Genomic DNA, 57,671 nt, shown 5'->3' on the forward strand with positions numbered 1-57,671 from the left:
GCCAAGGTGGGTACCGCCAAAGCGGATACTGCCAGCGCTGAAGCGCGCAGCGCCGCCAGGTCGCAATGGGAGCAGGACCATAAAGGCAAAACCGCCACCCAGGCGGATATCCACGACCAGCGGTTCGCCACTGCCCACGCAGCCCGCTGGCCGGGGCGTCAGCTGCGGCAAGGGAGAATATATTGCGTCGCACATTGCCTTGACCCATGACAAAGCAACTGCTGGGTAAGACTCTTTATAATCAGGCCCGTTTGTCTTTTCACTGGTATCAACGCATGGCGTATCAACTCAATCTGAACTGGCCGGAATTTCTGGAAAAATATTGGCAAAAGCACCCTGTCGTTTTAAAAAATGCCTTCGCAGACTTTATCGACCCTATTACCCCGGATGAACTGGCCGGTCTGGCAATGGAATCGGAGGTAGACAGCCGGCTGGTCAGCCATACCGATGGACAGTGGCAAGCCCGCTTCGGGCCATTTACCCATTTTGATAACCTGGGTGAAACCGGTTGGTCGTTGCTGGCCCAGGCGGTTAACCACTGGCATGCTCCGTCTGCTGAGCTGGTGCGCCCCTTTCGGATGCTGCCGGACTGGCGATTGGATGACCTGATGATCTCCTATTCGGTACCGGGCGGCGGCGTCGGACCCCATATCGACCAATATGATGTATTTATTATCCAGGGGATGGGCCGTCGCCGCTGGCGCGTTGGCGATAACGTGCCGCTGCAGCAATTTTGCCCGCATCCGGCGCTGCTGCACGTCGAGCCATTTACCCCGATCATTGATACCGAGCTTGAACCGGGCGATATTCTGTATATTCCGCCTGGCTTTCCGCACGATGGGTTGACCTACGAAAGCGCACTGAATTACTCGGTCGGATTCCGCGGGCCTAACGGACGGGATTTGCTCAGCAGCTTTGCCGATTATGCGCTGGAACATGATCTGGGTGGCGAGCATTACAGCGATCCTGATTTAACCTGTCGCGAGCATCCGGGCCGGGTTGAAGAACATGAACTTAATCGACTGCGCGAAATGATGATCGCGACCATTAACCAACCGGATGATTTTTTACAGTGGTTCGGCCGCTTTGCCACCACACCGCGCCATGAACTGGATATTGCCCCGGCTGAACCGGCCTATCAGCATGATGAAATAGCTGATGCCCTGATAGGGGGCAGCAACTTGACACGCGCCGCCGGGCTCAAGGTGCTCTCCATCAGCGACACCTGCTTTGTCAATAGTGAACTGCTGGAAATCGTTGACCCCAAAGCCGCCGATGCCCTGTGCCGTTACACTGTTATCGGCAAAAATGAGCTTGGTGAGGCGTTGCACCATCCGGCTTTTATCGCTCAATTAACCCGGCTGGTGAACCAGGGCTATTGGTACTTCGACGAATAGCGTTAATCAAGGATCATTAATCCCTGCTTTGGTCAGCGTAAAAAAGCCCCAACTCAGTGTGTGCACTGCTGGGGCTGATAGCATTTTTATGATAACTCCCGCTGGATAGCGCTTCACTGCCATTAAACCCGGCTTTGGCCAACCTGGTTTATGCTTTATGATGCAGTTCAATCAAAGCAACCGACTTTGCCACTCCCTGCGTTGGGCGACATAATCGCCTCTGGACCGGTTTTAAGGACAATCGATGAAAGATAAATATGGCGCATCCCAGATAGCGCTGCACTGGCTGACTGCGTTATTACTGGTGGTGGCATACAGTGCCATCGAACTCAGGGGATTCGCTCAGCGGGGATCATGGCAGGGCTATGCCCTGATAATCGCTCATTTCAGTGCCGGGGCATCGGTACTGGTGGTGATGCTGCTGCGTCTATATCTGCGTATCCGGTCGACGATACCCGCCATAACGCCATCATTGCCACGCTGGCAAACGGGGTTATCCCATCTGGTCCATAGCGCCATCTATGTGTTGTTTATCTGCCTGCCTCTTCTTGGCATGTTATCACGCTATCTGCTAGGCAGAGATTGGTGGCTGTTTGGCCTCACCATGCCGGTCGCCGACAGGCCGGATCCCGCCCTGGCAAAAATGCTGACGGAATGGCATGTCACCCTGGCGCCATTGGGATATTGGCTGGTCGGATTGCATGCGCTGGCGGCTCTGCTCCACCACTATCTGCTCAAAGACAATACGCTGATACGTATGATGCCTTCCCGCCGCATACGCTAGGTTATGCATCGCATAGTTTGCTTGCCGAGTCATCGTGTCGTGCCGGCGAACGAATATTGATGAAACTCTATCCGTGGTAAGAAATTTCTACCCTGATCCGGCTGAGGAATGGCTTCATATTAACCTGGCCGATCCCGACTGAAGCCTTCTGGGTCGATTCATCCGCAAGCCATCAGGCTCGTCCTGATAATCTGTTAAAGCAGAAACAAGCATTCTCACTATTGAAAAAAACTATGCCTGTAACCGCTGTTTAAGCTTGCCACGGCTCTGATAAACTACAACACTAGCCCTAGCTCCGTTCACTAAGGAAAACTGCGGCGGAACATGGTCAATGTCAACATCGTAAATCACCGGCACAGAGAGACAGCTCAATGAGCCTTGCAACGCATCCAGGTCGTTAAGCTGCTCAGGCTTTGCCTCGATGGGAGCCGCGCTTCTGCCGACGAGAACACCAGAAATGTTGTCGAGCCAGCTGTGCATCCGTAAACTGTACAACGCCCGGGTTCATTCACACGGGTTCATTTCTGAATTCTCAATTCCACTGCGTTTTTTCAGTGAGATTGAAGGGGACTTTAGGATCGATTCGCTCGTCGTTGCCTTTTATCTGATCCAGCGCGCGTGCGCTATGCCCGCCCGCGCTGCTGAGTTTACCTGGCTTTTTTGGTGTCCAGCGCCGTGGACCATAACTGATGCTTGCAGCGAGGGCAGGGCGATGACTGAGCCGGCTCACTCTTTTCAATCTGTTCGACGGCACCGCAATGGTTGCAAGCATAAAGACCGGCAGCCGGGATAAACTCGACTGTTTGACGGTGTTCAGGCGGCAACACCGATAAACCTGGACGCATCTCGTCATCGGCATAACAGAACGTGCTGAGCTGACCGTCCACTTCAACCAGCGCCAGTCTGACCTGACCAAGATGTTCAATGCCCGCCTGACGCAGTTCCATCAGAAATTCATTTTCAGAAATATTCAGGGTATCGATATTTTCCACCACATAGCGGCCATCCTGAATCAATGTTATCACCTGGCCCTCGATAAGACGGGCAAACTTGGGCGATCGCGACATTGACCAGGTAGTGATGCGATATAGCACCAGCAGAACGACAAACACCATTGCCACTGGGAGTACCGGCACATCTTCATAAAAGGTGACGTCTCCCGACGCGGATCCCAGCGTAAGGATAATGACGATTTCAAACAGGGATAGCTGCTTGATCCCCCGTCTGCCTGACACCTTCAAAAAAGCAAAAACAATGATATAGGCAAATACAACCCTAACCGCCACCTCACCCAGAAATACCACTGAAAGGTCATTGAGCAAAAAACGCTGCCAGTCAAAATCAGCCATAAAAAACGTCATCCCTATCAATAAAAAATTTCATTATTAACTGGCCGCTGGTGTGGCGGCCTCACTCAGATTCACCCGGTTTCGGGTAAGAGATTAAAAACATTATGAACGTAAATTAATTATCTGCAGCAGGTTTAATCTGGGCTTGGATGATAATTGTGATCATCCGCGACGCTGGCGCTGGCGCTGACGCTGACGCTGACGCTGACGCTGACGCTGACGCTGACGCTGGCGCTGACGCTGGCGCTGACGCCGATGCCAATCCCAATCCCAATCCCTGGATCGTAGGGCATCAAACGAAGCGAACGGCTTTTTTTGATATTTAATTGCCAATAAGGTTCACTGTTCGGAGCCGGTAGATGCAGCATGCCAATGCTTTGCACTTTGCACTTTGCACTTTGCACTTTGCACTTTGCACTCAGCACTCAGCACTCAGCACTCTGCACCCAGTACTCTGCATCAAGACATCCAAGGGGATTCACATCATGCTCACCGAGGACACAACGCAATGAAAGATCTGCCCCCTAGCGCCGCACTGCGTGCCTTTGAGGTCGCGACCCGGCACGCCACTTTTACTTCTGCCTCTGAAGAGCTGCATATCACTCAAAGCGCCGTGAGTCATCAACTCAGGCATCTGGAGGACCTTTGGGGTTTGCAATTATTCCGCCGGGGCAAGTCGTTAAGCCTGACGCCAGCAGGAGCAAGGCTAGCACCGATTGTGCGTGAGTTTTTACTCACTCTGGAAGACACTCTTGGCGACTTGAGAGAGCAGCAGGGTAAAGTGCGAATCAGCGTCAGTACCACCTATTCATTTGCGCTTAAATGGCTGCTGCCAAGATTGCCGAATTTAGCCAGAGAATATCCAGAAATTGGGCTTACGCTTGAAACTACTGATAAAAACATCAATTTCACCGATACGGAGTCTGATGTTGCGATCCGTTTTGGCAATGGGCATTTTCCAGGCTTGTATTCGGAGTATTTGTTCAGAGAACAGATTTTTCCGGTGGCCAGTCCCGCCTTGCTTAATCGTCTAGGCTCACCACGCCAGCCTGCTGACTTAGCAAAATATCCGTTGCTTACACGTGATGGCGCCGATGTGGTACCTAAATGGCCGCAGTGGTTCCAGCTCGTTGGTATAGATATTGGGGCGTTAAAAGAAAACGTAAGATTCGCAGATACCAATATGACTATCGAGGCGGCTCTTATGGGCCAAGGAATCACCCTGGCGCGAAGTGGGCATGTCGAAAAAGAACTCCGCGATGGCAGTCTGATCAGGCTGTTTAACGTGGCATTTTCATCACCGGCCGCCTATTATTTCGTCTGTCCGAAAGGCATTGAATCTCAGGCGCATATCCTTAGCTTTCGCCAATGGCTGTTAAATGAAGCCATGCAGTCCGAGCAAAGCTACCCGTAATGTGATCGTTAAACCAGACGAGGGTGCCATGTCAACTATCGAGACTGCCCAATGCCATTGCGGCGCGGTGGTGTTTAAGATAAAGCTTATCGATGGATTTAACACCGTCCGTCGCTGTGATTGCTCTTTTTGCCGCATGCGCGGGGCGGTGGTCGTGTCAGCAGCTGAAATCGAGGTCACCAAGGGCAGGGCGCAGCTTACTGAATATCGCTTTAATACCGCTACTGCCGCCCATTATTTTTGCTCGGTATGCGGCATCTACACATTCCATCAGCGTCGTTCCAATCCAGCACAATATGGCGTAAATGTGTCTTGTATCGCCGGCGTATCGCCCTTTGACTTTACGCCGGTCGGCGTAATGGACGGAATTAATCATCCTAATGACAGCGGAAAGAATCGGGTAGCAGGTTACCTTTCATACCTGCCGAGTGCATCCGCGGACTAAGCCCAGCGCCAGGGCCGGGTTCAGTCCGTGGCCGACATCAGGAGAGCGTCGCGCCGGCCACCAGGAACAGGCAGATTGCCACTGCCTGTATCGCCAGCAGCGGCAGGACCCATAGCAGGTAGCGCGGGTAGCTTACCTTTGCCAGCGCCAGCCCGCTCATCACAATCGCTGAGGTCGGCGAGATCATGGCAATAGTGCCGACCGAACACTGAAATGCCGTCACCACCATCTCGCGTCCGACGCCGGCGAAATCGGCGATCGGCGCCAGTACCGGCATGGCCAGCGTAGCCAGCCCTGATGAGCTGGGCACCAGAAATGACAGTGGCATGATAATCAGATACATCATGATGGTGAACAGGCCGGATGACGCGCCACTGACTACGCCTTCCATTGAATGGAGTACGGTGTCCGTGACTTGAGCATTATGCATGATGACGGTAATGCCGCGCGCCAGAACGATAACCAGGGCGGCGCCCATGAAATCAGCAATACCGGCCAGCATAGCGTTATAAAGATCATTGCCGCGCATCCCGCCCAGCAGACCGGTCACCATCGACATGATAAGAAACAGCGCTGTCAGTTCAGGAAAATACCAGTCCAGCTGCCATGACCAGGACGGCGCCGCTGGACCGACGATCACCTGCGCCCAGGGGACAATGGCAAAAATCATAAAGATGAAGGTCCCGGCGAACGCGGCCATTACCGCTTTTTGCGGGCCGGTCATCGGCTGAGGCAATTGCAGCTGCGCCTTGGCCAGATCGCGATCTTCGGCGGTAAAGCCCACCACCGAGTGGTCAGCGTTGCGCTTTACGCGGCGGGAATACATCACCACGTAGGCAATCGACAGGGCGGTCAGTACTATAAACATGATAAACCGTAGCCCAATCCCGCTGCCAAGCGGGACACCGGCGCCGGCGGAGGCCGCACCCGTCATGAACGGGTTAACCGTCGAGTTCATGTTTCCGACCACCGATCCGACCAGAATTACGCCTACCGCCGTCATGCGATCAAAACCCAGCCCCAGCAGCAGCGGCACCAGTAGCGCATAAAAACCCAGTGTTTCTTCACCCATGCCGTAGGTCGAGCCGCCGATGGCGATAAGCAGCATTACCATCACAATCAGCACACCGCCACGCTGCCGGAACCGCTGGGCGACGTGTCCGAGGCAGGCGTCTATGGCACCGGTCTTGGTGGTGGTGACGATAAAAGCGCCTAATGACAGGACATAAAAGAACACGCCAATGGCACCAAATACGCTGCCGCTTTCATAGGGACCGACATGACCTTCGGCATTTTCAATACCATAAAGGCCGTTTACCGGTGCCAAAAACAGTTCCAAAATATGTTTATCCGCTGGCAGCGGGTGGTCTGTGACGTGAAAACTCCCGGCTACCGGGCGGCCGTCCTGCAACGTATAATGACCTGCCGGAATGATCCAGGTCAGCAGCCAAACCAATACGGTAATGACGATAAGAACGGTATACGCGCTGGGAAAGCGCCATTGTTTACTGGCCGTCTGACCGGCATCGCTTTCATATTCAGACATCATTCACCTCTGGGCAGTAAAGAAGGATTGCTGGCCGGCGTGACCTGTCGCGCCAGCGCCAGCGCGCCGCTAACCGGTTCACCCTGCAACAGGGAAAGCGTGAGCGTGGCGTCTTGCTGGCGCAGCGCGCTGGCCAGTTGTTCGAACAGCAATGGCTGGTGGCTGATAACGCCGCCGGCAGCGATTACCTGCTCAAAATGAGCATTGCGCTGGCGCAGCCGTAAAATCATCGCCGTCAGCGATGCCACTGCTGAGTCGATAACCTGGCGGGCCAGGGGGGATCCTTCACGCAGGCAGTCGAAAATAAGCGAGGCGTGACGGCTCCAGTCACTGGCCGGCAGGCGTAACAACTGTGAAGGCAAGTCCAGCAGATGCGTAACCCGAAAGGCTTTGACCAGCGCCTGGGTCAGCAGATCGTCCGCATGCCCGCGGTCCCAGTCCAGCAGCACTTCGCCGATGGCGGCGCGGACCAGCCCGCTGGCGCCGCCTTCATCGCCAACCACCCAGCCCCAGCCGCCGGTCTGTAGCCACCCGCCGTCGGCGGTGCGGGCCACCGCCACCGCGCCGGTGCCGGCTATCAGCCCCGCGGCATGATGACCGGGCGCGCAAAGGGCGACCAACGCGGCGTCATTGACCACCTGGAAAACTGAACCTGGCATCCGCTGGGCCATCAAGGCGGTCATGGCGGCGCATTCTTCAGGCGTATCGCAGCCGTGCGCCCCAATACCGATGGCAACCGGCGGGGAGGTCAGTTTTGCCAGGCTGCAGGCAAGCGTAATCAGCTCCGCCATACGAACCGCCTTGCGGTCATAAGTTTCGCCACTCCAGGGGCCGGTGGGCCATTGCTGGTCCAGCAGCAGATCGCCGCTCTGGTCTTCAATCCGCACCTGGATTTTGCTGCCGCCGACATCCATGCCTAACCAACTGGCGGTCATGGTTTGTCTCCGATAATCTTGGTGTCCAGTCGCTCGACAATACCGGCATTGATATCGCGGCCCAGCAGGACACCCAGCTGGATAGTCAGCAGTTCCATGGCCAGCAGTTCCAGTACCAGACGTTGAGAAGGCGGCAACGCAGGCAGCGTCAGCGTCTCGACCCCGGGCAGCGTTTGTGGAGTATCAGTGATTAACAACACCGGCACGTCAAACGCCGCCATCTGTCTGGCCAGCAGCACTTCACGTTCACCGCCGATCAGTACATGGGCGGTGTTACCCACGGCATCGGTCATCCCATGCAGATAATGCCGGGTGCCCATGCCCATCGCGGCGGCTTTAGGCCCTTCGCGCAATAGCAACGCGCCTTGCTCGGCAGCGCTGAGGCTGCTGGCACCACCAACGATATCGATGCAGCCCACCTGGTTTAGCGAGGAGACAAAGCGAGCTATTACCGCATCCGCCTTGGGACGCAGCGTGGCCAGCAGTTCAGCTAATTGCCGCCAGCCCGCCAGATTATCGCGGCCGATAAGCGCATCGGTAAGCAGACCCAGGCTGACGCTGGTAGCGATTAACGCCACCGATGACATGCTGGAATCGATAAGCGTACCCAGCCACAGGGTATTGCCGCTGGCTTTCTCCAGCGGTGATTGCGCCTGGTTGACCAACGCCAGCCGACGTTCTTTAGGCAATTGCTCTAACACACGTACCACTTCCGGACTACGTCCGCTCTGGGAGACGCCGAAATACCAGTCCGCCAACGGCGGAGTCGCGTCGGGCATATCATCGCCATTTGATCGTAACGCCCGGATGCCGGCCGCTCGGAGTTCATACACCGGTGAAGCGAGCAGCGCATAAGAAGCACCGATGCCGGCGAACAGGACTGTGCCGAGGCGCATGGCATCAAGATCCAGCGTGTTTAGCCATTCCAGCGTCCGCTCACAGGTGCCTGCCAGGGCGTTACCCTGCTCTAAAACGCCTTGGGCGAAAGGGATCAGGATTTCATTTTCAGTCATGAGGGGCGGTTCTCTTGGTGAAACATCTTTTTCATGCAAAAACTTTACATAATAGGATAAGAGCAAGGTATTTTTATTTAAGTGAAGACTTTTCAACGGGTTATGGATCACTGTCACGTTTGCAGTGAGTTAGATCACAAAGGAAATATTGTTCCCCCACTGATTACTTGACCAAAAATATGATATTGATGCGTTTACATGACCGACTGATCATTAAATTGACCGGATAAAGCGATACTCACTGCGGCTGAGTTGCCATTAATAAGAAAGCACGATGGTCAGCGAGCTTCGCATCAGAGTGGCTTACGCCAGGGCTTGAGGGATGACAAAGGCAAATTTATGGCACAACACCAATGGGGCGAGCTGGTTTTTTCGGTCAATCATGATGCGGCGGTTATCAGTCGGGCACTGCAAAGAGGCCGGTTACAGCGACTGGCGCGCGGTATTTACAGTGGTAATATTCACACGCCAAGCGATATATTGACCAGGCGCTATTTATGGGACATCGTCGGCCATTTTTTTCCGGGCGGCGTCGTTACCGGACCGGCATCACTGCTGGCCGATCCGACAGATTGTTCAACGGTGTATGTTATCCATACCCGCAGACGGCCGCTGTCATTAGCGAGCCACAGCATCGTGCCGGTTGCCGGCGTAGGACCGCAACCTGACGATATACCGCTGAACGAGCAATTGTGGCTGGGGTCGCCGGCGCGCACGCTGCTGTGGTTTTTCAACCAGCCGAGCAGGCTGCGCGATCTGGCCAGGTTGCATGTCTGGTGGCAAGCTAACGTTTCAACCAGCCAAGCGCTGCTTGAGGGACTCCCGTCGCGGGCAACCGCATTAAATATGGAACAACCGCTCAACCAGGCGCTGGCCTTCCTCAGCCAGACGCGTTCGCAGACATCACCCATTGACGCCGGCAAACCTGGCTTAGCGGCACTGAGTGAGCGTAGTCGGCTGATATTGACGTCAATAATTACCCATGGCAGCGGCACGCAATCTGAGATGATGACCCGGCTGGGAATGAGTAAAAGCACCGTGTCATCCGGCCTGCAGGAATTACAGCGCCAGCAGCTTATCAGCACCGCTATGGAAAAAGGCCGTGTTAATCAGCTTTACCTGTTGGCCAAAGAGTCGGGCTGGGTACTGGGTGCCGATATCGGTAATACCCAAGTGCAATTGATTGCTCGCAGCCTTGACGGCGGACAGCTGGCGCTGAGGCAGTTAACTCATGCTGCCTCTGCTCAATTGGTGAAATCCGCCGCCGATGCCATTGCCTCTTTACGCCAAGAACTCTCTTCATTCGGGCCGCTGCTGGCGATGACCGTCGCGTTATCAAAGCCGGTTCGTCCGGATATTCAGCTTTATGGCCGTGAAGGTCCATCGCAGGCCGGTATGACGCCCGATGCAATAATGGCGCGCCTTTCGCTGCCCGATAATACCCAGACTGTTGTTGAGAATAATGTTAACTGCGCCGTGGTAGCGGAAGTGCGCCAGGGTATAGCTAAAGGGCTTAAGGATGTGGTGTTCCTGCAGGTAGGTGAACGTATCGGCAGCGGCATCATCAGCGGCGGCAGCCTGATTCACGGTGCGCGCGGCGGGGCCGGGGAAATTGCGGATATGCCGTTTCCCTGGAGTGGTACTGAGTCGCCGAGAGAATTATCGCTGGAACGGCATCTGGCAAAGCAGGGTTTTATCGAGCGGCTAAATGCCCGCCGTTCCTCCGACGAACCGGTGGTCCGATCGTTGGAAGCCCTGCTGGCGCGCGCGGCGGACGGCGAACCGATGGCGATGCAGGCGATAGAACGCCATGGCGAACAGATTGGCTTTCTGGCGCTGGGCCTGGTGGCGATACTGGACCCGGCAATGATCGTATTGGGCGGCAGCGTGGGGTCGCACTGGATGATCGTGTCGGCGGTACGCAAGACGGTGGCCGCCATTTCGCCCTATACGGTGGTTGCCGCGACGCAGTTCGGCCATCAGGCGACAGTCGAAGGTGCGGTGCAGCTGGCGCTGGAAGCGGCGCAGATCAAATTGTTGGGGCGGGCAGTTGGCGATGGGCGCTTGCTCTAAGGTATGCCATTATTTATCCGGACAGATGACGAAAAATCGACTTGCTGATCCAGAGTGATAACCTGGACTTGCGAAGTTCCTACCGGCTGATTGCTTAAAACCGGATATAAGGTTGGTAACAATAGGAGTGTTCATGTCGACTGTTCGCAAGACATTATTGAGCGTAATATTCAGATAAAGTCGATATTACTGCAGCAAGTGGTCAAAATATATTCTTCGGTGATAGTGAATTGTTATGGCACTATTTGTATTTTGTAAGCTTGAGTTGTCTGATAATGTCGAATTAAGTAAATTTTCTGCAGAAGTGCATTTTTGTTTTTAACATACTAATAATTAATCACCGGAAGCAATTATAATGGAAGCAAGAAGGGTTAGACAGCGTTGTCTGCCTTTCGCGTTGAGCATTCTGATGTCTGCAACATTTTCAGTTCATGCTGAAAATGCGGCTGAGTCTGCGGCTCTTATTGCGAAAGGCAAATATCTGGCCATTGCTGCGGACTGTGGAGCCTGTCATACCGCACCAAATCAGGGTAGAGAAATGTCAGGCGGCTATATTATCTCCTCACCATTAGGTAATATTGTCGCCAGCAACATCACGCCATCAAAAACCGCTGGTATTGGCGATTATACCGAACAAGATTTTGTCAAGGCGGTTCGGTCAGGCATCAATAAACAGGGGCAACATCTCTATCCGGCAATGCCTTACACCTCATACGCAAAAATTTCTGATGCGGACATGCATGCGCTGTATGTTTATTTTATGCAGGGTGTGAAAGCCGACGATAATGTACCACCGCAAACCGATTTACCGTTCCCATTCAATATTCGTTCAAGTATGTTCTTCTGGAATATGCTGTTTGCCGATGATAAACCGTTTATTCCCGCAGAAGCCAAATCGGCGCTGGTGAATCGCGGTGATTATCTGGTGAACGCGCTGGCGCACTGCGATACCTGCCATACGCCACGTAATGCACTGATGGGGCAAAACAACGATCAAGCGCTCAGCGGCGGCAGTCTGGGTAGCTGGTATGCACCCAATATCACGCCAGATCCACAGGCCGGCATCGGCAACTGGAGTGATAAAGATATCGCGCAGTATCTTAAAACCGGTCACGTGGCGGGCAAGGCGCAGGCTGCAGGGCCAATGGCGGAAGCCGTCGAGCACAGTCTGCAGCATCTATCCGACGATGATATCAATGCGATAGTCGCCTATCTGCGGCAAATCCCGGCCGTTAGCCATAACACCAGCGCGCCGCGTGACCTGCTTGGCAAGCCTGCGACCGATGAAGCGGCGCTGCGTGCGGTTAAACAGCCTGATGCTGGCTGGCAGGTATATGCCAGTTCCTGTGCCAACTGCCATCAACCGGATGGTGCGGGGAATACTTTCTATCCTTCGCTGTACCACAACACCGCTACTGGCGCTGCACAGGCCGATAACCTGATCGCCACCATTGTTTATGGCGTGCATCGTCAGGTAAATGGCAAAGATGTCGACATGCCTGGCTTTGGACCGGAGGGGTTATTTACCGATCGACTGACCGATCAGCAAATCGCCGATGTCAGCAACTATGTGCTGAAAAACTTTGGCAATGCTCAGCTTAACGTGACGCCAGAACAGGTGAAAACCGTGCGCGAAGGCGGCCAGCGTCCCTTGATCGCACGTCTGGCGCAGCCAGCAGTATGGGGCACTGCCGCGGTCATCGTCGTTATTTTACTGGTGCTGCTGATTTCATATTCACGCAGGGGGAAAAAGCATGGCGCATAACCTATCCCGACGTCGCTTACTTCAGGGCATGGGCATTTTGTCACTCGGCGCGATATGTAACGCGATTTTTCCGGCGCAAGGCATCGCTGCTGAACAGATGGCGAACAACGGCTTTCTGGACGTTTCACAGTTCCTGGTCAGTCGCCCGGCAGGCCCGATTTTAGGTCAGCGCTATTTCGAGGCGTTGACTCGTCATGATGCCCAGTTCGGGCAAAAGCTCAGCAGCCTGCAGGCAGTATTGAAGCAGCATAATTTTGCTCATGTCGATGATTTCCTTGCCGCGTTCGGTGCAGATAACGCTGACTGGCAGACGGCAAAACGCATCATTTCGGCGTGGTATACCGGTGTTGTCGGCGACGGCAGCGATCTGGAGTTGATTGCTTATGCGGGCGCGATGATGTACCTGCCCACTAAAGATATTCTGGTTGTCCCCACCTATGGCGGCGGTCCGTTCTATTGGACAGTGATGAAAGATGGCAAAGTGGCAACCACAGGAGAAGGCGCATGAGTACACCAAAAGTCGATGCCGATGTCATCATTATTGGCTCGGGCGTGATGGGCGGTTTGATTGCTTGTCAGATGGCAAAGGCTGGAAAATCCGTAATCATTCTTGAGGCGGGACCGCGGGTATCCCGTCAGGAAATCGTTGAACGGTTCCGCAATTCGCCGTTCAAGATGTCGTTAACCAATATTAAACTGCAGGGCGTTGGTTCGCCTTATCCCAATCCTCCGCATATTCCGTCCACCTACGGCGATTATTTGCAGCAGGTAGGCCCGGTAAAATACCCCACCAAATATCTGCGTGTGGTGGGCGGCACAACATGGCACTTTGGTTCAGCGCTGTGGCGCATGATCCCCAATGACTTCAAACTCAACAGCCTGTATGGCCGTGGACGCGATTGGCCATTTGGTTACGATGAATTGGAATCGTGGTATGGCAAAGCCGAGCATGAGCTGGGTGTTTCTGGCGTCGATGGTCAAGACGAAAGTGGACAGGGCGGCAACGCCTGGCCGCCGCGCTCTACGCCATTCCCGATGCCAGGACTGCCAACCAGCTACCTTTTTGATCGTTTAACCACAATGCTGGGTCGAGGTGGCTACAACCCGGTGTTGGAGCCGAATGGTCGCGCCACCAAGCCGTGGGGCAAGCGCCCGATGTGTGGCGGTAATAACAATTGCAATCCCGTTTGTCCTATCGCTGCAAAATATGATGGCTCAATGCACATTGATGAGGCGGAACGGCTGGGGGCCAGGCTGCTTGATAATGCGGTGGTATATCATATCGAGGCGGCAGATGACGGAAGAATCACCGGCATTTGGTATAAAAAGCCGGACGGTTCCGAGCATCATTTAACCGCCAATTACTTTGTGCTGGCGGCATACGGTATTGAATCGCCCAAGTTACTGCTGATGTCTACGTCGGAGAAGTATCCTAACGGTATCGCCAACTCTTCCGGAGAGGTTGGGCGCAATCTGATGGGCCATACCGGCATTAGCATGAACGTCATGATGTCCGAAGATGTGTGGCCAGGTCAGGGTCCGACCGAGCTGCTGGTATATCTCAATAATCGTGATGGCGCATTTCGCAAGGATTTTCCCAGCTATAAGATCAAAGTGCGTAACACGGTGCCAACCGCTGACTATGCCGCGTCGCTCATTGAGAAAGGCGTACTGGGCTCAAAACTTGATGCTGAAATCCGCCGCCAGTCGGCGCGTTCGCTGAACTTTGCTATCGATTTTGAAACCTTGCCGCTCGCGGAAAACCGCGTTACGCCTAGTAAGACCAAAAAAGATGCGTTAGGTATTCCGTTGCCGGAGATCTACTACAGCGTAACGGATTATTGGCACGCCGGAAAGGAAGAAGGCATTAAGGATTTTCACAAATTTGCAGAACTGCTTAATGCGGAAATAATGTCTATCGACACCAAGTTTCAGGATCGTCAGCATATCATGGGCACCACCATTATGGGCGATGATCCGCACAATTCGGTGGTGGATAGCCATTGCCGTACGCATGATCATCCCAATATGTGGATAGCGGGCACCAGCGTGATGCCATCGGCTTCTTGTATGAATCCGACCTTAACCGGCGCCGCGTTGAGCTTGCGGCTGGCCGATCATATGTTGCAGACGATGTCGGCGAGTTAACAGCGCCAGTAACAGAAAATGGCGCTATCATCGCGCCGTTTTTTTTGGCGCTAAGGGTAACGGTAAGAGTCATCCATCCTGAAGACTATCATTAGACGTTGAACAGGAAGTTCATGATATCGCCGTCTTTAACGATATAGTCTTTCCCTTCAGAGCGCATCTTGCCGGCTTCTTTAGCGCCTTGCTCTCCTTTATAGCTAATAAAGTCATCAAAAGCGATGGTCTGGGCACGGATAAAACCTTTCTCGAAATCGGTATGGATTTTACCGGCCGCCTGGGGGGCGGTAGCGCCAACCGGGATGGTCCAGGCGCGGACTTCCTTAACGCCGGCGGTAAAGTAAGTTTGCAGGTTCAACAGCTCATAGCCGGCGCGGATGACGCGGTTAAGTCCCGGTTCTTCCAGGCCCAGTTCGGCCATGAATTCAACCCGGTCTGCTTCTTCCAGCTCGGCAATGTCGGATTCCACCGCTGCACAGACCGCGACTACCACTGAGCCTTCGGCAGCAGCGATTTCGCGCACTTTATCCAGGTAAGGGTTATTCTCATAACCGTCTTCGTTAACGTTGGCGATGTACATGGTCGGCTTGAGTGTCAGGAAGCTCAGATAGCGGATGGCGGCCTTTTCTTCATCGGATAGATCCAGCGTGCGCAGCATTCCGGCTTCGGCCAGGTGCGGCAGGCATTTTTCCAGCGCGGCATGCTCGATTTTGGCGTCTTTATCGCCGCCTTTGGCGCGTTTCTGTACCCGGAACAGCGCGCGTTCGCAGGCTTCCAGGTCGGAAAGGGCCAGTTCGGTATTGATAACGTCGATATCTTCAGCAGGGTCAACTTTGCCGGCGACGTGAATGATATTGTCATTCTCAAAGCAGCGTACCACATGACCGATAGCTTCGGTTTCACGGATATTGGTCAGGAACTGGTTGCCCAGGCCTTCGCCTTTGGATGCCCCTTTTACCAGCCCGGCGATATCAACGAACTCCATGGTGGTCGGCACAATGCGCTGGGGTTTGACGATCGCGGCCAGCTGGTCCATGCGCGGATCCGGCATAGGCACAACGCCGGTATTCGGCTCGATAGTACAGAACGGGAAGTTGGCCGCTTCGATGCCCGCTTTGGTCAGCGCATTGAACAGCGTGGACTTGCCCACGTTGGGAAGGCCCACAATACCGCATTTGAAACCCATGGTTAGTTCACCTTAAATAGCTTAATCATCTAAAGGCGCATTATACACATAAACCCGCGATAACTCGATTGTCCTGCATCCGGCATCTGGGCCGGGTAAATTGGCAACCTGAATCATCGCGGTGGTGCTGGCAGGCCTGGCGGCCCAATACAGCCTGGGTTATGTCTTATGGGCGACGTTCTTGGCGGATATCTCCGGCAGCTTGCCGCTCCCTGTCTGGCCAGAGCGACCTACACAGTCGCGGCAAAAGATAACTGACACCAGGTCTGGACGCTGCTCGGGCATAACGCCGGTCAGGCGGCTTTGAACGCATGCAGCCGATTCATCGCTTTGACGGCGTCCTGCTTTATCAGGATATCGGTGCAACTGACCGCTTCAGCTATGGCCTGATCAATCAGCGCCTGTTCACTGGCCGGTGGTTTTCCCAGTACAAAACCGACCACCTTTTCCCGGCTTCCCGGATGGCCGATACCAATACGCAGGCGATAGAAATTCGGGTTGTTGCCCAACCGGCTGATAATGTCTTTCAGCCCGTTATGGCCGCCATGCCCACCGCCGAGCTTCAGCCGGGCATTGCCAGGCAGGATATCCAGTTCATCGTGCGCCACCAGGATTTCTTCCGGCAGAACGCGATAAAAACCGGCCATGGCAGCCACTGCTTTACCGCTAAGATTCATAAAGGTACTGGGCACCAGCAGCCGTACGTCTTCGCCACCGATAGACAGACGGGCGGTATGACCAAAAAATTTACCCTCTTCTTTTAACGTCTGCCGATAGTTATCAGCCAATAAATCGGTATACCACGCGCCAGCGTTATGGCGCGTTGCTGCATATTCCGCACCCGGATTGGCCAGGCCAACAATCAATTTAATGCTCACTGCCACGCATTCCATTAAAGATAGATGGGCACCAGTTTACTCTGTAGCGCATATCGCAATCAAACATTAGCCATTTGTGTGATCATTTAATAACTCTGTGACTGGTGGCACATGGTGCTGATAGGCATTTGGCTATACTTTCAGCAGGTCAGCATCTGCTCGTAGTGACCGATGACATCATCAACAGGATTGGAGGTGAACAATGAAACGTAAATCCGCTACGCTTTTAGGTAATGGCTTGATGGGAGCAGGGATGATTATGATGATTGCTGGCATTGCTTGTTCAGTGCTTAATCAGCTTCCGCAGTTTCATTTTACCACTATCGTCGCCCATGGCGCGATAATGGGGATATTTATCGGCGCATTGCTTTGGCTGACCGGGGCCAGGATCGGTGGGCATCAGCAAATCAGCGATCGCTACTGGTGGCATCGTCATTATGACGAAAGGTGCCGCCGTCATAGCTCTAACGGACGCTGAACTTTTGCGTGGGTCTGCTGGTAATGACCGCCAATGGCACTCTCATTGAGCAACGGGGTCTGATTCTCCGTTCATCAAACGGTCGAGCACTGCGCCACCCGTTTTAAAGTGACTTATTGCAGCAGGCGGCAGCTGACCGGCCGCCTTGACGGCCGCGCCAGTGCAGTTTACCGCTTAATGCTCGAACATTGCCGAGATAGACTCTTCATTGCTGATGCGGCGAATGGCCTCAGCCAGCATGCCCGATAGCGTCAGGGTGCGAACGTTATGCAACGCCTTGATTTTCGGATCCAGCGGTATGGTATCGCAAACGATCACTTCATCAATCACCGAATGCTTGATGTTCTCATAGGCATTGCCGGAGAAGATCGGGTGAGTGGCATAGGCGAACACGCGCTTGGCGCCACGCTCTTTCAATGCTTCAGCCGCTTTGCACAGTGTCCCGCCGGTATCAATCATATCGTCAACCAGCACGCAGTCGCGACCGGCGACGTCGCCGATGATATGCATCACCTGCGACACGTTGGCGCGCGGGCGGCGTTTGTCGATGATCGCCATGTCGGTGTCATTCAGCAGCTTGGCGATGGCACGGGCGCGAACGACGCCGCCAATGTCCGGCGAAACCACGATCGGATTCTCCAGATCCTGCTGCAGCATGTCTTCAAGCAGAATAGGGCTGCCGAACACGTTATCAACCGGAACGTCAAAGAAACCCTGAATCTGTTCGGCGTGCAGGTCTACCGTAAGCACCCGGTCAACCCCGACGCTTGACAGGAAGTCTGCGACTACCTTGGCGGTAATCGGCACGCGGGCAGAGCGGACGCGGCGATCCTGGCGAGCGTAACCGAAGTAGGGGATAACGGCAGTAATACGCCCGGCGGATGCCCGGCGCAACGCATCGACCATGACGACCAGTTCCATCAAGTTGTCGTTAGTCGGTGCACAGGTGGACTGGATGATGAATATATCACCACCGCGTACATTTTCATTGATTTGCACGCTGACTTCGCCGTCGCTGAAACGACCTACAGCGGCGTTACCAAGACTGGTGTATAAACGGTTGGCAATACGTTGTGCTAGTTCCGGGGTGGCGTTACCAGCAAAAAGCTTCATATCAGGCACGAGAAGAACCTCAGGCTTGCGTCCAGAGAAGGTATTGCATCTGACTGGCACCCAGGGGGCGCGAGTACCGGACAGGGCAATTCCATACGGGTAATTTCACATCTTACTGCTTGCCGGCTGCCTGACCTAAGGCAGCCGACAGAATAGCTTATTACACCCCGGACAACATTCGATGCAGCGGTGACACATTGACGCCATGTGCAACAAATCCATGCATCCAGGCCGGGGTTTGCTCAAGAACGTGACGGGCTTCGGCTTCGGTATCGAATTCAGCAAATACACAAGCGCCGGTGCCGGTCAGTCGCGACGGCGCGTATTCTAACAGCCATGAAAGATGCTGTTCAACCTCGTAAAACCTATTTCTTGCAATAGACTCACAATCATTATGAAAAGGAAGGGCCATTAGCTGGTCGAGAGTACGCACCGGGGAGTCTCGTTTCAGTGCCGGCGAACCGAATATAGCCGGGGTGGAAACGCTCACCGACGGCACCGTCACCAGATACCATTTTTCCGGCGGGCTGGCAGGCGTCAGCCGCTCGCCAATCCCTTCGGCAAATGCCGCCCGGCCGCGGATAAACACCGGTAAATCAGCCCCGAGACTGACCCCCAGATCAGCAAGCTGGTCTTCATCCAGACCACATTGCCATAAATGGTTAAGCGCTACCAGCGTTGTCGCTGCGTCTGATGAGCCGCCGCCGAGTCCGCCGCCCATCGGCAGTTTTTTATCAAGCCAGATATCGACGCCGGGCAGCGATCGATTATTTCTCTTTACCTTAGGCTGGCGCTGCAGTAAACGTGCCGCCTTGACGATGAGGTTTTCCTCATCGTCAACGCCAGCCAGGGCAGTTAGCAGGCAGATTTTGCCGTCATTGCGGGGAGCAAAGCTCAGGCTGTCGCCATAGTCCAGGAACTGGAACAGCGTCTGAAGATGATGATATCCGTCGTCGCGACGCCCGGTAATATATAAGAATAAATTAAGTTTTGCCGGCGCCGGCCACTGTCGAATCATTACAGAATCCAGTTATCCATCTTCAATTTGATACGCTGTCCACCCTGACGCAGTTCCATATTGGCAGGCAGCGCCGGTTTGAGATCGCTGTGATAGCCCTGGTAGGTGACGGTCCATTGTTGGCCATCCTGGCGGTAATTTACCTGTTTAAGGTAACCTTTGTCATCCAGAGTGAAATCGGTAGCATCGCCCGGTAATCCCAGCATCCACTGGCGCAGGTTAGTCAGCGGAATCGACATACCGGTCAGTTTTTCTATCATTTCCTGTGGATCATCGCTGATGTACTTTTTACCCTGGTTATTGGTTATCTGTGCTGCGCCAGGCTGCACATTCAGATCCATTTCAGTGCTGCCGAGCGGATTGGTCAGCAGCAGCCTATAACGTTCAGCGGTAGTCTGCTGCCAATTGAAGCGGGCATACACCTTTTGCTTATCAGACAGATAAGCGAATGATCCACGGGTCTGGTAACGACTGATGGTGGAGACCGACTGCTGATGCTGACGCCATTCCGGCGAAGTCTGGCTTTTGGCGGGGCCAGAGGGCGTATTGACGGTACAGGCGGCCAACATCAGGCTGGCTACCGGTAACAGGCGAAGAAAGGAATGGGGGCGTGTCGGCATAGGGAACAGCTTCCTTATTTTAACTGAAAGTACATAGCATAGCATTGCGCTGTGACCAAAGTGAGGATAATCAAATGGAGCACTGGCATTTAACCCCACAAAGTTTATACCCCTTTATAGGGCAGTAAAGTGCGGTGCGACTTTTCTTGACTGCCCTCATCAAGTAGAATGCGCCCAGACGATAACCATACTAAGACTTGTATTATTCACACAGCCGTAATCCATGACACTGCTTGCATTAGGTATCAATCACAAAACCGCGCCGGTATCGCTGCGTGAACGGGTAACATTTTCCCCCGACACGCTGGATAAGGCCCTCACCAGCCTGCTTTCGCAACCCGAAGTGCTGGGCGGTGTCGTGCTGTCTACCTGTAACCGCACCGAGCTGTACCTGAGCGTTGGCCAGCAGGCGGATTTTCAGGAAGCGCTGGTGCGTTGGCTGTGTGATTATCATCAGCTGCAGCCTGATGAGGTGCGTAAAAGCCTCTACTGGCATCTGGATAACGATGCCGTCAGTCATCTTATGCGGGTCGCCAGCGGCCTGGACTCACTGATATTGGGCGAGCCGCAGATCCTCGGCCAGGTGAAAAAAGCGTTTGCCGAATCGCTGCGCGGACAGTCGGTTTCCGGCGACCTGGAACGCCTGTTTCAGAAATCATTCTCAGTGGCAAAACGGGTGCGCACCGAAACTGAAATCGGTTCTCATGCGGTATCGGTGGCCTTTGCCGCCTGTACATTGGCCAGGCAGATTTTTGAATCGCTGGCCGGCGTAACCGTTTTGCTGGTTGGCGCCGGGGAAACCATCGAGTTGGTCGCCCGTCATCTGCGTGAGCATCAGGTCAAACAGCTGATTATCGCCAATCGGACCCGCGAGCGAGCCCAATCGCTGGCTGATGAGGTCGGTGCCAGAGTTATCAGCCTGGACGATATCGACCAGGAACTCGGGCAAGCGGATATCATCATAAGCTCTACCGCCAGCAGTCGTCCGATCATCACTCGGGGCATGGTGGAGCGCGCCTTGAAGCAGCGCCGCAACAAGCCGATGCTGATGGTGGATATTGCCGTGCCGCGTGATATCGAAGAGCAGGTCGGCAAACTGCCGGATACCTATCTCTATACGGTGGACGACCTGCAGGCCATTATCGACAAAAACCTTGCTCAGCGTAAGGCGGCGGCGGTGCAGGCCGAGGATATCGTCCTGCAGGAAAGCCAGGACTTCATGGCCTGGCTGCGTGCCCAGGCGGCGGTCGAAACCATTCGTGACTACCGTGCCCAGGCAGATGAACTGCGCCTTGAGCTGGAAACCCGTGCCATTACCGCGCTCAAGCAGGGCGCTGACCCCGAAGCGGTGATCCATGAACTGGCGCATCGCTTAACCCATCGTCTGATTCATGCCCCCACCAAGTCCCTGCAACATGCTGCCCGTGACGGTGACACCGACCGGCTGCAGATTCTGCGGAACAGCCTGGGCTTGGACTAGCCGCTAACCTTATAATCCTACAAGGTAAATCTTTACGAATGAAGCCTTCTATAGTTGCCAAACTGGAAGCGTTACAAGAGCGCCACGAAGAAGTTGAAGTCTTGCTCGGCGATGCCGGGGTCATTACCGATCAGGACCGTTTTCGCGCGTTATCCAAGGAATATGCGCAACTGACAGATGTAACGGCGTGTTTTCAGCGCTGGCAGCAAGTACAGGAAGATATTCTGACTGCAGAGATGCTGCTTGATGATCCAGAAATGCGCGATATGGCGCAGGACGAACTGCGCCAGGCCAAAGTGATTCATGAACAGCTCGAGCAGCAATTGCAACTGTTGCTGTTGCCGAAGGATCCTGATGACGATCGCGGCTGTTTCCTGGAAGTGCGCGCCGGCACCGGCGGTGATGAAGCGGCCATCTTTGCCGGTGATTTATTTCGCATGTACAGCCGCTATGCGGAAATGCGCGGCTGGCGGGTAGAGATTGTCAGCGCCAGCGACGGCGAACATGGCGGCTTCAAGGAAGTGATTGCCAAAGTTTCCAACGATGGCGCCTATGGCCTGTTTAAATTTGAGTCTGGCGGTCACCGGGTCCAGCGCGTCCCTGAAACCGAATCCCAGGGGCGTATTCATACCTCGGCCTGTACCGTGGCAGTGATGCCGGAAATTCCTGAGGCCGAACTGCCGGAAATCAACGCCGGCGATTTGCGCATCGATACCTTCCGTTCCTCAGGCGCCGGCGGTCAGCACGTCAATACGACCGATTCAGCGATACGTATTACCCACCTTCCCACCGGGCTGGTGGTGGAATGCCAGGACGAACGTTCCCAGCATAAAAATAAAGCCAAAGCTCTGTCGGTGCTGGGCGCACGGCTGCGCGCCGCCGAAATGCAGCGCCGCCACCAGGAACAGTCTTCGACCCGACGTAACCTGCTGGGCAGCGGAGATCGCTCCGACCGCATCCGTACCTACAATTTCCCCCAGGGGCGCGTCACCGATCACCGTATCGGGTTAACCCTGTACCGTCTGGACGAAGTGATGGAAGGTAAGCTTGATATGTTGATACAGCCTATCATGCAGGAACACCAGGCCGATCAGCTGGCGGCGCTTTCCGAACAGTCATGATGGACATCAAGGGTTGGTTGGCAATGGCCGCCGGGCGTCTGACCGGCAGCGACAGTCCGAAGCGGGATGCGGAAATCCTCCTCGGTCAGGTGACCCAACGTTCCCGCACTTCGCTGCTGGCTTTCGGTGAAATCCCGCTTGATGAAGCCCAGCTTGCGCAACTGGAGGTGTTGCTCAGCCGGCGTGCCGCCGGAGAGCCGATAGCCTATCTGACCGGAGAGCGAGAGTTTTGGTCAATGGCGCTGAAGGTGTCGCAGGCGACGCTGATACCCCGCCCTGATACCGAATGCCTGGTAGAACAGGCCCTGCGCCTGTTGCCTCCTGAGCCCGCAGCGGTATTGGACCTCGGCACCGGCACCGGCGCCATTGCCCTGGCGCTGGCGAGCGAACGCCCTGATTGTCGGTTTACCGGTGTCGATGTTCAACCGCTGGCGGTAGAGCTTGCCCGCGACAACGCCCAGTCACTCGGTTTGCCGAACCTGCAGTTTCAACAGGGAAGTTGGTATAAGTCATTGCAGGGAAAGCGTTATACTCTTATTGTGAGTAATCCTCCCTATATTGATGCAGAGGATCCTCATCTGGCTGAAGGCGACGTACGCTTTGAGCCCCTCAGCGCATTGGTGGCGTCTGAGGGAGGATTGGCGGATCTGTCGCAGATTATCGACGAGGCGCCAACACATCTTGAGCCCGGAGGCTGGCTGGTGGTTGAACACGGATGGCAACAGGGTGAAGCGGTCAGGCTGTTGATGCACAGGGCCGGATTTATCGATATTGCTACCCACAGGGATTACGGCGGCAATGAACGGGTTTCATTGGGACGTTGCTCCGCATGAGACTGAACGCACTCGGCGAAAGAGGGTGATGTACACGTATATAGCTGTGAAATATATTCATTTCGCCACGATCTGGATAACCATCACACTGCTGGTCCTGCGTTTTTACTGGCGCTGGCAGGCTCACCCCATGCTGTCTAAACGCTGGGTTCGCATCGTCCCGCACCTGAATGATACCCTGTTACTGATAACCGGTATTTCACTGATTTTCATTACCGGCATTTCTCCTTTCAGTCCATACGGAAGCTGGCTGCTGGAAAAACTGGCGATAGTGGTTGTCTATATCCTGCTTGGGTTTGTCGCGCTTGGCAACGGCGCGCGCCGTGAGAAAATTCGCTGGCTGGCATTTATCTGTGGCGTTACCTGCTTCTATGTTATCTACCGGCTGGCCACCACCAAGCATCCTCTGCTGACAGGATTTTTATGAGTAATATTGCGGATTTTGAATACGATCTTTTACCGCTCAGCGAGGGCGTAATTTGTGTTGCCCGGGCTATTCGCCCAGACTTTCCCGATGAGTTGGTACGCCGCCAGCTTGCTGGTCTGACCGAACAGGCCAGGGCGCATATTCCGGCGGATCTGCATCAGGATAAGCAACTGACGCTGCTGCTGGAACTGTTTTATCATTCCTGGGGCTTTGGCGGCGTCGGCGGCGTTTATCGGCTGTCTGATGCCCTGTGGCTTGATAATGTGCTCGAGCGTCGCCAGGGCCTGCCCGCGTCGCTGGGCATTATCCTGGTACATATCGCCCAGGCGCTGGACATTCCCCTGATGCCGGTGATTTTTCCCACTCAGATGATCCTGCGTGCCGACTGGCTCGATGGTGATCGCTGGCTGATTAATCCGATAAACGGCGATACGCTTGATGAACATACCCTTGATATCTGGCTGCGCGGTAATCTGGGCATCGGGACGTTCCTGCAAGACGATGATCTTGAGCAAGCCGACAATAACACCGTGGTGCGAAAACTGCTGGATACGCTGAAAACGGCGCTGATGGATGAAAAACAAATGGAACTGGCGCTGAATGCCAGCGAGGCGCTGCTGGAGTTTGACCCGGAAGATCCTTATGAAATCCGCGACCGCGGCCTGATTTTTGCCCAGCTTGAGTGCGATCACGTGGCATTATCAGATCTGAATTATTTTGTTGAGCAGTGCCCTGAAGATCCGATCAGTGAGATGATAAAAGTGCAGATTCATTCCATAGAGCAAAAATTGGTTACCTTACATTAGCCTGCTGCTATTGCTCTTGTTTTAGGCATTTTCGATTAAAGATAGAAGGCATAAGCATGAAACAACACGTAGTCAACATTGGCGAAATCCCGGTGGCGAATGATCTGCCGTTTGTCCTGTTCGGCGGGATGAATGTGCTGGAATCGCGCGATCTGGCCATGCGAATCTGTGAACATTACGTTACGGTCACTCAAAAACTTGGCATTCCCTACGTTTTCAAAGCCTCATTTGATAAAGCCAACCGTTCATCCATTCATTCATACCGAGGTCCGGGTCTTGAGGAAGGGCTTAGAATCTTCCAGGAACTTAAAGCCCGGTTCGGGGTGAAAATCATCACCGATGTACATGAGGCCGCTCAGGCGCAGCCGGTATCTGAAGTGGTGGATGTGATACAGCTGCCGGCATTTCTGGCCCGCCAGACTGATCTGGTCGAAGCCATGGCGCGTACCGGGGCGGTAATCAATGTCAAGAAACCCCAGTTCATCAGTCCCGGACAGGTGGGCAATATCGTCGATAAATTCCGTGAAGCCGGCAACGAACAGGTTATCCTGTGCGATCGCGGCAGTAATTTCGGCTATGACAACCTGGTGGTGGATATGCTGGGTTTCAATGTGATGAACCACGTTTCCGGCGGTTGCCCGGTGATCTTTGACGTCACCCATGCCTTGCAGACCCGAGACCCGTTCGGCGCCGCGTCAGGCGGACGCCGTGCCCAGGTAGCAGAGCTGGCGAGAGCCGGTATGGCGGTAGGTATCGCCGGTCTGTTTATCGAAGCTCACCCGGACCCGGAACACGCAAAATGCGACGGTCCTTCGGCCCTGCCGCTGGATAAGCTGGAGCCCTTCCTGGTCCAGATGAAAGCCATCGATGATCTGGTCAAGCACTTCCCGGCCCTGGACACCAGCCGTTAATCTGACTTGCCGCACCGGTATCGCCGGCGCGGCCCGCTGGACTGTTCAGATGGGCGTTCCCGGCGGCACGGCCCGCCGGACTGTTCAGCCGCGCGTTCCAGGCGGCGCAGCGCCGCCGGACTGTTCAGCCGCGTGTTCCCGGCGGCACCCCGGTGGCTGCTGCGGGCTTTGGTAGATTGGCCAGCGCCTCATCAAGAGTTGAATAAAAACTCAAGCGTCCTTCAATGGCAATGACCCCGGCGCGCGCCAGCGTCTTCAGCGGTCCAAACGGCACATCCGTTACCACCAGATGTTTCCCCGGCGGCAGTGTTTCGCAAAAGTGTAGAAACGCATTCAGGCCGCCAGCGTCCAGGACCGGTACGGCATCCCACTGTAAAATGATCAGCCGATCGCTGGCAGTCATGCGGGTTATTTCTTCAAATATCCGTTCAGCGGCGGCAAAAAAGAGTGGCCCGTTTACCCGCAGTACTTTTGCCTGGCCGGCAACGGTGGTATCTCTTACCTGTGTCATGCTGGCGATACGGCGCATAAACAGTAATGAGGCTAATACGATGCCGATGGTGATGGCGATAACCATATCGAACAGCACCGTCAAGGACATGCACAGCAGCATCACCCAGATATCATCGCGCGGCGCGCGGCGCAGCAGATAAACCACTTTATGGGCTTCGCTCATATTCCAGGCGACCATCAACAGCAGCGCAGCCATCGCCGACAGCGGCAGCCAGGATAAGGCCGGCGCCAGCACCAGCAGCGCCGATAATACCAGCACGCTGTGAAACACCGCCGACAGGGGAGACGTCGCACCGGCGCGCACATTGGCGGCCGATCGGGCGATGGCGGCCGTCGCGGTGATACCGCCGAAAAACGGCGCAATGATATTGCCCAGTCCCTGGCCTATCAATTCATTATTCGACTTGTGCTTGGTGCCGGTCATACCATCCAGCACTACGGCGCAAAGCAGCGATTCAATCGCCCCCAACATCGCCATGGAGAACGCAGCCGGCAGCAGGGCGGTAACGGTTCGCCAGCTCAGCCCAGACGCCACGCCCTGAGTGTCAGGCAGCGACCAGGGCAGTACCAGGCTTGGCAGCACCGGAGGGATACCCTGTCCATGCGTGCCGTCCGCCAGCATATAGCCGAAGCGGGAGCCTATGGTGGCGACCGGCATATCAAACAGCCACAGCAGGGCCATCACCCCGGTGCCGGCGATAAGGGCGGGCAGGTGGCCGGGCAAACGCAGTCCCAGCTTGGGCCAATACACCAGCACACCCAGTGTGGTGATGCCGATCAGGGTATCGCCGAGATTAAGCGTTGGCATAGCGGTGGCCAAGGCCGCCACTTTACCGATGTAATGTTCCGGTAGTTGCGCAGGCTGCAGGCCAAAGAAATCCTTCACCTGCATGGTGGCGATGGTAATGGCAATGCCCGAGGTAAAGCCCAGCGTGACCGATAGCGGAATAAATTCAATCAGTTTACCCAGGCGGGCGACGCCCATGATGATGAGGATAATGCCGGACATCAATGTCGCCAGCAGCAAGCCAGCCAGGCCGAACTGCTGGGATACGGGGTACAAGATCACCACAAATGCCGCCGTCGGACCGGATACGCTGTAGCGGGAACCGCCGCACAGGGCAATCACAATACCGGCGACGGCAGCGGTATAGAGCCCATACTGAGGGGCGACGCCGCTGCCAATCGCCAGGGCCATAGCCAGAGGAATAGCGATAATACCGACGGTGATACCGGCTATCAGGTCTTTGGTAAATCGTTGGAAGCTGTAGGCTTCTTTCCAACAGGCCTCAGTGAGGGCGCTGAAAAGACCTATCCCGGTGAAGAAATGATTTTTCATCTAGCAGTTGGGCCAAAACAGAAATAATGGCGGGCCGCAGGGTCCGTCGAAAAGAGTGACTAAGATACACCTCTTTCAAGAAATTAAAATGGTGCCAAATCAATACTAAAACAATTATTGACTAATCATTGGCATTTTCTAACCTGATCGGGGCGGGTCGGACCCGACTGGCGACCGAGGATGAGTGATAAGGCGCGGTAAACGTGACAAGGTCACGTTAACTGGCAGGCCCCTAGCCGGGGCCAGCCAATGTTACAGCATTATGGTCATCATATAGGCGACAAACAGCGCCAGGTGGGCGGTGCCGTTAAGGACATTGGTCCTGCCGGTGGAGAAAGACACCTGACACAGCACCATTGCCGTCACCATCACGACGATTTGCGGCAGTTCCAGACCGAAATCAAGCTCCCTGCCGGTCGCGAGTGCGATAAGCGTTACCGCCGGCACCGTCAGCGAGATGGTGGCCAGCACCGAACCGAAAAACAGGTTCATCGCGCGCTGGACCTGATTTTTCAGTACCGCGCGAATCGCGCCCAGACCCTCAGGGGACAGGATAAGCAGCGCCACCAGAAAACCGGTGAACGATTTGGGCGCGTTGAGGCCGCTCAGCAGATGGTCCAGCGGGTTAGCATTAAACTTGGTGACGGCGACCACCGCCATCAGATGAATGATGAGCCAGATGCTATGCCATACCGAATTGTGAGCTGAAGGTTTGCCGTGCGGGTCATCGTCGTCACCGTCTTCATGCTCATAAATGAACCAGTTTTTGTGGGTTCTGGTCTGAATGCGCAGGAATACCCCGTACATAGCGGCAGAAATGGCGGCGGCAATAATCATCTGCGTGGGACTGAAATTACCGTCCGGCAGCGCTGCTGGAAATACCAGCACGATTACCGAGAGCGGAATAATGGCCATCAGATATTGTTTGATACCCGCCAGGTTGACGGATTGCGTGGCAAATTTACGGCCGCCCAACAGCAATGAAAATCCGACCAGGCCGGTGGTGACGATCATGATGACAGAATAAAGGGTATCGCGCATCAATGCCGGTGCAGCGTTGCCGGTCGCCATTAATGCAGAGATAAGGCTGACTTCAAGTATCACTACCGACAGGCTGAGAATAAGAGATCCGTAAGGTTCTCCCAGTCGGTGCGCCAGCACATCGGCATGCCGTACCACGTTAAACGCACTGACCAGGATGGCGAGCAGCGCCAGCAGATTGATAGCTACGATGGCACCGAAGAAGTCGGTATCACCCCAGTAGCTGAGCACTGCCAGCGCTACAATCGGGAAGAGCAGTGTATATTCCTTATGGCGGGTTTTCACCGCCGGAGAGGAGGATGTCATTATCGTAAATCTCCTTAGCATCGAGATGCTATGACTAAAGGTGTGTAATACCGTTCTGATTCCACCCTCAATGTTCCATGGCGCAACCGACGAAATAATCGGACATAAGTCTATCAGAAAAGCGACTCAAACTGAGACTTTTTGTAACATACTGATACAGATCGCGTGGCGCATTTAACAGCAAGACTCTTTTACAAGCAGCTGATTTAGTGGGTGTTATGAGATATGGGCAATGGATTGCCGTCCAACGGCAGCTAATTTATTCTGGCAGTGACTGCCTTGGCTGCTTAACTTAAAGAGTTATTACGTTAAAGGGAGAAAGGGTTATGCCGTACAAAAGCAATGCTTCGTTACCCGATAATGTCACTCATGTACTGCCCAAGCATGCGCAGGATATTTACCGGGAGGCGTTTAACAGCGCCTGGGACCAGTATAAATCACCTTCTGAGCGTCGGGGAAACGAGAGCCGGGAAGAAACCGCGCATAAAGTCGCCTGGTCTGCCGTGAAGCACGCATACAGCAAAGGCGATGATGATAAATGGCATCCCAAAAAATAGCTCCCTGCCGCCAGACTGAGCGGGAACTTGATCGCGAGGCCGGAAACGCATATGGTCATTAATTGAATAATTAGATCAATTATGGTTATTCTGTTAATGAAATGCTGTTGGGCACTGACAGTGTATTAGGCAATAAATGTCAGGAGAAGCGAACGCGTGTTAACCCGTGATTTTTTGCAAAAAGCCGATTGTAAAACGGCATTCGGCATCATTGACGAAACGTTACTGCTCACACCTGAACAACGACATGCTTCCCTTCTTTGCACGCTCTCTCGCCGGCCGGATAACAGTCCAGTATGGATCTTCGGCTATGGCTCATTGATGTGGAATCCAGTGTTCGAAGCGGAAGAAGTGCGGCCGGCCGAGCTTACCGGCTGGCACCGCGCATTTTGCCTGCGCCTGATAGCCGGACGGGGTACCAGCTCTCAGCCCGGCAGAATGCTGGCTCTGAAAGAGGGGGGGCAGACCACCGGACTGGCTTTCAGATTGCCGGAGGAGCGATTGGTAGAAGAGCTGGAACTGCTGTGGAAGCGCGAGATGCTCACCGGCTGCTATATCCCTACCTGGAGCGAACTGACCCTGGATGGCGACCAGCAGGTCACCGCTCTGGTTTTTGTTATGGACCCGGCCCATCCATTCTTTGAGGCCGATACCCGATCACAGATTATCGCCCCGTTGATTGCCTGCGCCAGCGGGCCGCTGGGGACCAATGCCCAGTATCTGTTTGCCTTGGAGCAGGAACTGAACAATTACGGTATGCAGGATGACTGCATGGTAGAGCTGGTTCAGCATGTTCGACAATTGATACAGGCCCGATCGGCCCTGAATCAGGATGCCTTTGACGATCCGGGCATGGCGTTATAAAGCGCGGCGGCCCCGAAAATGCGCAGGCCCCGAGACGATATTCAGGCCCGCCAGAGGATATCCGGCGGGCCTGCTGCAGTTTGATTCGAGCTTAGGGATGCTCTTTTTTTTAGTTGATACTGTCGGGGTCATCGACCACCGGAGTCGATAAGCGCCAGCTTATTCCGCCGCCGTTGAGCCGACAGATGGCGAGGCCTTGGGTTTCAGGTAACGGGCAACCAGTCGTTTACGTACCCGGACGACAAACTGCTCCTGGAACAGGACACAGATTACGGTGGTCAGCAACAGGTAGACAACGTAAGCCGGCAGGGAGGGCTGTACCCGGCCAGCCGCGGCGATGCAGCCACTCCAATCATTCATACACTGGCCAGGGTTACCGCGCAGAAACTGTTCAAGAGTAAAGAACAGGTTATACAGTGGTACATGCAGGGCAAACATCGACAGCGAGGCACCGCCCAGCCGTTCAGACCAGCGCTGCAGCCACTTACTTTGCGGGTGACGCGCCATGGCGGAAAGATAAATCAGCCCAATCTGCGCCGGCAACAGCAGCCCGTTATGCAGCAGAAAATACCAGAATTTTTGGCCATGGGTAAACAGCACCGTCGCTGTCAGAAAACAAACCAGAATGAACAGCGACAGCGCCCACTTCTGCCCGGCGCCAGGAACATGGCCTTGCTGGCGGGCACGTTTGAACAATGCATAACCCAGAATTCCGCCCAAGAATTCAGGCAGCCGGAACAGAGGGAAACGCTGGATAAGGCCAGTGAACGGAACACCGTATTCACCTGACCAGACGACAAACACCGGCGGAATGAGGTACAGCGCCATTATTATACCCAGCCACAGCCAAATTCGTTTCACATTCATCAACCGTGGCGCCAGCCAGGGAAACAGGATATAGAAGAAAAATAGCGCCGACAGCGACCAGAGCGGAGCATTGAAGGTCAGGAAATAAGGGTTCCAGGCCTGCAGCATAAACAGCTGGAGCACTGCATTAAACGCCAGCTGCGTATTGTCCATATAATGCCGGAACAGTTCCGGGTGGGTCTGCCCCAGCACTTCATTGGTATCATAAATGACAAAACGGATACTGGCGGGTGGGCCTTCAGGCGGGATAGCCAGCCACTGTATCAGCAGGATAACCAGGATAGACGTCACCAAGGCGACGATATGGATAGGATAGAGGTTAAAAAAGCGTTTGGCCCAGAATCCGGTGGCGGGTTCGCGCAGCGCATTCCCTCGAACATAGACATGGGCAAGCAGGAAACCCGACAGGACAAAGAATGCGCTGGTGGCGAAGAAACCCATACTGGTCAGCTCGCTCAGGCCCGGAATGTCTTTCACAAGCGGATAACGGTGGGAGGTATGGTAGATCATGACATAACAGCCAAGCAGAAAGCGTAGCCACTCTAGGCCAATAAAGCGTTCCTTTTCCAACGATTTCATCAATGTTTCTCCGGTCTGATGCCAGCAGAAGTGTTATAGTAATGGTCTATGCTGGTTAAAATAATGCTCAAATAATTGTAGTTTATATTACTTTTGAGACTAATTATTATTTTCCTGTATGTTATAGTGCCCTTTCTCGGGTTACTTTATGAGCAGTCCGGCCTCCGGGGCCGGTCATCAAAGCAACGGTGCTGGATGTTGTCCAGTATCAATAGAGAGGCATCGCCGTTAAGATTTTCATATGCTGCCGCCCAGCGCGGCGATCGCTAAAACCGGGGTTGCGAACCTTTATTTGCACGCTGGGTCTTTACTGTTTCATCCAGCAGGCAAACGCAGTGGTGGACCAACGCACGGTCGGCGAGCCGTTATCTGGCGCCTACCAGCATGTGCAGACCGATATCGCTGCGCCCGCTCATCCCCCCGCCAACCACACGGACACTGCAGGCGGCCCGTTTTCGCGCCAGCTTGAAGGCCTGCCCGATTTGGGGGGCGTAAGTCTAAACGATAGCGTTGATGAAAAAAAGGTTGCCGGTGCCATCAAGGCAATGGGCGAGGCCAGCATGGAGAGCACCAACTCGTCCTGGCGCAACTATCTTATTGGAAAAGCACGAGAACGTATCTTTTCCCAACTGCAGCAAACCGGCGAAGAATTGCTATCGCCGCTGGGCTATACCAGCGTTAATCTCACGGTAGATGATGAGGGCGGCTTTACCGGCAGCTCAGCACAACTGCTGTTGCCGCTGGCAGATCAGCAAGGCCGTATCCTGACTTACAGCCAGGTCGGCGTCACTGAAGCGGATCAGGGCACGGTTGCCAATGCCGGCATTGGTCAGCGATTTAACCGCGGAAACTTCCTGCTGGGCTACAACCTGTTTTATGACCAGTTCCTGGGCAGCGGCAGCCTGCGTCGTGGCGGGCTGGGCACTGAGCTTAGGGGCGACTACCTCCGTCTGTCATCCAACTACTATTATCCCTTATCCAGCCTCAGGCAGGATGCGGCGCATCCTGGCTATCGACGGCGGATGGCCAGTGGTTATGATATTACCACCCGTGGGTATCTGCCTTTTTACCGTCAGCTTGGCGCATCGGTAAAATTCGAGCAGTATTACGGCCAGAATGTGGATTTATTCAACAGCGGCAATTATCGCCAGGATCCCTCGTCCCTTGAGTTCGGCTTGAATTACACCCCCATACCGCTGGTCACCTTCACCGCCAACCACAGTCTGGGCGAGGGGGGCGAATCCCAGGATAAACTTTCTCTGGCGGTAAACTATAGGTTCGGCGTTCCGCTGGAAAAACAGCTCTCGCCTCAGCAGGTCGCTGCCGCACGTTCATTGCGCGGCGGCCGCTATGATGTGGTTGAGCGCAATAATTCGCCGGTGCTGGCCTTCAAACAGCGTAAGTCGCTGTCGGTGTTTCTGGCGACGCCGCCCTGGTCGTTGCAGGCGGGGGAATCATTACAGCTCAAGGTTCAGATGACCGCCCGCTATAAAATCATCGCGGTCAGTTGGCAAGGCGACACGCAGGCCCTGAGCCTCACCCCGCCGGCGGATAACAATCAACCTGATGGCTGGAGCATCATTATGCCGGCGTGGAGCGGCGCCGCTTCAGCCAGCAACGAATACCGGCTGTCGGTCACTGTTGAGGACGCCCAGGCGCAGCGGGTCACCTCCAACTGGATCGTGCTTAAAGTGGCTCGCCCGCTGACCGCTGAGCGCAGCGTTGATGAGCGACTTGACTTTCAGGCTGAAGATACCGGCCAGGATCCAACGCAAGCGACGCAATGATACGCCCTTAACGCCGTCATCGCTTAAGCTTGCCTGAATGGCCGTTAATGCCCGCTAACGCCGCCATCGCTTGAGCTTGCCTGAATGGGCCAGTTACTCCCCCGTTTGGTGCACATTTTGCCCCAAGCGAGGGCAAACACCCGCCTTTTAGCCCAGCGCTGCTCGCTACGGGACAGCGACAGGCACCGAATTAAAAAAATATCCGCTATTGCATAATATTGCTGTTAAGCGCATCGGCCTAACCCTCTCGCGCATAACATTCACGTTATATGCAATAAAAGTGAATAAAGAATATCTGTAAGTTACTGAATATTATTGACGAAAAATTTTCTATTCACTTTGAAGCCGATAAATGGCATGTTGTGTGCACCATGATTGATTAACTTAATATCACCCGTCGGCTGATCTCCAATCAAGAGGCGTAGATGCACACAACTGCAATAATGACCATCAGGCCGGTTCGGGCCGACGATGTGACCGATATTCTGGCGCTGGCGGCCAAGACCGGTTCCGGGCTGACTACGCTGCCGGCGGATGAAACATTGCTTAAGGCCCGTATCGACCGGTCGCTGCGTACCTGGCGCGGCAGCGCTGATAAAGCTGAACAAGGCTATCTGTTTGTACTTGAGGACAGTGTGCAGCAGCGGGTAGTGGGTGTCAGCGCGATTGAGGTCGCGGTCGGGCTGCAAGAGCCTTGGTATAATTTTCGCGTTGGTACGCTGGTGCATGCTTCCCGGGCGCTGAATGTCTACAACGCAGTACCTACGCTGTATTTAAGTAACGATCATACCGGCCAAAGCGAACTCTGCACGTTGTTCTTGGATCCCGACTACCGTCAAGGAACTAATGGTCAATTGCTTATCAAGGCCCGGCTGATGTTCATGGCGGCGTTTCGGCAGCGCTTCGGTCGCCGGGTAGTGGCGGAGATGCGCGGTTTTTCCGATGATGCCGGCTACTCGCCGTTTTGGGCAAACCTGGGCCAGCGATTTTTTTCAATCGATTTCGCCCACGCCGATCACTTGAGTATCAGCGGTAACAAGGCCTTTATCGCGGAGCTGATGCCTAAACACCCGCTGTATGTCGATTTGCTGGCGGCCGAGGCGCGCGACGTTATTGGCGTCGTCCATCCCCAGACTGAACCGGCGAAGGCAACGCTTGAATCCGAGGGACTGCGGTATCAAGGTTACATTGATATCTTTGACGGCGGCCCGACCCTGGAAGCCGAAATCGACGATATTCGTACGCTGCGCGAGAGCCGAGTGATATCGGTCGCATCGGTATCATCCGCGTCGGTCAAGGACGATGAAACCTTGCCCTGGCTGTTATTGGCTAACGATGACTATAACGATTATCGGGTCGTCGTGGCCAAAGCGCGGGTTTCCGAGGCTGGAGCAGAACTCGAACCACGCATCGCCCAGGCGCTGAATCTCAACTGCGGTCAATCCGCCAGAATGGCGACTCTGTTTGCCAGGGAGAAAACAGTATGACCCATTTTATTGATGGCCAGTGGATCGCCGGTCAAGGCCCTCATTGGTTGAAAACCAACCCGGTTTCCGGTGAAACGATCTGGCAGGGCCGGCAGGCAGACCGGCTTCAGGTAGAACTGGCGGTGGCTGCGGCCAGGGCAGCGTTCCCGGGCTGGGCTCGACTGGGAGTGGACCAGCGGGCCGGTTTACTGCACGCTTTCGCCGCCGAACTCAAGTCGCAACGGCAGTCTCTCTCCCGTACCATAAGCTTGGAAACCGGCAAGCCGGCCTGGGAAAGCGATACTGAAGTACAGGCGATGATCAATAAAATCTCGATTTCAGTCGACGCCTGGCATCAGCGTACCGGCCAGAGCAATGGCCCGTTCGCCGACGGGATTGCCAGCTTGCGCCATCGGCCCCATGGCGTGATGGGGGTCTTCGGCCCCTATAATTTTCCCGGTCATCTGCCTAATGGACATATTGTGCCGGCGCTGCTGGCGGGCAATACGGTGGTGTTCAAGCCCAGTGAACTGACGCCGGCCACCGCTGAACTGACGATGCGCGCCTGGCAGCAGGCCGGCTTGCCCGCAGGCGTTTTGAATCTGCTGCAGGGAGGGGCGGACACCGGTATCGCCCTGTCACAATCCGACGGACTTGATGGGGTGCTGTTTACCGGCAGTGCCCGTACCGGCTATCAGTTGCATCGCCAACTCGCCGGCCAGCCCGAAAAAATGTTGGCCCTGGAAATGGGCGGCAATAATGCCCTGATTGTTGAACCTGCCGCCGACCTGGATGCTGCGGTCAATATCATTATCCAATCAGCATTTATTTCAGCCGGGCAGCGATGTAGCTGTGCACGGCGCTTGCTGGTTAAACGCGGTCAGGCAGGGGATGCACTGATTGCCAGGCTGGTTCAGGTCACCGCCGGTCTGACTATAGGCCGCTGGGACGATGATCCCCAGCCCTTTATGGGCGGCGTTATCAGTCTGGCGGCGGCTGCCGGCCTGCTCCAGGCGCAGCAGCGCTTGCTGTCGCTCGGCGCAGTGGCGCTGCTGCCGATGGCCCAGCCAGATGTGGCCCGCAGCATTGTTACGCCGGGTATACTGGAGCTCAGCGCCGTTGACCGCCTGCCTGATGAAGAATATTTCGGCCCATTACTGGGCATTATCCGCTATGACAATTTTCAGCAGGCTATCGACATTGCCAATCAAACGCGCTACGGACTGGCGCTCGGGCTGATATCGCCTTCAAGGGAGCAGTTCGAACAATTGCTTATCGAAGCACGCGCCGGTATCGTCAACTGGAACAAACCCTTGACCGGTGCCGCCAGTAGCGCGCCGTTCGGCGGGGTCGGCGCCTCTGGCAATCATCGCCCTGGCGCCTATTATGCTGCTGACTATTGTGCCTGGCCGATGGCTTCACTGGAGAGCGATGCACTGAAGCTGCCGGTGACGCTGGCGCCAGGCATTCACTTTGAGCCGCCATTGCCATTTGTTGAGGGAAAAACAGCATGACCCACACCAAAGAGATGAACTTTGATGGGCTGGTCGGGCCGACGCACCACTATGCCGGGTTATCATTTGGTAATGAAGCCTCGACCCGTCATCGTCTGATGCAGGCCAATCCACGGTTGGCCGCCCGCCAGGGGCTGGCCAAAATGAAGGCCTTGGCGGATGCCGGTTTTGCCCAGGGTATTCTTCCACCCCATGAGCGTCCCCATTTGCCTTCCCTGCGTCGAATGGGATTCAGCGGCAGCGATCAGGAGATCCTGGCCCGAGTGGCAGCTGCCGAACCGCAATTGCTGTCGGCCGTCAGCTCTGCCTCGGCGATGTGGGTTGCCAATGCCGCCACCGTCAGCCCGTCGGCAGACAGCATTGATGGCCGAGTGCATTTTACCGCTGCCAATCTGCACAGCAAATTCCACCGGGCCATTGAAGCCGATACCACCTCAGCCATACTGGCGGCGATTTTTGCTTCCCCGTCCCATTTTCGGCATCATTCGCCGCTGATACAAAATGGCTTATTCAGCGATGAAGGCGCGGCTAATCATAATCGACTCGGCAGTTTCAAAAAGCCGGGCATCCAGATGTTTGTCTATGGCAAGGATATGCTCGGCGACGCTACCGGTCCGTTACGTTATCCTGCCCGTCAAACTCTGCAAGCCAGCCAGGCGGTGGCCCGGTTACATCAGCTTCGCCCGGAATGCAGCATGTTTGTCCAGCAAAATCCGGCCGCCATCGATTTGGGGGTATTTCACAACGATGTTATTTCGGTCAGCAATGAGCAGGTATTGTTCTACCATCAACAGGCTTTTGCCGATACCGGGGCGGTACGTGAACAGCTGACCCGGCGACTGGCGGCCCTGGAACAGCAATTTGTACCGATTGAAGTGCCGGCGGATCGGGTGTCGATAGCCGATGCCGTGCAGACCTATCTGTTCAACAGCCAACTGCTCAGTAAGGCGAATGGCAAAATGACGATAGTGGTGCCTGAAGAAGTCCGCGGCCACCGGGCTGTCTGGGAGACCCTGAACGACCTGACCGCCGATGGGAGCGTCATCGACCAGATACAGGTATTCGATCTGCGTGAAAGCATGCGCAACGGCGGTGGCCCGGCCTGCCTGCGTTTGCGGGTCCAGTTAACGCCCGATGAGTACCAGGCGGTAAATCAGCGGGTGATCATGACCCCGGCGCGCTTTGATGAGCTCAACCAGTGGGTTGACCGACATTATCGTGACCGGCTCTGCCAGCAGGATCTGGCCTGCCCGCAATTGCTGAATGAGGTTCGCACTGCCCTGGATGAATTGACTCAATTGCTCGGCTTGGGTTCAATATACGATTTCCAGCGCTGACAGCCGCGCTTATATCAGAGGGCTCGATTATCCGAGCCCTCAATTTATCAGATCGATTATATGTCTGTCGGCGGCATAATGTCCGAATAAGATTCATTTGCTGCCTTGATTCTGTCTAATATGTATTTTTCTGCCCGATAAACAACCTATTCAGACATAATTTTTAACAGGATCTTCCCCAAAAATTCATTATTTCTGCACTATTGGTGCAGAAGTGAATTCTGCGCTTTAAGTTATTTACTCAGCCTCTCATTACTTTAATAAATAGCGAGTAAGCTTATTCATGTAGTCAACGCTGTCAGGGAATATTTCCGCAGCAGAAAAATTCAATAATGAGGAATTATAATGCGTAAAATAACCGCTTTGTTCATGGCTTCCACTCTGTTGCTGGGCACTGTTCAACTGGCGTCGGCCGCCGATGCTGTTGCGACTAAAGAAGCACCGCCCAAGGGAGAGATGATGCACCATAAACGCGGTCCGATGATGGACCCGATGTTTAAAGGGCTGGAACTGACCAAAGAACAGCGGCAGAAAATGCAGGAAATCAGCCGCGATGCGATGAAAAACATGAAAAAACCGACGGCGGCGGAACGTCAGCAACTGCATGACGTCGTGGCGGCCGAGAGCTTTGATGCTGCTAAAGCCCAGGCGCTGGTCACCACTATGTCACAGACACAGAGTGAAAGAATGCTGGCCCGGCTTGAAACCCAGAACAAGATTTTTAATCTGCTAACCGCTGAGCAAAAAAAGGAATTTGATAAAAAGTTTCAAGAGCACAGCGAAAAGATGGAACATCACGATAATGACTGATTCCCAGCATGAATGAATAATAGCTGATTTCGCGGCGCTGATGCCGCGAAATCAGCTGCCCTGGTTTGCCACCGGCACCTTGCTGACGTTATTCCCTCGGCTGTATTTTCCCCGATTATCCCTGCTCAGTTTTCTCTTGATGTTACTGCCTTTATTTCTAGGCTGTGTCATGATGGGATTGCCTGCCGTACTCAAATATCCACTGGTGCGGCAAGGGATTGGGGGTAATCCCAGGTAAGCTGCATTACCGGGAGATTATCCAGGAACCGTTGTTTTCGGGACTGCACCATGCGTTTACGTCATATCGAAATTATCCATGCCATTATCCAGTGCGGCAGCATTACCGGTGCCGCACGCAGCCTGAATGTTTCTCAGCCTAATATCAGCCGGGTCTTGTCTCATGCCGAGCAGCAACTGGGGTTTACGCTGTTTGAACGCAGTCCGACCGGTATGCTGCCGACGCCTCAGGCCCAGCGCCTGATGCCGGATATCGAAAAGCTGTTTGCCCACCTGCAATGCATTGATCGGCTGGCCCTGCAGTTGCGTGACGGCCAGCCCCAGCAACTGCGGGTGGGTTCGGCACATGCGCTGGGTCAGTCTTTAATGGCGCGCGTACTGATGGAGTATCATCAGGCGCAGAGCCAGGATATAGAAGTTACCCTGGTCACCGGACATCTGGACTCATTATGTGACGATTTACTCCAGCAGCGGCTGGATTTGGCGCTGACCTTTGGTCAGTCACTCCCGCCGACGCTGAGTGGTGAAACCCTTTACCGCGCAGCGATGGTTGCCTTGGCGCCTATGGGGATGGCGGTACCGTCCCCGGTCAGTCTGGAATGGCTGTGCGCCAATAATCTGCTGGTGATGCAGACTCAGGATCCCCTGGGGCAAGTGGTCCATGATGCGCTGAGTGAAAGAGTCATCAGCGTTCGGGGCCATCTGCAAATAAAAACCTATTCGGTGATAGCGGATATGGTCTTTGCCGGCGGCGGGGTAGGCATTGTGGATACTTTTACCGCCCGGCGCTATGCCCATCAGTTACAGATCATACCGATAAAAGCCAACCTGCCGTTTGAAGTGGTATTGCTGCGGGCCGCTAATACGCCACTTAACAGTGCGGCGCTGTTGATGCGGCAGCTTATCCGCGCCAGGCTGGGGCAATGGGTGGGAACTACGGCCGCCTGAAGCGGCCGGGAGCAGGGTCAGGCTTTCCAGAAGTCATCAAACACGGTGACTGGAGGACGGCGCTTATGTTCCGTCCGGTTATACCAGCCTTCGATGATCGCTGCGATGTCATCCGGCACGGTCCTGCCTTCCAGATAGTCATCAATCATTTCATAGGTCACGCCGAGCGCAGATTCATCAGGCAGCGCCGGCCGATCCTCTTCCAAATCGGCGGTGGGAGCCTTAAGGTAAAGATGCTGCGGGCAGTCCAGATAGTTGAGCAGCGAGCGTCCCTGGCGCTTATTGAGACGGAACAGGGGGTTGATATCGGTACCGCCATCGCCATATTTGGTGAAAAAGCCGGTCACCGCTTCGGCCGCATGGTCGGTGCCGACCACCAGGCCAGAAGTCATGCCGGCAATGCTGTACTGGGCCTTCATTCGCTCTCGGGCTTTTTCATTGCCTTTGACAAAGTCCGATAAAGTGATTCCGCTGGCTTGCAGGGTGGCTTCGCTGGCGAGCACTGCGTTTTTGATATTTACCGTCAATACCCGGTCCGGCTTGATAAAGGCAATAGCGTCCTGACAATCGGCCTCGTCTTTCTGTTGTCCATAAGGCAGGCGGACGGCAATAAACTGGTAGCTTACATCATGGCTTTCCTGGCGCAGTTCGGTAATGGCCTGCTGGCTTAGATAACCGGCAAGCGTTGAGTCCTGGCCACCACTGATGCCCAGTACCAGAGTACGCAGAAAAGGATGGGCCTTGAGATAGGATTTCAGAAATTCTACGCTGACGCGGACTTCCGTGGCCGGATCGATGGACGGTTTAACCCCGAGTGCGGAAATAATATCCTGTTGCGTCGCCATACTTGACTCTCCTCAAAATGCGTGCGGTGTTATGTCACAGATTAAATTATATGTTCTGCATAAAGTGTAAGGCGTATTGGCCGGGAACGAAAGCGCTACCATCATCAACAGGCCTTTACCGCTATCTTTAATAAATCCATAAGCTTGGCCTATGATAGCCACGGTCGTCGCCCTTGCGAAACTGAGACAATATTTTGGTCATAATTTGTAAAAAAGCCTTTTAGCATCTAGGCTTAACCTTACACACATAAAATGAGGTGCACCTTATGAACCATAAAACACTAATTGCCATTGCCGCAGCAGCTACCGTTTCTCTTCTTTCCGGCTGTACCGCCTATGACCGTGCCGACAGTTATGTCACCAAGCCGGTCGTCAGCGATGTTAAAAAAGGCATGACCAAGGAGCAGGCGCGCGCTATTGGTGGTATTCCTTCGACCTCTGCCACTCTGATTCATGCCCGCGGTACCTGTGACTCTTATGTACTGGGCACCCGCGATGGTAAACCCATTAATTATTTCGTCAGCTATGATGAAACCGGCAAAGTGCTGAATAAAGGCTTCCAGAGCTGCCAGGAATACGATACCGACCCACAAAAATAATGCAGGGTATCGTCTGATGGCTTAATCGGATAATGACCGAAACGATAAAGGGTGACTGAAAAGTCACCCTTTTTTTAATTTTAACAGCTCTGCGCCTTACGGCCTGTCCGCCTGACGGCCTGTCCGCCTGACGGTTTGTCCACCTGACGGCCTGTCCACCTGACGGCATGTCCACCAGACAACAGCAGGCCGCTCAGATCAAGCGGCCCGATGGTCAGTGCTAAGCCGGGACCTGGCTAATTTTACTCAGGCGGGACCAGACCCGATGTTTTTTCAGATTGTCGAGAAAGTCCGTCATCACCGCCGCATCGAAACCGGGCCCTTCCGCAATGCCTGGCTCGGCCGCGCCATCCTTGATGCCCAACTGGGCTTTGAAACGGGCGGCATCGCCGCTAAGGCCGATGACCTTCAGATGCTTATAGGCTTCCAGGATAAAATGCCTGGCAGTGCCGTCCAGCAACAGGGCATCCAGATTGCCGTTCGGCACCAGTACGCCATCAACCGTTATCGAAGGGGAACCGTCGAGAGTGGCATCCACCTGCAGGGTTGAGCCATCATTGGCTACCACATTGCCCATATGGGAGGCCAGCAGTTTGGCATGTATCCCTTCAGCCTTAAGGCTTTGCAGCGCTTGCAATACATCGGAAGCATGCACGCCATCACTGAGCAGCAATGCCACCTGACGTCCCTTTAGCGCACCATCGCCGGTTGCGTAGAGACTCAGGCTGGGGTCTGAACTCAACCCGTTGACGGCTTTTGGCGCCGGAGTATTCAACGCATCATCCGACAATGTATAACCCAGCTTGGCGGCCACTTGCTGCGCCAGCTTGACATCTACCCGCGTCAGCAGGTCAATGATCCGTTCACGGATATAAGGACGGCCGACTTTGCCCAGTTCAAAACTGAAGGCGTCCACGATGTGTTGCTGTTCCGCTTCAGTCTGGCTCAGCCAGAATAAACGCGGCTGAGCATAGTATTCCAGGAAAGAATCACTGCGCTCGCGGATTTTATCGCCTTCTACCCGCTCATGGTGGGACTCGAAACCGCCATTTTGCGCGGCTGGCGGTGTTTCACGCGGATAGTTGTCATTAATGGAATTGGGGCTGTAAGCGGCCGGGTTGGTATCAATATCCTGACGATGCATCCCGTCGCGCTGGAAGTTATGATAAGGGCATACTGGACGATTGATCGGGATTTCGTGGAAGTTTGGCCCACCGAGCCGGCTGATTTGCGTGTCGGTGTAGGAGAACAAGCGGCCCTGCAGCAATGGGTCATTGGAGAAATCGATGCCGGGCACGACATGTCCGGGATGGAATGCCACCTGTTCGGTTTCGGCGAAAAAGTTGTCTGGATTGCGATTAAGCGTCATTTTACCGACAATTTCCACCGGCACCAGCGCTTCGGGAATCAACTTGGTCGGGTCAAGCAAGTCAAAATCAAATTTATGCTCATCCTGTTCGGCGATAAGCTGCAGCCCCAGTTCGTACTCCGGGTAATCACCGGCTTCAATCGCTTCCCATAAATCCCGCCGGTGAAAATCAGGATCTTTACCCGAGAGCTTCTGCGCCTCATCCCATACCAGCGATGCTTTACCTGCTACCGGTTTCCAGTGGAAACGTACAAAGGTGGATTTGCCTTCAGCATTGATCAGTCGGAACGTATGTATGCCAAAGCCTTCCATGGTGCGATAACTGCGCGGCAGCCCTCGGTCGGACATGGCCCAGAACACGTTGTGTAGCGTCTCAGGCTGCAGTGAAACATAATCCCAGAAGGTATCATGGGCTGATGCGCCCTGGGGTATTTCATTATGAGGCTCGGGCTTGACGGCATGGACAAAGTCAGGGAATTTATGCGCGTCCTGAATGAAGAATACCGGCGTATTATTGCCGACTAAATCGTAGTTGCCTTCCTGGGTATAAAATTTTGTGGCAAAACCACGAATGTCTCGCACCGTATCGGCAGAGCCTCTGGAACCCTGTACCGTTGAGAAGCGGACATATACCGGGGTCTCAAGCTTAGGGTCCTGCAGAAAACCGGCTTTAGTGATATCGGTCAGGGGACGATAGACTTTAAATACACCGTGAGCGGCGGACCCGCGGGCGTGTACGATACGTTCTGGAATTCGTTCATGGTCAAAGTGGGTAATCTTTTCGCGCAGGATGAAATCTTCCAGCAGCGTCGGACCGCGTTTACCCGCCCGCAGTGAATTCTGGTCATCGGCTATTTTCAGCCCTTGATCGGTGGTTAACGGCTGCCCCTGGCCGGACTTACGCTGAGGCGCCAGGGCAATCAGTTTGTCATTATCATTTTGCGGGCTTTTTACCGAACCGGAGGCGGTAGGCTGTTTGCCGGGCTCACTGGTTCCGGGGGTGGGAAGGTGACTGTTATCATCCGGCGCCAGATGGCCAAGGTCTGGCCTGGATGAGCTGCCGTCCGGCGCCGGGGCGGGATGTGACAAGGGTAGCTTACCTGCGTTCGGATCTGATGGCTTGGACATGGCTTAATCTCCGTTAGGAAGAATATTGAGGGTTTCTCGCGCCCGCTGCTTATGTTTTTTTAAGGCGTTCATCAACTATAGAACAGATTTGTCAACCTTCAGCAATAACCGCTCATTTTATAAGGGAAACGGAAGCCGCAGGCAGTCAAAGCACGTTAAGTCAACATGTTAGTTCAGGGTGGATCGTGGCGGGGGGGGACGGTCAGCCAGGCGAGTGAACAGGCGGTAAGGGCTTTCTCTGAATAATTTATATTATCTGATAATATTATTTACGTAGCTATGTATATATAGTGCTGACTTTGAAAGTGAATTAATCAGTGAATTAATCGAAAAAGTGATCTTTGGCGGATAATAGATCTTGTGAAAAGAGATAAGTCGCTTAGACTTTAATTGTCGCTGTGAGCAATTAATCTCTTTGTGCATCTTTGCCTGTGGCGGCTCTTGTTTTACCCAAACTACGATTTCGATAGAATATTATCTGAGTCATAACCCCGGCCCGGCCGGGGTTATTTTTTCAGTCTTTATGATGTCATGCGGCTGGCGATACGCTGTCCGCCGTGGCGTCATCGACGCGATCAAACCGGGTCTTATCGGTCTGTTTCAGCCATTGGCTGGTCAGGGTGCCCGCCGTCATCGAACCGCTGACATTCAGTGCGGTACGGCCCATATCAATCAAGGGTTCAACCGAAATCAACAGTGCCACCAGGGTTACAGGCAGTCCCATGGCTGGCAGTACCATTAAAGCGGCGAATGTCGCACCGCCGCCAACTCCCGCCACTCCGGCGGAGCTCAGCGTAACAATACCTACCAGCGTCGCCAGCCAGACCGGGTCCAAGGGATTGATCCCCATGGTCGGTGCGACCATAGTGGCAAGCATGGCTGGATAGATACCGGCGCAGCCATTCTGGCCGATGGTAGTACCAAACGACGCTGCGAATCCGGCAATTGATTCCGGAATACCCAAACGGCGGGTCTGGGTTTCCACACTCAGCGGAATACATGCCGCGCTGGAACGGCTGGTAAAGGCAAAAGTCAGCACCGGCCAAATTTTACGGAAAAAGCGTAGGGGATTAATACCGGACACACTCAGCAGCAGGCCATGAATAACAAACATAATGCCCAACGCCACATAAGAGGCCAGGACAAATCCACCCAGCTTGACGATATCGGCAATATTGGAACTGGCGACCACTTTGGTCATCAATGCCATAACGCCATAAGGGGTGAACGCCATCACCAGACGCACCAGCTTCATGATAAGCGTCTGCAGGGTGTCAATGGCCCCAAGGATCCGCTGGCCTTTTTCCGGGCTGTCCTTGATAACCTTGACCGCGGCAATACCGAGGAATACCGCAAAGATAACTACGCTGATAATCGAGGTGGGCCTGGCGCCGGTCAGATCGTCAAATGGATTTTTGGGAATAAACGACAGCAGCAATTGCGGTATCGTCAAATCGGCTACCTTACCGACATAATTAGTTTCCAATGCGGACAGACGGGCGGTTTCCTGGGCCCCCTGGATCAGGCCATCGGCGGTCAGGCCGAACATGCTGGTCACCATGATACCTACCAGCGCGGCAATCAGGGTAGTGAACAGCAGAATGCCAATAGTCAAGACGCTGATTTTACCCAGTGAAGAGGCATTGTGCACTTTAGCGACTGCGCTCAGAATTGACACAAACACCAAGGGCATGACAATCATCTGCAGCAATTGCACGTAGCCATTACCGACGACATTAAACCAACCGATCGATTGCGCCAGAATCGGATTTTCTACGCCGTAGAAAAGTTGCAGCGCCAGTCCGAATACCACCCCGGTGAACAGACCGGTGAGGACTTTTCGTGACAGACTCCATGACTGGCGCGTGGTTCGCAGCAGCAATAGCAGCAGCAGGGCGAACACCACCACGTTAAGGATCACGGGAAGCGTCATTATTCATCTCCAAGTAAGCTAGGTAATTATTGCGAGTGTAATAAAACGTGAATGGTGGCGATTCTAGCAGTATTTATTTCAGATTTGATATCGCGGTTTGGAATTTTGTTATGCTTTTAGCAGCAAAACAGGTGATTAATCAGGCAGCTTGCTCAGGAAAAAGGCCGCTGCGCACCGTCTGCCATAACGACATCACCGATGAGGGCAGCGCGACCGGCTTGATAAGCGGCGAACCCTGCGGATGCATGACGGCAAAGGCCAGCACGGCCAGACAAAGGATCCGTTCCAGCTGATGGCCTTTTTGCGACGCCAGCAGCGGCAGGCGAAAGCGCCAGCGACAGGGCCAGAGCAGCGGCACCCCGGCAGGCGTCAGCATATCGGCGATAATATGGCTAAGGTAGCCGACTATCATGCCGTGGAAAGCGTCCAGCGGGATGATCATCGCCGGGGTCAGCTGCAGGGTAAACAACAGTATGCCGCCCATCATCGCCAGCAGGCTGTGGGTGAACCCCCGATGGCCGAAGATGCGTGCTATGGGCGCGGAAAGCCATCTCAAGCGCTGACCGAGAAAGGATTTGGGATGATCAATATCCGGCAGCAGGCAGGTAAGCAGGCCGCCGGCCAGAATATGCCACCAGTCTCCGCCGGCCAGGGCAGGCGAAAGCTCCAGCTTTTTGGCCAGGATGGTACTCGCCAGTGCGAATAGCACATGGCCTTCAGCCGTCATGGTAAGCGTGCTCACTTAAACTGTTCATTTGTCCAGTATAAAGTAAAGCGCTGCAGGCGGATATAGGTTACCTTGTAACTTTTCGTCAATGACGGAAAAAAAATCCCGCCGAAGCGGGATATTGTCAGTTACAACTAAAGGCTGCGATTAACGTGCCAGCCAGCCGCCATCAACGGCAATGGTGTAGCCATTGATATAGTTGGATGCGTCCGAGGCCAGGAAGATCGCCGGACCCTGCAGGTCGGATGGCAAACCCCAGCGTCCAGCAGGGATACGCTCAAGAATGGCTTTGCTGCGGTCTTCGTCAGCACGCAGTTGTTGGGTATTGTTGGTCGCCATGTAGCCCGGGGCGATGGCGTTAACATTGATGTTATGCTGCGCCCATTCGTTAGCCAGCAGTCGGGTTACGCCCATTACCGCGCTTTTGGAAGCCGTATAGGAAGGAACGCGAATTCCGCCCTGGAATGACAGCATCGAGGCGATATTGATGATTTTGCCGCCTTTGCCCTGTTTCAGGAACTGGCGAGCTACGGCCTGAGACATGAAGAATACGGTTTTGATGTTGATATTCATGACATCATCCCAATTCTTTTCACTGAACTCGATAGCATCTTCACGACGGATAATGCCGGCATTGTTAACCAGAATATCAATATGGCCGAATTCAGCCACCGCCTTTTCAACGATAGAAGGAACGTCATCGATACGCGTCAGATCGGCGGTAATGCTCAAAAAACGACGGCCCAGTGCGCGAACTTTTTCAATCGTTTCTTCCGGGTCGACGATATTGACGCCGACAATGTCACAGCCCGCTTCGGCCAGGCCGATAGCCATGCCCTGGCCCAGACCGGTATCACATCCGGTAATCAGCGCCACTTTACCCTGTATATTAAAAGAATCTAAAATCATAGCCGTAACCTCGTTAATGGCCGCTCATCGGTGTGGTCAGCCCAAAAATCGTAAAAAAGGCTGGCGCAGCCGCCAGCCATAAAGAATATCAACGCAATTCGCTGACCTTGACGTGGTCCATATCGTCGAATACCTGGTTTTCTCCCACCATTCCCCAGATAAAGGTATAGTTCTTGGTACCGACGCCTGAATGGATCGACCAACTGGGAGAGATGACCGCCTGTTCATTGTGGATAAGCAGATGACGGGTTTCCTGAGGTTGGCCCATCATATGGAACACCGACGTTTCTTCATCCATATTGAAATAGAAATAGACTTCCATACGACGTTCATGGGTATGGCAAGGCATGGTGTTCCACAAATTGCCTTCAGCCAGTTTGGTCAGGCCCATGGTCAGCTGGCAGGTTGGCAAGACGTCAGGCACGATAAATTTATTGATGGTGCGACGGTTGCTGGTGATATTGTCGCCGATAGTGGTAGGCGAAGCTTCGGCGAGCGTGATACGGCGCGTCGGGAAGGTGGTATGGGCCGGGGCGCTATTGTAGTAAAACTTTGCGGGTTTTGCCGCATCGACGCTGGAAAATACCACTTCTTTGGCGCCCATGCCGACATACAATGCTTCTTCATTGCCCACTTCATAAGTGGTGCCATCGACGACGATAAGGCCCGGGCCGCCAATATTGATAACGCCCAGCTCGCGACGCTCAAGGAAGTAGCTAACGCCAAGTTGTTTGCCCACTTCACCGCCGATTGACACTTTAGCGTTGACCGGCTTGATGCCGCCCACGATGATGCGGTCAATGTGGCTGTAAGTCATGGTATAAGTATCTGCTTCGAAGATGTTCTCGATGACAAATTCTTTGCGCAGACCCGCAGTATCTAACTGTTTTGCGTGCTCGCTGTGAATACCCTGGCGAACTTCCATAATGCATGCCTCTCTCAAATCGACTTGATGTGGGGGTGCTAACCCTGGAAGAAAAACCGATTCAGTGCGAAAACCCTGACTGATGCTCGGGGGTTGTTCGCAACTTCCCGGCGTTTCTGAATGGGGAAATGATAAGACTAGCGGGATGTGAATTCAATAAAAATGAAATAATGTTTTATTTATATTTGAGAGAGGTCAATGTTTTGATGCCTGCCCTTGGGAGCCAGGCAGGCCAGACTCTATACCAGATGTTCCGGCAGCAAGTCGCCCAGGGTGGGCAGTTTGATATCGGCCAGCACCCAGAGCGGGTCATCGCGCCATTGGACATCGGGTACCACGATGGAACGCATCCTGGCGGCTTTGGTGGCGATCATGCCATTAATGGAATCTTCGAGCGTCGTACACCGTGCCGGTGAAACGCCCAACTCAGCCGCCGCTTGAAGATACACTTGCGGATGCGGTTTGCTATAAGGCAGATGCTGGGCAGAAGCCAGCACAGTAAAATAGTGGCCAAGCTGGAATATCTCCAAGATCTCCTCCAGCATAAAGCGCGGAGACGCAGAGGCCATACCTATTTTCAAACCGGCGCTGACCGCGGTGTCAAGTGCATGTTCTACTCCTGGCAATAGCTGGCGCTTTATTTCAATCAACTCCATTACTCGCCTGATAATCTGCTTGGTCACCTCTTCCCTGGAAGGGCCGCTCCAGGGACTGGCCTGATACCAGAGATCCACCACGACATCGATTCGCAGTCCAAGGGTATCGGGTAGACTGGCATGGATAGCCGGATCGGTGCCGAGCGAGCTAAAAATGTCCATTTCTGCCTGCGCCCATAACGGCTCGGAATCGACTATCAGGCCATCCATGTCGAATATCACCGCTTCCTGTGGTTGTTTTGATTGCATAATAGGTTACTTATTCCTTAAGTAGCAGATGAAGAAGATAAAGTGATAATTGGCTAACGGCACTTTTGATGCCCAATCAATGCTTAGCATAAAACAACGCAGCAAATAAAATAAAATATATATAAACTTAGCTGTTCGGGTAGAGGCTGTTTAATAAGGGGAACTCATGACGTATCAACAGGCTGGCCGGCTGGCCGTGATTAAACGGTTAGCCGGATGGATAATCTTCATACCGGCTTTACTTTCCACACTGATTTCATTGCTGAAGTTTATTTACCAATACAGTGTTCCAGATAAAGGCATCAATGCGGTGATGGCGGATTTTTTCCACGTCATTATCGATATGCTGCGTTTTAATACGTCATTTTTGAATGTGTTTTGGTACAACTCTCCTGAGCCTGATTTCAAGACCAGTCTTTTTGCCGGCAATATGGCGTTTTGGCTGATTTTTATGCTGATGTTCATCGGACTGGCGCTGCAGTCGTCCGGCGCCAGAATGTCCCGCCAGGTGAGGCACATACGCGAAGGGGTGGAAGACCATATGATCCTGGAACAGGCCAAAGGCAGCAATGGCCAGAGCCGAGCCGAAATCGAAAATAAAATCGTTATGCCGCGGCACACTATTCTACTGCAGATTTTCCCTCTTTATATACTGCCCATTATTATTGCTGTCATCGGCTATTTTGCCTTCAAGCTACTGGGTTTTATCTGAAACCCGCCCCCAGTCCTGGGCGGCTTGCCGCCGCCCCGGTTTTCAGTGGCTGCGCATTATCTGGTCCAGCGCTTCCTGAGCGCGGGGAATATGCCCCCCGCCAAAAAGTCCGGCCCGGTTCAGCAGGAAATACAGCTGATAAATCGGCTGACGATGGACAAAATCCTTATCCAGCGGCCAGATGCTCTGGTAGCCGTCGTATATTTGCGGCAGCAGTTGGGGGTACATCGGCAGCATCGCCAAATCGCACTCACGATCGCCCCAGTAACAGGCCGGATCATACAGGTAACAGCCCTGGGCGCTATTGGCGCAATTATCAGGCCACAGGTCGCCATGAAGCAGCGAAGGCTGGGGCTGATGATCATGGAGCCGGGCGGCGATGGCATCGATAATTTCATCAATATTGCCATACGATAGCCCCTTTTCTGCCGCTAGCTGCAGTTGCCAGCCGATGCGCTGTTCGGCGAAAAATACCGACCAGCGCCGCTGCCAGGCGTTAGGCTGCACGACAGTGGACAGATCATTATCCCTATCCAGTCCGAATTGCGGTTGTTCACTCCATTGATGCAGGCGGGCCAGTTGCTGGCCCAGACACCAGGCGCCATGGGCATCAAAGGGGCGGGGGGGAATATACTCAAGCAGGAGGAAACTTTCATCCCTGACGCTGCCGACGCCGTATACCTCAGGCACCTTGACAGTCTTGCTGCGAGCCAGCATGGCTAGCTGATCGGCTTCACTGGTGAATTTCTGCAATTGATCGCGTGAGTCTGATTTTACAAAAACGTCCAGGGAACCGTAGCGCAGATACCAGGCGGTATGAAGCTCACCGCCCGGCAGTTCGCGCTTCTCCAGAATTTCCTGCGCTACACCGTTCTCTGCCAGTAATGTGCTGATGGCATTCCACATCGTCATTTCCCCCTAAGTCGCCATGCCGTGAAAGCTCTGAATCGATTTGGTGAAACTGTCTGGTCGCTGCGATATCGCCTGTGGGAGAACCGTTTTGGCAGAAGACTCTCCGTAACATCAGGGCGTTAGCCTGCTTTATGCTGTGCTTCAATGAGTGTTATTGTCCGGCTGGCGAATGTCAATAGATTATTTCCTGAACAGTTAACTGCCGGCTTAGCAACGTGACCGCCGCCAGCCGCAGCAGGGCATTGGCGAAAATCGGGGCATAAAATATTATTATTATGAGATGACGGTGATATGTCACCGCGTTGTTCATCGACATTTTTTAGATAAATGAGTAACGGATTGTGATATAGAGCCGGTTTTAAATGGCGCTAATGGCCCAAAAGCTGATCTGGGTCGTATTTTTCCCTATCAGAAAAGCGTAAGATTTATCTTAAAGCAGTAGGGCAAAAGAGAGGTTGTTATGGATTATTTCTATCGATTGACATTACCAAGCATCGTATTGATTTGTATGGCTTTCTGGGTTGCAGTGGTCACCGCAATGGTCTGAGCCGCCCCTATTAAGCCTCTCTATTCTGACAAACCCGCTACGGCGGGTTTGTCGTTTTCTGTAGTTGTAAAAATAATGTAGTTGACATCGTAACTAAAATATTAATCGAATGTAAGCTTGCCGGTGTCCGCTGTCAGGACCGAGTATCGCCTGGTTTACCACCCTATCCTGAGCGCGGCAGCCGGCGGTGTAAATACAACCCCGGTCGTATTGCGTCACTTTATCCCTTGAAAATGAACGCTATGAAAAGGCAGGATTTTATTTTACTGGAGCAGGCCGGTATCGGGATGCTAGAATCATCTGCCGTTGCCTATGTCCCATCGGCCTGTGTCGCATCGGCGACACAATGCCAGGTGTTCATATTTTGCAAAGTAGAGCGAAATAGCGTAAGCAATAAACCATTTTTTATATGAATATAAGTCTGTATGTGATCTTTGGTGTGGATCACCACTGCAGGTTAAGGAAGCCATCATGCCCGTTATTACCCTCCCTGACGGCAGTCAGCGTCAGTTCGATCATCCTGTTTCACCTCTCGACGTTGCCCGCGATATTGGCCCTGGCCTGGCGAAAGCCTGCATTGCCGGACGCGTTAACGGCGAGCTTGTCGACGCTTGCGACCTCATCACTGAAGATGCGCAACTGGCCATCATTACCGCCAAAGACGAGGCCGGACTTGAGATCATCCGCCACTCCTGCGCGCATCTGCTGGGTCATGCCATTAAACAGCTCTGGCCCGATACGCGCATGGCCATCGGCCCGGTGATTGATAAAGGTTTCTATTACGACGTTGACCTGGACCATACCCTGACGCAGGAAGATATCGATCTGCTGGAAAAGCGGATGCATGAACTGGCCGATAAAGATTATGACGTCATCAAGGAAAAGGTAAGCTGGCAGCAGGCGCGCGACGCCTTTGCCGCGCGCGGCGAGTCTTACAAGGTGGCCATTCTTGATGAAAACATCAGCCGTGATGACCGTCCCGGCCTGTATCATCATGAAGAGTACGTTGATATGTGCCGTGGGCCTCATGTACCCAACATGCGTTTCTGCCACCATTTCAAACTGCAGAAAACGTCCGGCGCATACTGGCGCGGCGACAGCAATAACAAAATGCTGCAGCGCATCTACGGTACTGCCTGGGCGGATAAAAAACAGCTTAATACCTATCTTCAGCATCTAGAAGAAGCGTCTAAACGCGACCACCGCAAGATTGGCAAGCAACTCGATCTCTACCATATGCAGGAAGAAGCGCCTGGCATGGTGTTCTGGCATAATGACGGCTGGACCATTTTCCGTGAACTCGAAGCGTTTGTGCGGATGAAGCTCAAAGAGTATCGTTATCAAGAGGTGAAGGGCCCATTTATGATGGACCGGGTACTATGGGAAAAAACCGGCCACTGGGAGAACTATGCTGAGCATATGTTCACCACGTCCTCTGAAAATCGCGAATACTGCATCAAACCGATGAACTGTCCAGGCCATGTACAGATTTTCAATCAAGGCCTTAAGTCATATCGCGATTTGCCGCTACGCATGGCCGAGTTCGGCAGTTGCCATCGTAATGAGCCGTCGGGATCGCTGCATGGCCTGATGCGCGTCAGGGGTTTTACCCAGGATGACGCCCATATTTTCTGTACGGAAGAACAAGTCCGTGATGAAGTAAACAATTGTATAAAAATGGTGTATGATATGTACGCCACGTTTGGCTTTGATAATATCCTGGTCAAACTGTCCACCCGTCCCGAAAAGCGTATCGGCAGCGATGAAGCCTGGGAACGCGCGGAAAACGATCTTGCGGCTGCGTTGACTGAAAACAGCATTGCATTTGAGTATCTGCCGGGTGAAGGGGCGTTTTACGGCCCGAAAATCGAATTTACGTTGCTTGACTGTCTGGATCGCGCCTGGCAGTGTGGCACAGTGCAACTGGATTTCTCATTGCCGGGGCGGCTTAATGCGTCGTATGTCGGCGAAAACAATGAGCGTGTCGTACCGGTGATGATTCACCGCGCTATTCTGGGGTCAATGGAACGCTTTATCGGCATCCTGACCGAAGAATACGCCGGTTTCTATCCGACCTGGCTTGCACCGACTCAAGTGGTTTTGATGAATATTACGGATAATCAGGCCGAATATGTCTCAAAACTCGCAGAAAAACTGTCTGCGGCGGGCATTCGTGTCAAAGCGGACTTGAGAAATGAGAAAATAGGCTTTAAAATTCGCGAACATACTTTGCGTCGTGTTCCCTATATGCTGGTCTGCGGAGATAAAGAAATGGAAGCAGGCCAAGTCGCCGTGCGTACTCGCCGGGGCAAGGATTTAGGCAGCATCGACGTTAACGAGATTATCGAAAAGCTGCAGCAAGAGATACGCAGCCGTAATCTTCATCAACTGGAGGAATAAAGTATTAAAGGCGGAAAAAGAGTTCAACCGGCGCGTCCCAATCGTATTAACCGAGAAATCCGCGCCGCAGAGGTTCGTCTGACGGGCATTGACGGTGAGCAGATTGGTATTGTCAGCCTGAATGAAGCGCTTGAAAAAGCTGAGGAAGCGGGCGTAGATTTAGTTGAAATCAGCCCTAATGCCGAACCGCCGGTCTGCCGAATTATGGATTACGGCAAATTTCTCTATGAGAAGAGCAAATCCACAAAAGAGCAGAAGAAGAAGCAGAAAGTTATCCAGGTTAAGGAAATCAAATTCCGTCCTGGTACCGATGAAGGTGACTATCAGGTAAAACTACGCAACCTGATTCGCTTTCTGGAAGATGGCGATAAAGCCAAAATCACGCTGCGGTTCCGTGGACGTGAAATGGCGCACCAGCAAATTGGTATCGAAGTGCTTAACCGCGTTCGTGACGATTTGAGTGAAATGGCGGTTGTTGAATCCTTTCCGAGTAAAATCGAAGGACGCCAGATGATCATGGTGCTCGCACCCAAGAAGAAACAATAAGGCCTGACAAGTAAGGCAGCCGATCCCTGGCGGAAAAGCTGCTTTCGCCTCATTGATTCATATTATTAACAATGCGGAGTAGAGAAATAACTCATGCCAAAAATCAAGACAGTACGCGGTGCTGCAAAGCGCTTCAAAAAAACTGCCTCAGGTGGTTTTAAGCGCAAACATGCTAACCTGCGTCATATTCTGACCAAAAAATCCACTAAGCGTAAGCGTCATCTGCGTCCTAAATCCATGGTCTCCAAAGGCGATCTGGGTCTGGTCATTGCATGTCTGCCGTACGCATAAGCGTCATTTTAACTGGTTCGAATAAGACTTTAGGAGAGAGCATATGGCTCGCGTAAAACGTGGTGTGGTAGCTCGTGCACGTCACAAGAAAATTTTAAAACAAGCGAAAGGTTACTATGGTGCCCGTTCGCGCGTTTACCGTGTCGCCTTCCAGGCAGTCATCAAAGCAGGTCAGTACGCTTACCGTGACCGTCGTCAGAAGAAACGTCAGTTCCGTCAACTGTGGATCGCGCGTATCAACGCCGCGGCCCGTCAGAACGGTATATCTTACAGCCGCTTCATCAATGGCCTGAAAAAAGCCTCTATTGAAATCGACCGTAAGATCCTGGCAGACATCGCTGTATTCGACAAAGTGGCTTTCGCCGCTCTGGCCGACAAAGCGAAAGGTTCGCTGGCATAAGATGTGAGAAAGAGGGAGTCCGACTCCCTCTTTTTTTTGGCATCCCGCCGATATTGACAATTAAGGTAATGCAAGCATGAATGCTGCTATTTTCCGTTTCTTTTTTTATTTTAGCACCTGATATTAGGAGGCTTTTGCGTAAAAGAAGAAACGAAAAGTAGCGCTGAAGCCTCCCTGAGTGGAGGCTTTTTTATTGCTTATATTCAAGCGAAAACCGGGCTGTCTCTATTTCAGCCACGTTGACATTAATGATGAAGCCATTCAGGCAGGAAGAAGAGGATCGCAATGCCACATCTAAACGATTTGGTTGTGCAGGCCAAAACCGCTATTGAGCAGGCCGGTGATATTGGCGCATTAGAAACGGTGCGGGTGGAGTATCTGGGTAAAAAAGGGCACTTGACGCTGCAAATGGCCAGCCTGCGTGACGTGGCTCCCGAAGATCGTCCTGCTGCGGGGGCGGTTATCAACCAGGCTAAACAGGATGTACAGCAGGCGCTCGGCGAGAGGAAAGCGTTTCTGGAGTCCTTTGCGCTGAATGCCCGACTGGCAGAAGAGACCATTGATGTTTCTCTGCCTGGACGGCGTATGGAAAATGGCGGCCTGCATCCGGTTAGCCGTACTATTTCCCGTATTGAGACCTTCTTCGGTGAATTGGGATTCTCGGTCGCGACCGGCCCGGAGATCGAGGACGATTATCATAACTTCGATGCCCTGAATATTCCGGCTCATCACCCGGCTCGCGCCGATCATGATACTTTCTGGTTTGATGCAACCCGCCTGCTGCGCACCCAGACCTCTGGCGTGCAGATTCGTACCATGCAGGGACAGCAACCGCCTATCCGCATTATTGCCCCAGGCCGGGTCTACCGGAACGATTACGACCAGACCCATACCCCGATGTTTCACCAGATGGAAGGGCTGATAATCGACACCGATATCAGTTTCACCAACCTAAAGGGTACGCTGCACGATTTCCTGCGTAATTTCTTTGAAGAAGATCTGCAGATCCGTTTCCGTCCCTCTTATTTCCCGTTTACCGAGCCTTCAGCGGAAGTGGATGTGATGGGTAAAAACGGCAAATGGCTGGAAGTGCTGGGCTGCGGCATGGTGCATCCCAATGTGCTGCGCAATGTGGGCATCGATCCTGAAATCTATTCGGGTTTTGCCTTCGGCATGGGCATGGAGCGCTTGACCATGCTGCGTTACGGTGTCACAGATTTACGTGCATTCTTCGAAAACGATCTGCGTTTTCTTAAACAATTCAAATAAGGCGGGATTAACACATGAAATTCAGTGAACTTTGGCTGCGTGAATGGGTAAATCCTGCCATCAGCAGCGACGAACTCTCCGAACAGATTACCATGGCCGGCCTGGAAGTCGACGGCGTCAATGACGTCGCCGGCGCTTTCAGCGGCGTGGTGGTCGGCCGGGTAGTGGCCTGCAAACAGCATCCCAATGCGGATAAATTGCGAGTTACGCTTATCGATATCGGCGGTGATGCGCCGTTGAATATCGTCTGCGGGGCGCCAAACTGCCGTGAAGGCCTTACCGTCGCCGTCGCCACCATCGGCGCGGTGCTGCCGAATGATTTTAAAATCAAGGCGGCCAAACTGAGAGGCGAACCCTCTGAGGGAATGCTGTGCTCATTTTCAGAACTGGGTATTTCTGATGATCATAACGGCATCATCGAACTGCCGGCCGATGCGCCGCTGGGCACCGATATCCGTGCTTATCTCAAGCTCGACGATCGTATGATTGATATCAGCGTTACGCCAAACCGAGCGGATTGCCTGGGGCTTATCGGTATTGCCCGTGACGTGGCGGTAATCAATCGCCTGGCGCTGAACGAGCCGGCTATCGACGAGGTACCGGCCTCGTCAGCCGCAGCACTGCCGATCAAGGTCGCGGCGCCGGCAGCCTGTCCGCGTTATCTTGGCCGAGTGGTGCAGGGTATTGATGTTACCGCCGCGACACCTCTGTGGATGAAAGAGAAGCTGCGCCGCTGTGGCCTCCGTTCAGTTGATGCGGTGGTGGATATCACTAACTTTGTCCTGCTGGAACTGGGCCAGCCGATGCATGCCTTCAGTCTGGCACAGATTGACGGCGGCATTAACGTACGTATGGCGGATGAAGGCGAAACGCTGACGCTGCTAGACGGCAGCCAGGCTACGCTTAACGCCGACACGCTGGTCATCGCCGATGACAGCAAAGTCCTGGCGATGGCCGGGATTTTCGGCGGCGCGCTTTCCGGTATCAATCAGTCCACCCGAGATGTGGTGCTGGAGTGCGCCTACTTCGATCCGTTGGCCATTACCGGCCGAGCCCGTCGTCATGGCCTGCATACCGATGCGTCTCACCGCTATGAGCGTGGCGTGGACCCGGCGATTCAATACCGCGCCATGGCGCGTGCCACCCGACTGCTGCTGGATATCTGCGGCGGTCAGGCAGGGCCGGTTATCGATGCTAGCGCTGAGCAGCACCTGCCCCAGCGCGCTACCATCACCCTGCGCCGTGAAAAACTGAACCGCCTGATCGGGCACCACATCGCTGATGCTGATGTCACTGATATTCTTGCCCGGCTAGGCTGTCAAGTGACTGCTGCTGAAGGGTACTGGCAGGCG

Annotated in this window: 55 protein-coding genes and 1 other annotated feature (1 of these 56 running past the window's edge); of the genes, 33 read left to right on the top strand and 22 right to left on the bottom strand. The window is 53.9% G+C overall.

Translation table 11 applies throughout. The features are described from left to right. The 3 genes from EDC52_RS19800 to cybB all read left to right on the top strand — a co-directional run. Window positions 1-210 (top strand): hypothetical protein (locus EDC52_RS19800; RefSeq protein WP_165911631.1); only part of this gene is annotated, 210 nt, incomplete at its 5' end. Window positions 211-275: 65 nt separating this feature from the next. Beyond that, window positions 276-1,397, top strand: a complete 1,122-nt coding sequence (locus EDC52_RS00005; RefSeq protein ID WP_131864047.1) for a ribosomal protein uL16 3-hydroxylase — start codon at window positions 276-278, stop codon at window positions 1,395-1,397. A gap of 244 nt (window positions 1,398-1,641) precedes the next feature. Then, window positions 1,642-2,181 (top strand): cytochrome b561, encoded by a 540-nt coding sequence (cybB, locus tag EDC52_RS00010; protein ID WP_131863229.1) that lies wholly within the window; start codon window positions 1,642-1,644, stop codon window positions 2,179-2,181. A 231-nt stretch (window positions 2,182-2,412) separates the two neighbouring features. On the opposite strand, the gene EDC52_RS00015 is transcribed toward cybB, so the two are convergent. The 3 genes from EDC52_RS00015 to EDC52_RS19805 form a co-directional block, all read right to left on the bottom strand. Then, the gene (locus tag EDC52_RS00015) at window positions 2,413-2,676 is read right to left on the bottom strand and encodes a S66 peptidase family protein (RefSeq protein WP_268990297.1); all 264 of its coding nucleotides are present in this window, start codon (window positions 2,674-2,676) and stop codon (window positions 2,413-2,415) included. Between the two features lie 152 nt (window positions 2,677-2,828). Next, entirely contained in the window at window positions 2,829-3,530 is a 702-nt protein-coding gene (locus EDC52_RS00020) for a DUF421 domain-containing protein (protein WP_131863230.1), read from the bottom strand. 134 nt (window positions 3,531-3,664) lie between these two features. Then, window positions 3,665-3,898, bottom strand: coding sequence for a hypothetical protein (locus EDC52_RS19805; RefSeq protein WP_165911630.1), 234 nt, complete (start codon window positions 3,896-3,898; stop codon window positions 3,665-3,667). A gap of 140 nt (window positions 3,899-4,038) precedes the next feature. Here EDC52_RS19805 and gcvA point away from each other — a divergent pair, with 140 nt between their 5' ends. Further along, the gene (gene gcvA, locus EDC52_RS00025; RefSeq protein ID WP_131863231.1) at window positions 4,039-4,944 is read left to right on the top strand and encodes a transcriptional regulator GcvA; all 906 of its coding nucleotides are present in this window, start codon (window positions 4,039-4,041) and stop codon (window positions 4,942-4,944) included. Window positions 4,945-4,972: 28 nt separating this feature from the next. After that, on the top strand, window positions 4,973-5,389 hold the full coding sequence (locus tag EDC52_RS00030; RefSeq protein ID WP_131863232.1) for a GFA family protein: 417 nt from the start codon (window positions 4,973-4,975) through the stop codon (window positions 5,387-5,389). Between the two features lie 37 nt (window positions 5,390-5,426). On the opposite strand, the gene EDC52_RS00035 is transcribed toward EDC52_RS00030, so the two are convergent. The 3 genes from EDC52_RS00035 to EDC52_RS00045 are packed head-to-tail and all read right to left on the bottom strand — an operon-like array spanning window position 5,427 to window position 8,883. Continuing rightward, window positions 5,427-6,938: a YfcC family protein gene (locus tag EDC52_RS00035; protein ID WP_230467917.1), complete on the bottom strand. Its 1,512-nt coding sequence runs from the start codon at window positions 6,936-6,938 to the stop codon at window positions 5,427-5,429. Further along, window positions 6,935-7,870 carry an N-acetylglucosamine kinase gene (locus EDC52_RS00040; RefSeq protein ID WP_131863233.1) on the bottom strand — a complete coding sequence of 312 codons (936 nt, stop codon included), beginning with the start codon at window positions 7,868-7,870 and terminating at the stop codon, window positions 6,935-6,937. Before EDC52_RS00040 ends, EDC52_RS00035 begins: the two co-directional genes overlap by 4 nt. Beyond that, a complete protein-coding gene (locus EDC52_RS00045; protein WP_131863234.1) occupies window positions 7,867-8,883 on the bottom strand; it encodes a hypothetical protein in 1,017 nt (338 codons plus the stop codon). The genes EDC52_RS00040 and EDC52_RS00045 overlap by 4 nt, the downstream gene beginning before the upstream one ends. Before the next feature lie 339 nt (window positions 8,884-9,222). Here EDC52_RS00045 and EDC52_RS00050 point away from each other — a divergent pair, with 339 nt between their 5' ends. The 4 genes from EDC52_RS00050 (at window position 9,223) to EDC52_RS00065 (ending at window position 14,869) form a co-directional block, all read left to right on the top strand. After that, window positions 9,223-10,956 carry an ROK family transcriptional regulator gene (locus EDC52_RS00050; RefSeq protein WP_131863235.1) on the top strand — a complete coding sequence of 578 codons (1,734 nt, stop codon included), beginning with the start codon at window positions 9,223-9,225 and terminating at the stop codon, window positions 10,954-10,956. 355 nt (window positions 10,957-11,311) lie between these two features. Continuing rightward, window positions 11,312-12,721 carry a c-type cytochrome gene (locus EDC52_RS00055; protein WP_131863236.1) on the top strand — a complete coding sequence of 470 codons (1,410 nt, stop codon included), beginning with the start codon at window positions 11,312-11,314 and terminating at the stop codon, window positions 12,719-12,721. After that, window positions 12,711-13,229 carry a sugar dehydrogenase complex small subunit gene (locus tag EDC52_RS00060; RefSeq protein WP_131863237.1) on the top strand — a complete coding sequence of 173 codons (519 nt, stop codon included), beginning with the start codon at window positions 12,711-12,713 and terminating at the stop codon, window positions 13,227-13,229. The genes EDC52_RS00055 and EDC52_RS00060 overlap by 11 nt, the downstream gene beginning before the upstream one ends. Continuing rightward, window positions 13,226-14,869 carry a GMC family oxidoreductase gene (locus tag EDC52_RS00065; RefSeq protein WP_131864049.1) on the top strand — a complete coding sequence of 548 codons (1,644 nt, stop codon included), beginning with the start codon at window positions 13,226-13,228 and terminating at the stop codon, window positions 14,867-14,869. The genes EDC52_RS00060 and EDC52_RS00065 overlap by 4 nt, the downstream gene beginning before the upstream one ends. A 91-nt stretch (window positions 14,870-14,960) precedes the next feature. Here the strand turns inward: EDC52_RS00065 and ychF are convergent, their stop codons facing one another. Both ychF and pth read right to left on the bottom strand, forming a co-directional pair. Then, complete coding sequence (gene ychF / locus EDC52_RS00070; RefSeq protein WP_131863238.1) at window positions 14,961-16,052, bottom strand: redox-regulated ATPase YchF; 1,092 nt, start codon at window positions 16,050-16,052, stop codon at window positions 14,961-14,963. A 293-nt stretch (window positions 16,053-16,345) separates the two neighbouring features. After that, complete coding sequence (gene pth, locus EDC52_RS00075) at window positions 16,346-16,930, bottom strand: aminoacyl-tRNA hydrolase (protein WP_230467918.1); 585 nt, start codon at window positions 16,928-16,930, stop codon at window positions 16,346-16,348. 202 nt (window positions 16,931-17,132) lie between these two features. Between pth and ychH the strand changes: the two genes are divergently transcribed. Further along, window positions 17,133-17,408: a stress-induced protein YchH gene (gene ychH / locus EDC52_RS00080; protein WP_131863240.1), complete on the top strand. Its 276-nt coding sequence runs from the start codon at window positions 17,133-17,135 to the stop codon at window positions 17,406-17,408. A gap of 174 nt (window positions 17,409-17,582) precedes the next feature. On the opposite strand, the gene prs is transcribed toward ychH, so the two are convergent. The 3 genes from prs to lolB all read right to left on the bottom strand — a co-directional run bounded on the left by prs (window position 17,583) and on the right by lolB (window position 20,159). Beyond that, window positions 17,583-18,530: a ribose-phosphate diphosphokinase gene (gene prs, locus EDC52_RS00085; RefSeq protein WP_131863241.1), complete on the bottom strand. Its 948-nt coding sequence runs from the start codon at window positions 18,528-18,530 to the stop codon at window positions 17,583-17,585. 151 nt (window positions 18,531-18,681) lie between these two features. Further along, window positions 18,682-19,539: a 4-(cytidine 5'-diphospho)-2-C-methyl-D-erythritol kinase gene (gene ispE / locus EDC52_RS00090; protein ID WP_131863242.1), complete on the bottom strand. Its 858-nt coding sequence runs from the start codon at window positions 19,537-19,539 to the stop codon at window positions 18,682-18,684. Continuing rightward, window positions 19,539-20,159, bottom strand: a complete 621-nt coding sequence (gene lolB / locus EDC52_RS00095) for a lipoprotein insertase outer membrane protein LolB (protein WP_131863243.1) — start codon at window positions 20,157-20,159, stop codon at window positions 19,539-19,541. The genes ispE and lolB overlap by 1 nt, the downstream gene beginning before the upstream one ends. 223 nt (window positions 20,160-20,382) lie before the next feature. Between lolB and hemA the strand changes: the two genes are divergently transcribed. Genes hemA through kdsA form a run of 6 tightly spaced genes read left to right on the top strand, consistent with a single transcriptional unit; the run spans window position 20,383 to window position 25,737 of the window. After that, window positions 20,383-21,639, top strand: a complete 1,257-nt coding sequence (hemA, locus tag EDC52_RS00100) for a glutamyl-tRNA reductase (RefSeq protein ID WP_131863244.1) — start codon at window positions 20,383-20,385, stop codon at window positions 21,637-21,639. Window positions 21,640-21,677: 38 nt separating this feature from the next. Beyond that, window positions 21,678-22,760, top strand: a complete 1,083-nt coding sequence (prfA, locus tag EDC52_RS00105) for a peptide chain release factor 1 (RefSeq protein ID WP_131863245.1) — start codon at window positions 21,678-21,680, stop codon at window positions 22,758-22,760. After that, window positions 22,760-23,593, top strand: coding sequence for a peptide chain release factor N(5)-glutamine methyltransferase (gene prmC, locus EDC52_RS00110; protein WP_131864050.1), 834 nt, complete (start codon window positions 22,760-22,762; stop codon window positions 23,591-23,593). The genes prfA and prmC overlap by 1 nt, the downstream gene beginning before the upstream one ends. A 25-nt stretch (window positions 23,594-23,618) precedes the next feature. Beyond that, window positions 23,619-24,020, top strand: coding sequence for a SirB2 family protein (locus EDC52_RS00115; protein ID WP_131863246.1), 402 nt, complete (start codon window positions 23,619-23,621; stop codon window positions 24,018-24,020). Continuing rightward, window positions 24,017-24,826, top strand: a complete 810-nt coding sequence (gene sirB1 / locus EDC52_RS00120; protein WP_131863247.1) for an invasion regulator SirB1 — start codon at window positions 24,017-24,019, stop codon at window positions 24,824-24,826. Before EDC52_RS00115 ends, sirB1 begins: the two co-directional genes overlap by 4 nt. 56 nt (window positions 24,827-24,882) lie before the next feature. Beyond that, a complete protein-coding gene (gene kdsA, locus EDC52_RS00125) occupies window positions 24,883-25,737 on the top strand; it encodes a 3-deoxy-8-phosphooctulonate synthase (RefSeq protein ID WP_131863248.1) in 855 nt (284 codons plus the stop codon). A gap of 124 nt (window positions 25,738-25,861) precedes the next feature. Here the strand turns inward: kdsA and dauA are convergent, their stop codons facing one another. Both dauA and chaA read right to left on the bottom strand, forming a co-directional pair. After that, entirely contained in the window at window positions 25,862-27,589 is a 1,728-nt protein-coding gene (dauA, locus tag EDC52_RS00130) for a C4-dicarboxylic acid transporter DauA (protein WP_131863249.1), read from the bottom strand. Between the two features lie 252 nt (window positions 27,590-27,841). Then, the gene (gene chaA, locus EDC52_RS00135) at window positions 27,842-28,936 is read right to left on the bottom strand and encodes a sodium-potassium/proton antiporter ChaA (protein ID WP_131863250.1); all 1,095 of its coding nucleotides are present in this window, start codon (window positions 28,934-28,936) and stop codon (window positions 27,842-27,844) included. A 326-nt stretch (window positions 28,937-29,262) separates the two neighbouring features. Here chaA and chaB point away from each other — a divergent pair, with 326 nt between their 5' ends. Together chaB and EDC52_RS00145 are read left to right on the top strand one after the other, a co-directional pair. Further along, window positions 29,263-29,493, top strand: a complete 231-nt coding sequence (chaB, locus tag EDC52_RS00140; RefSeq protein ID WP_131863251.1) for a putative cation transport regulator ChaB — start codon at window positions 29,263-29,265, stop codon at window positions 29,491-29,493. A gap of 156 nt (window positions 29,494-29,649) precedes the next feature. Beyond that, window positions 29,650-30,357: a gamma-glutamylcyclotransferase gene (locus tag EDC52_RS00145; protein WP_131863252.1), complete on the top strand. Its 708-nt coding sequence runs from the start codon at window positions 29,650-29,652 to the stop codon at window positions 30,355-30,357. 159 nt (window positions 30,358-30,516) lie between these two features. On the opposite strand, the gene EDC52_RS00150 is transcribed toward EDC52_RS00145, so the two are convergent. Then, window positions 30,517-31,803 (bottom strand): acyltransferase family protein, encoded by a 1,287-nt coding sequence (locus tag EDC52_RS00150; RefSeq protein ID WP_131863253.1) that lies wholly within the window; start codon window positions 31,801-31,803, stop codon window positions 30,517-30,519. A gap of 338 nt (window positions 31,804-32,141) precedes the next feature. On the opposite strand from EDC52_RS00150, the gene EDC52_RS00155 reads away from it, so the two are divergent. The 6 genes from EDC52_RS00155 (at window position 32,142) to EDC52_RS00180 (ending at window position 39,902) form a co-directional block, all read left to right on the top strand. Then, window positions 32,142-33,590: a YchO/YchP family invasin gene (locus tag EDC52_RS00155; RefSeq protein WP_230467919.1), complete on the top strand. Its 1,449-nt coding sequence runs from the start codon at window positions 32,142-32,144 to the stop codon at window positions 33,588-33,590. A gap of 440 nt (window positions 33,591-34,030) precedes the next feature. Continuing rightward, complete coding sequence (astA, locus tag EDC52_RS00160; RefSeq protein WP_131864052.1) at window positions 34,031-35,077, top strand: arginine N-succinyltransferase; 1,047 nt, start codon at window positions 34,031-34,033, stop codon at window positions 35,075-35,077. Beyond that, window positions 35,074-36,570 (top strand): succinylglutamate-semialdehyde dehydrogenase, encoded by a 1,497-nt coding sequence (gene astD, locus EDC52_RS00165; RefSeq protein WP_131863254.1) that lies wholly within the window; start codon window positions 35,074-35,076, stop codon window positions 36,568-36,570. The genes astA and astD overlap by 4 nt, the downstream gene beginning before the upstream one ends. Continuing rightward, on the top strand, window positions 36,567-37,907 hold the full coding sequence (astB, locus tag EDC52_RS00170; RefSeq protein ID WP_131863255.1) for an N-succinylarginine dihydrolase: 1,341 nt from the start codon (window positions 36,567-36,569) through the stop codon (window positions 37,905-37,907). The genes astD and astB overlap by 4 nt, the downstream gene beginning before the upstream one ends. Before the next feature lie 345 nt (window positions 37,908-38,252). Then, on the top strand, window positions 38,253-38,717 hold the full coding sequence (gene spy, locus EDC52_RS00175; RefSeq protein WP_131863256.1) for an ATP-independent periplasmic protein-refolding chaperone Spy: 465 nt from the start codon (window positions 38,253-38,255) through the stop codon (window positions 38,715-38,717). 288 nt (window positions 38,718-39,005) lie between these two features. Next, window positions 39,006-39,902, top strand: a complete 897-nt coding sequence (locus EDC52_RS00180) for a LysR family transcriptional regulator (RefSeq protein ID WP_131863257.1) — start codon at window positions 39,006-39,008, stop codon at window positions 39,900-39,902. 17 nt (window positions 39,903-39,919) lie between these two features. Here the strand turns inward: EDC52_RS00180 and nadE are convergent, their stop codons facing one another. Further along, the gene (gene nadE / locus EDC52_RS00185) at window positions 39,920-40,747 is read right to left on the bottom strand and encodes an ammonia-dependent NAD(+) synthetase (RefSeq protein WP_131863258.1); all 828 of its coding nucleotides are present in this window, start codon (window positions 40,745-40,747) and stop codon (window positions 39,920-39,922) included. Between the two features lie 266 nt (window positions 40,748-41,013). Here nadE and osmE point away from each other — a divergent pair, with 266 nt between their 5' ends. Then, the gene (gene osmE, locus EDC52_RS00190) at window positions 41,014-41,346 is read left to right on the top strand and encodes an osmotically-inducible lipoprotein OsmE (RefSeq protein WP_131863259.1); all 333 of its coding nucleotides are present in this window, start codon (window positions 41,014-41,016) and stop codon (window positions 41,344-41,346) included. A gap of 220 nt (window positions 41,347-41,566) precedes the next feature. Here osmE and katE read toward each other — a convergent pair whose 3' ends face one another. From katE to hxpB, 6 genes are all read right to left on the bottom strand, one after another. Further along, window positions 41,567-43,843, bottom strand: a complete 2,277-nt coding sequence (gene katE, locus EDC52_RS00195; RefSeq protein ID WP_131863260.1) for a catalase HPII — start codon at window positions 43,841-43,843, stop codon at window positions 41,567-41,569. Between the two features lie 529 nt (window positions 43,844-44,372). After that, on the bottom strand, window positions 44,373-45,776 hold the full coding sequence (locus EDC52_RS00200) for an L-cystine transporter (protein WP_131863261.1): 1,404 nt from the start codon (window positions 45,774-45,776) through the stop codon (window positions 44,373-44,375). Window positions 45,777-45,915: 139 nt separating this feature from the next. Next, entirely contained in the window at window positions 45,916-46,503 is a 588-nt protein-coding gene (locus tag EDC52_RS00205) for a metal-dependent hydrolase (protein WP_131864053.1), read from the bottom strand. 147 nt (window positions 46,504-46,650) lie between these two features. Then, complete coding sequence (gene kduD / locus EDC52_RS00210; RefSeq protein ID WP_131863262.1) at window positions 46,651-47,412, bottom strand: 2-dehydro-3-deoxy-D-gluconate 5-dehydrogenase KduD; 762 nt, start codon at window positions 47,410-47,412, stop codon at window positions 46,651-46,653. An 88-nt stretch (window positions 47,413-47,500) separates the two neighbouring features. Beyond that, window positions 47,501-48,337 carry a 5-dehydro-4-deoxy-D-glucuronate isomerase gene (kduI, locus tag EDC52_RS00215; RefSeq protein ID WP_131863263.1) on the bottom strand — a complete coding sequence of 279 codons (837 nt, stop codon included), beginning with the start codon at window positions 48,335-48,337 and terminating at the stop codon, window positions 47,501-47,503. Window positions 48,338-48,576: 239 nt separating this feature from the next. After that, on the bottom strand, window positions 48,577-49,242 hold the full coding sequence (hxpB, locus tag EDC52_RS00220) for a hexitol phosphatase HxpB (RefSeq protein ID WP_131863264.1): 666 nt from the start codon (window positions 49,240-49,242) through the stop codon (window positions 48,577-48,579). A gap of 166 nt (window positions 49,243-49,408) precedes the next feature. Here hxpB and EDC52_RS00225 point away from each other — a divergent pair, with 166 nt between their 5' ends. Then, window positions 49,409-49,954, top strand: a complete 546-nt coding sequence (locus EDC52_RS00225) for a YniB family protein (protein ID WP_131863265.1) — start codon at window positions 49,409-49,411, stop codon at window positions 49,952-49,954. A 42-nt stretch (window positions 49,955-49,996) separates the two neighbouring features. On the opposite strand, the gene EDC52_RS00230 is transcribed toward EDC52_RS00225, so the two are convergent. Beyond that, window positions 49,997-50,860, bottom strand: a complete 864-nt coding sequence (locus EDC52_RS00230) for a fructosamine kinase family protein (protein ID WP_131864054.1) — start codon at window positions 50,858-50,860, stop codon at window positions 49,997-49,999. A gap of 1,024 nt (window positions 50,861-51,884) precedes the next feature. On the opposite strand from EDC52_RS00230, the gene thrS reads away from it, so the two are divergent. The 7 genes from thrS to pheT all read left to right on the top strand — a co-directional run. Continuing rightward, the gene (gene thrS, locus EDC52_RS00235) at window positions 51,885-53,813 is read left to right on the top strand and encodes a threonine--tRNA ligase (RefSeq protein ID WP_131863266.1); all 1,929 of its coding nucleotides are present in this window, start codon (window positions 51,885-51,887) and stop codon (window positions 53,811-53,813) included. 3 nt (window positions 53,814-53,816) lie between these two features. After that, entirely contained in the window at window positions 53,817-54,359 is a 543-nt protein-coding gene (gene infC, locus EDC52_RS00240) for a translation initiation factor IF-3 (RefSeq protein WP_131863267.1), read from the top strand. A 93-nt stretch (window positions 54,360-54,452) separates the two neighbouring features. Next, window positions 54,453-54,650 (top strand): 50S ribosomal protein L35, encoded by a 198-nt coding sequence (gene rpmI, locus EDC52_RS00245; protein ID WP_010847343.1) that lies wholly within the window; start codon window positions 54,453-54,455, stop codon window positions 54,648-54,650. Window positions 54,651-54,693: 43 nt separating this feature from the next. Continuing rightward, the gene (rplT, locus tag EDC52_RS00250; protein WP_131863268.1) at window positions 54,694-55,050 is read left to right on the top strand and encodes a 50S ribosomal protein L20; all 357 of its coding nucleotides are present in this window, start codon (window positions 54,694-54,696) and stop codon (window positions 55,048-55,050) included. 71 nt (window positions 55,051-55,121) lie between these two features. After that, window positions 55,122-55,245, top strand: a sequence feature (Phe leader region). After that, complete coding sequence (gene pheM, locus EDC52_RS00255) at window positions 55,127-55,171, top strand: pheST operon leader peptide PheM (protein WP_001386830.1); 45 nt, start codon at window positions 55,127-55,129, stop codon at window positions 55,169-55,171. Its footprint overlaps the feature before it by 45 nt. Before the next feature lie 90 nt (window positions 55,246-55,335). After that, on the top strand, window positions 55,336-56,319 hold the full coding sequence (pheS, locus tag EDC52_RS00260) for a phenylalanine--tRNA ligase subunit alpha (protein WP_131863269.1): 984 nt from the start codon (window positions 55,336-55,338) through the stop codon (window positions 56,317-56,319). Window positions 56,320-56,333: 14 nt separating this feature from the next. Beyond that, window positions 56,334-57,671, top strand: partial view of a phenylalanine--tRNA ligase subunit beta gene (gene pheT, locus EDC52_RS00265; protein WP_131863270.1) — the 5' portion only. The gene runs 1,050 nt beyond the window's last position; the window shows 1,338 of its 2,388 coding nt (coding positions 1-1,338); its start codon is at window positions 56,334-56,336; its stop codon lies beyond the right edge, outside the window.

The sequence above is a fragment of the Biostraticola tofi genome (assembly GCF_004343195.1).
In the GTDB taxonomy this organism is placed as follows: Bacteria; Pseudomonadota; Gammaproteobacteria; order Enterobacterales; family Enterobacteriaceae; genus Biostraticola; species Biostraticola tofi.

Excerpts from the sequence above, each read along its gene's own strand:
- EDC52_RS00005 (WP_131864047.1), top strand. The coding sequence starts at position 276 with ATGGCGTATCAACTCAATCTGAACTGGCCGGAATTTCTGGAAAAATAT.
- cybB (WP_131863229.1), top strand. The coding sequence starts at position 1,642 with ATGAAAGATAAATATGGCGCATCCCAGATAGCGCTGCACTGGCTGACT.
- EDC52_RS00020 (WP_131863230.1), bottom strand. The coding sequence starts at position 3,530 with ATGGCTGATTTTGACTGGCAGCGTTTTTTGCTCAATGACCTTTCAGTG.
- EDC52_RS19805 (WP_165911630.1), bottom strand. The coding sequence starts at position 3,898 with ATGCTGCATCTACCGGCTCCGAACAGTGAACCTTATTGGCAATTAAAT.
- gcvA (WP_131863231.1), top strand. The coding sequence starts at position 4,039 with ATGAAAGATCTGCCCCCTAGCGCCGCACTGCGTGCCTTTGAGGTCGCG.
- EDC52_RS00030 (WP_131863232.1), top strand. The coding sequence starts at position 4,973 with ATGTCAACTATCGAGACTGCCCAATGCCATTGCGGCGCGGTGGTGTTT.
- EDC52_RS00035 (WP_230467917.1), bottom strand. The coding sequence starts at position 6,938 with ATGATGTCTGAATATGAAAGCGATGCCGGTCAGACGGCCAGTAAACAA.
- EDC52_RS00040 (WP_131863233.1), bottom strand. The coding sequence starts at position 7,870 with ATGACCGCCAGTTGGTTAGGCATGGATGTCGGCGGCAGCAAAATCCAG.
- EDC52_RS00045 (WP_131863234.1), bottom strand. The coding sequence starts at position 8,883 with ATGACTGAAAATGAAATCCTGATCCCTTTCGCCCAAGGCGTTTTAGAG.
- EDC52_RS00050 (WP_131863235.1), top strand. The coding sequence starts at position 9,223 with ATGGCACAACACCAATGGGGCGAGCTGGTTTTTTCGGTCAATCATGAT.
- EDC52_RS00055 (WP_131863236.1), top strand. The coding sequence starts at position 11,312 with ATGGAAGCAAGAAGGGTTAGACAGCGTTGTCTGCCTTTCGCGTTGAGC.
- EDC52_RS00060 (WP_131863237.1), top strand. The coding sequence starts at position 12,711 with ATGGCGCATAACCTATCCCGACGTCGCTTACTTCAGGGCATGGGCATT.
- EDC52_RS00065 (WP_131864049.1), top strand. The coding sequence starts at position 13,226 with ATGAGTACACCAAAAGTCGATGCCGATGTCATCATTATTGGCTCGGGC.
- ychF (WP_131863238.1), bottom strand. The coding sequence starts at position 16,052 with ATGGGTTTCAAATGCGGTATTGTGGGCCTTCCCAACGTGGGCAAGTCC.
- ychH (WP_131863240.1), top strand. The coding sequence starts at position 17,133 with ATGAAACGTAAATCCGCTACGCTTTTAGGTAATGGCTTGATGGGAGCA.
- ispE (WP_131863242.1), bottom strand. The coding sequence starts at position 19,539 with ATGATTCGACAGTGGCCGGCGCCGGCAAAACTTAATTTATTCTTATAT.
- lolB (WP_131863243.1), bottom strand. The coding sequence starts at position 20,159 with ATGCCGACACGCCCCCATTCCTTTCTTCGCCTGTTACCGGTAGCCAGC.
- hemA (WP_131863244.1), top strand. The coding sequence starts at position 20,383 with ATGACACTGCTTGCATTAGGTATCAATCACAAAACCGCGCCGGTATCG.
- prfA (WP_131863245.1), top strand. The coding sequence starts at position 21,678 with ATGAAGCCTTCTATAGTTGCCAAACTGGAAGCGTTACAAGAGCGCCAC.
- prmC (WP_131864050.1), top strand. The coding sequence starts at position 22,760 with ATGGACATCAAGGGTTGGTTGGCAATGGCCGCCGGGCGTCTGACCGGC.
- sirB1 (WP_131863247.1), top strand. The coding sequence starts at position 24,017 with ATGAGTAATATTGCGGATTTTGAATACGATCTTTTACCGCTCAGCGAG.
- kdsA (WP_131863248.1), top strand. The coding sequence starts at position 24,883 with ATGAAACAACACGTAGTCAACATTGGCGAAATCCCGGTGGCGAATGAT.
- dauA (WP_131863249.1), bottom strand. The coding sequence starts at position 27,589 with ATGAAAAATCATTTCTTCACCGGGATAGGTCTTTTCAGCGCCCTCACT.
- chaA (WP_131863250.1), bottom strand. The coding sequence starts at position 28,936 with ATGACATCCTCCTCTCCGGCGGTGAAAACCCGCCATAAGGAATATACA.
- chaB (WP_131863251.1), top strand. The coding sequence starts at position 29,263 with ATGCCGTACAAAAGCAATGCTTCGTTACCCGATAATGTCACTCATGTA.
- EDC52_RS00150 (WP_131863253.1), bottom strand. The coding sequence starts at position 31,803 with ATGAAATCGTTGGAAAAGGAACGCTTTATTGGCCTAGAGTGGCTACGC.
- astD (WP_131863254.1), top strand. The coding sequence starts at position 35,074 with ATGACCCATTTTATTGATGGCCAGTGGATCGCCGGTCAAGGCCCTCAT.
- astB (WP_131863255.1), top strand. The coding sequence starts at position 36,567 with ATGACCCACACCAAAGAGATGAACTTTGATGGGCTGGTCGGGCCGACG.
- spy (WP_131863256.1), top strand. The coding sequence starts at position 38,253 with ATGCGTAAAATAACCGCTTTGTTCATGGCTTCCACTCTGTTGCTGGGC.
- EDC52_RS00180 (WP_131863257.1), top strand. The coding sequence starts at position 39,006 with ATGCGTTTACGTCATATCGAAATTATCCATGCCATTATCCAGTGCGGC.
- nadE (WP_131863258.1), bottom strand. The coding sequence starts at position 40,747 with ATGGCGACGCAACAGGATATTATTTCCGCACTCGGGGTTAAACCGTCC.
- osmE (WP_131863259.1), top strand. The coding sequence starts at position 41,014 with ATGAACCATAAAACACTAATTGCCATTGCCGCAGCAGCTACCGTTTCT.
- katE (WP_131863260.1), bottom strand. The coding sequence starts at position 43,843 with ATGTCCAAGCCATCAGATCCGAACGCAGGTAAGCTACCCTTGTCACAT.
- EDC52_RS00200 (WP_131863261.1), bottom strand. The coding sequence starts at position 45,776 with ATGACGCTTCCCGTGATCCTTAACGTGGTGGTGTTCGCCCTGCTGCTG.
- EDC52_RS00205 (WP_131864053.1), bottom strand. The coding sequence starts at position 46,503 with ATGACGGCTGAAGGCCATGTGCTATTCGCACTGGCGAGTACCATCCTG.
- kduD (WP_131863262.1), bottom strand. The coding sequence starts at position 47,412 with ATGATTTTAGATTCTTTTAATATACAGGGTAAAGTGGCGCTGATTACC.
- kduI (WP_131863263.1), bottom strand. The coding sequence starts at position 48,337 with ATGGAAGTTCGCCAGGGTATTCACAGCGAGCACGCAAAACAGTTAGAT.
- hxpB (WP_131863264.1), bottom strand. The coding sequence starts at position 49,242 with ATGCAATCAAAACAACCACAGGAAGCGGTGATATTCGACATGGATGGC.
- EDC52_RS00225 (WP_131863265.1), top strand. The coding sequence starts at position 49,409 with ATGACGTATCAACAGGCTGGCCGGCTGGCCGTGATTAAACGGTTAGCC.
- EDC52_RS00230 (WP_131864054.1), bottom strand. The coding sequence starts at position 50,860 with ATGTGGAATGCCATCAGCACATTACTGGCAGAGAACGGTGTAGCGCAG.
- thrS (WP_131863266.1), top strand. The coding sequence starts at position 51,885 with ATGCCCGTTATTACCCTCCCTGACGGCAGTCAGCGTCAGTTCGATCAT.
- rpmI (WP_010847343.1), top strand. The coding sequence starts at position 54,453 with ATGCCAAAAATCAAGACAGTACGCGGTGCTGCAAAGCGCTTCAAAAAA.
- rplT (WP_131863268.1), top strand. The coding sequence starts at position 54,694 with ATGGCTCGCGTAAAACGTGGTGTGGTAGCTCGTGCACGTCACAAGAAA.
- pheS (WP_131863269.1), top strand. The coding sequence starts at position 55,336 with ATGCCACATCTAAACGATTTGGTTGTGCAGGCCAAAACCGCTATTGAG.